The organism is Bacillus cereus group sp. N6 (assembly GCF_016483705.1).
GTDB lineage: Bacteria > Bacillota > Bacilli > Bacillales > Bacillaceae_G > Bacillus_A > Bacillus_A wiedmannii.
In genome coordinates this window covers 1-57,671 of the sequence record NZ_JAEHBI010000012.1, presented here as the reverse complement: position 1 = coordinate 57,671, position 57,671 = coordinate 1, and the positions used below count along the sequence as shown (strand labels likewise).

Below are 57,671 nucleotides of genomic sequence, written 5' to 3'. Positions count from 1 at the left end.
TTCTTTGTTCTTTGTATGAGTGGGGTATAGCAATCTTTTATGCTGATAACTCCTTTAAAGTATCACTTAATTTAAACTTTCTTAATTGTAATGACGCAATCAATGCTGCCCCCGCTCCAAGCATCACGCTAGCTAGAGCCAGTATGACAACTTGATTATACGGAATAATAATAACCGTTAACTCTAAGCTTGATAACACGATATAGCTAAACATAATCCCACCAAAAATTCCGATACAACCAGCTATCGCTCCAAGTAAAGTTCCCTCTAATAAAACGATCCTTCTCATTTGCTTCGGAATAGCTCCTACCGCACGAATCATACTAATTTCAGCACGTCTTTCATGCAAACTTGCGACAATTGCATTCATTAATCCTATGCCAGAAATAATGAAAACAATTACAACTAACAAGCGAATTAACATCATCATTTGCGATAATAACTGCTCTTGTTCTTTCAATAAATCATAACTGTTTATAACTTCTACATTCTCTTTATTCTTTGTAATTTCTTTTACTTGCTTCTTAATCCCTTCAAATGATTGATTAGAATTAATCATAATTTGAATTGCTTCATATCCTTGTACGTGAAACTTATCGCGAGCCCATTGTTCATTCACAAAAATATCCAAACTCCTTAACCTTAATCCTTGCTCAATAATCGAAACGACTTTAATTCTTTGTTTTTCTTTCCCTTTTCCTTGTACGTCAACCGTATCATGCAACTGAAGCCCTAAGTTTTTAGCCACTTCTTTCGTAATGACTCCCTCACCATCTTGTAATGGCTTATTTAAAGGTTGTCCTGCAATCACTTTCGCCTTTGTTACTTTCTGGTACGCTACAATATCGTTACCTACAACTTCCATTGAATCATAGTTCAAATTGTTTTTTTTCATAAATTCATACCACTCTTGATTCGCTTTTTTAAAGTCATAATTCACAAGCTTTGCTGTAAAGTCAGTAGCATTCCCAACACTCGATTCCACACCATCAATTTTTCTAACCTTCTCCATCCAACTAAACGGTAATGTTTCTATTCCTTGCGACTCTACTGGAATTCTTACTACTAAGTCCGCTGGTAAATGTTTTTGTAACCCTTTTTTCATACCTTCATACATAGAATTTACATACATCGTTCCAACAAGTGCTAACATAAAACCAAATGCTAGTATAGCAACCGACACAGCTGCCTTATTCCGATAACGAATTACATTCCGGCTACTAATCGTCGTTTCAATTCGTAATATCATTTGGAACGGTTTTGCAATCACTGGTGCTATTACGCGAATAAATAACGGAATCGCCAATAACAAACCAACTGCAAATAACAGCGCTCCTATCGCACTTAGATTGAAACCGATATACTGCTCTAATATGCTACCCGTGAGTCCAATAACGGTACCAATGATTAAAATGCTAAGGCTAAAAGCACTCCATCTTTTTTCTTTTTTCTCATTACTAGGAAGACCTGGCCGAAGTGCTTGAACAGGTGGAATCTTTCTAACCATGAAAGCCGGTATAATAGCTCCTATGACAGACATAACAATCCCTAGTAAAAACGTAATGAGTAGAACCTCACCTGAGATTGAGAATGATGCTTTCCCTGCCCCCTCAATATTCACCCATTTGTTAATGAATGATGCTGCAATTGTTTGCGTACCTGCCCCAAGAATAACCCCTGCTAGCGATCCGATTGCTCCGATGCATAAAGCCTCTAATAAAACGACTAATATAATTTGATTTGGGTTACTACCGAGTGCACGTAATAATGCCCACTGCTTAAATCGACTTCTAACAGATAAGAAGAAACTTCCCATTATTAAAAGAGCTACAACAAATAAAGCAATACCACCTAAACTAAAAATTAACGGCTTCATTACATTTAGTCGTTCAAACGCCTTATCAACATAAGTACGTTGATCCACCTTTATATTTTCTATCTTCTTATTTACATCAAGAGCAATTGCTCTTTTCACATTTACATCGGCGGTTTTCACTTGAACGAGGTTGAATTGATTTGATAGATTTAATTCTTTTTGAAGCCAATGGATTGGAAAATAAGCACTATGCCCCATTGCTGCCATTAGCGGTGGATTTAAAATCCCGACGACTTTCACATTCTTTTCTCCATGCTGCGGGAATGGCAACTTAATCGTATCTCCTACTCTTATATTTTCACGATCTGTATACCCTTTTGTCAGTGCTACTTCAGCACCTTCTTTCGGATATCGCCCTTCTACTATTTTATAAGAATGCATTTCTGGAGAATCTTGCTCAACACCCCAATAGGACGGTTTTCCCGATAACTCTTTATAATTTGGAAAAGGATATGGTATAAGTACTTTTGATATTTTTTCAGCATTTTCTAAGCCATCTATTCCTTTTAAACTTTCATTATTTAAATACATATCATTTTTTATATAACCAAATTGTAAATTATAATCTCCATACCGGCTTACTACTTGTTCCTTCACGCTTTTCTCTACTGATTGATTGCCTAGCAATAACATCGTCGCTAACATAACACCTAAAGCTGCACCGAGGGCAATCAACATATTTCGCAGCCAATTTTGTTTCATCGATTTTACTGCATACTTAATTACCCATCGCATCACCTTTACCCCCTACTTTAAAGTGGTGATTCATAATCTCTTGAATGTGAGTAACTTGTTGCGGGATATTTCGAAACTTCCACCCTTTACTTTCAGCATGTTCATGAATCACTTCACCATCTAATAAGAAAACAACTTTATCCGCATGAGCGGCTACGAACGGGTCGTGCGTTACAATGACAGCTGTTTGCCCTAACTCATCACACGCATTGCGAAGTGCCGCAATTATGTTTTTACTATTTTCCGAATCTAATGCCCCTGTTGGTTCATCAGCTAATATAATAGCCGGCTCATTTGCAAAAGCTCTTGCGATCGCAACCCTTTGCTGTTGCCCGCCTGATAACTGTGCTGGTAAATGTTTTTCTTTTCCCTTCAATCCAACAAGTTCTAATAAACGAGTTGCTGTCACCGTTGCCTTCTTTTGCGAGACATTATCTAACAGTAACGGTAATCCTACATTCTCTTCTGCACTAAACACTGGAATCAAATTAAACTGCTGAAAAATAAAACCGATTTTATGCCTTCTAAATAAAGCTAGCTCTTTTTCTTTTAATGTTGATATCTCTGTACCGTCAACTCGAATACTACCTACTGACGGAATATCTAATCCACCTAACAACTGAAGTAAGGTCGTTTTACCCGATCCACTAGCCCCCATAATACAGACGAAATCTCCTTTTTGAATTTGAAGATTAATGCCTTTTAATATCTTTACTTTACTATCCCCAATATCAAACGATTTTTCTAACCTTTCAATTTCAATAATATTCATCCCCATATCCCCTTCTCTCTCTATTTACCAATCTATATATTCTATTCAGAATGCAAAATCCCTACTTTTTTGTATTTTTTTGTCACATACTAACATGTATCCCATATTAGCTAATTACATTTTCGCTTTATTTCTCACGTCAAAAAAGTTGACTCTCACAACAGAAGTAACCATAATAGTTACATAAATAAAAAACTATCCACAAATAGGAGGAAGAGCAATGAAACATGTAATCGTTTATGCACACCCAAATACAGAAAGCTTCAACCATGCGATTTTAGAAACGGTAAAAAGTGAATTAGAAGAAAAAGGTCATGAAGTACGCGTTCGCGATCTATACGAATTAAACTTCAATCCAGTATTAGGCGCTTCCGATTTCATCTCATTTTCTCAAGGAAACACACCAGAAGATATTAAAGAAGAGCAAGAGCATATCTCTTGGGCGGATAGCATTACATTCATTTATCCAGTTTGGTGGGCGGGACTTCCTGCTATTTTAAAAGGATACGTTGACCGTGTATTTAGCCACGGCTTCGCTTATGCTTACGGTGAAAATGGTATTGAAAAGTTATTAAGCGGTAAAAAAGGCTTACTATTATCTACAATGGGAAATACGAAAGAAGCATACACAGCAGGCGGTATGTTTGAAGCAATGAAGAAAACAGCAGATGTTGGTATTTTTGAATTTACAGGTATTGAAACAATTGAGCATACATTCTATACGAGTGTTCCTTCTGTGGATAACAGTGTGCGTAAGCAATATCTTGAAGAAGTTAAAGATGTTGTGAATCGTGCATTCTAATAAAAAACTCCGGTTGTTAAAACCGGAGTTTTTTTATTTCATCATTAATTTCGGAATATATCTTTGAAGAATGCTTTCTAATTCATTCATATCTTCCTGTCTAATAAGTAAATTTACATTGTCATTCATTTTTTCTCGCCCGCGATATAAAAATATATTTTCTTTTGGATTTTCCCATGTTGATGTTTTATAGCCTTTTAATTCTTCGTATGAATAAAAGTTTAATCCGTCTACTACACCTTTTTCATATATTTGTACACTTTTAATAAGATGGATAGCTATTAAAGTCATAAAACAACTTGCTACAGCATGAATACCTAGCTGAATGAGAAACTGTTCAACTGTATCAATATCGCCACTTACGTACTGAGCATATATATACATACATTGCCCAATGAAATATGCTGGTCCAAGTAATGCAATCCAACGTCTTTTCACCCGAGGATACATTGCAATGAGTTTTCCTGAGCTTTTTTTCATTTCATTTATTTTATATATCTTCCATAGAACAAAAAACAAAACACATAATGTAAAAACAAACATAATACATGACATCCAGTACACTCTGATTCCCCCTTGTATCATTACATATGAATTTTACATTTTATATAACAACGGCGAATATGCAATTATGCATAAAAAAACAGGTAACCTATTCCGGTTACCTGCATTTCATTACATCTTCTCAATCCACTCCGTCAAGTTATGCACAACTTGCGTTGGTTGTACTTCATATTCTGTTAACTTCTCCACAGTTGTGACTCCAGTGTGGACAAGAAGGGTATGCATGCCAGCATTTACTCCCGCTAAAATGTCTGTATCGTAGTTATCCCCAACCATTAATGCTTCATCTTTTCCTATACCAAGCACTTTTAACGCTTGTTCCATAATGATTGATTCTGGTTTTCCAATAAAGATTGGATCCACGCCTGTTGATACTGTTACAACTGATGTTAATGAACCGTTACCTGGTAATAATCCGCGCTCAGTCGGAATGGCGATATCTCCATTTGTAGAAATAAACGTTGCGCCGTTACGCACAGCAAGACAAGCTTTTGCTAATTTTTCATATGTGATGTCACGATCTAAACCAACAACAACGAAATCAGGATTTTCATCCACAAGTTCAAATCCTTTTTCCACAAGTGCATCATGTAAGCCTTCTTCACCAATCATATATACAGTTGCGTCTTGTTTACGTTCATAAATGAAGTTCGCTGTCGCCATACTCGTTGTGAATACTTGCTCTGCTTCCGCTGGAATATCGAAACGAACAAGTTTTTCTGCCACTTGTTCTGGTTTACGCGTTGAATTATTCGTAACGAATAAATAAGGAATGCCGCGCTCTCCTAATGCTTTTACGAAGTCGCTCGCTTCTTCAATTTGTTCTTCTCCGCGATACATCGTACCGTCTAAGTCAATTAAGTAACCTTTATACATCATTATGTCTCTCCTTCTATGCTAACGTTCTCACCTTATCATACCACTCTTATATTACCCGCTTTTTCCAAAGAAAAAAACGCTTTACCTAAAAGCGCCCCATAACGTTCATTTTTTCTCTTTTACTTGGTAAGAACAACTACAATCGCCCTCACACATGTTTGCTAACGTCTTTACATCTGCTCCTGCAAATAAACGATTATACATCTCTTTTTCATCTTCGCATACTTGCGGGAATCTCTCTGCAATTTCTTTTAACGGACAGTTTTGTTTTTCAATTACGAAAGAGTTCTCCCCATCTCTCTTTATTTGAACCATATAACCATTTTTCTCTTGCATGGCCGCTATCTCTTGCACTTTAAATGCTAAATTCTTTTGATTACTCACTCGTTTTTGCAACTGTTCTTCCATTCGCTTCGTTCTCTCTGTTAAAACGTAACGAAGTATTTTTTCATCACCCATTCGAGCTAAATCTTCTAGCATATCAATCGCAAATTGCTTATACTCCTTCGGGAATGTATCTTCTCCCTTTTCACTTAATCCATATAAATAAGTTGGTCTTCCGACATGTTGTCTTACCATCTTAGAATAAATGAAACCATCTTTCTCAAGATTACTTAAATGTCTTCGGATCGCCATTTCTGTAATCTCTAAAACGTCAGCTAGTTCCGCTACTGTATGCTCTCCCTTAACTTTCAACAATTGTACAATTTCATCTTTCGTCGTACGTGCTTCCCCCATGCTTAACCCTTCTCCCTTTTCCCTTTACTTTCTCACATACAATATAAGATCCCCAAAAGGCAGTCCCGGGGATCTTATAAGCATAATTATTCTGGTACAAATGCAGATACAGGTCCTAATTCCTTCTCTAAATAACTGCGAATATTTGCTGGGTATTTCTCTACCACTGCAATATGTTTTTGAATCGTCTTATATAATTCATCATGATTCATTTGAATATAATCTTGCGTAAGCATTTTTCGAAGAAGGATAATTTCTTTCATTCCTTGTCCTTCTTCTGCACTTATCACTCGCTCGTCCATCAAAATATCGATAATATCTTCATAACTTCCTGGATCGCGCATAATAAATCCATCAATCATCGCATTCCCTACATCTAATACACAATCAATAATTAGATGAGCTATACGTTCTAATGCGTAAAATTCAAACTCGGTTTCATATATCTTTTTCTCTTGAAATGTACTTGTTGCTCGTTCTAAACATACTAGCATTTGTTCTATTTTCTTTCTGTCTACAAAATACATGAATGTCACCTACCTGGAAATTAAAGCATTTACATTTTAATTGTAACGCTTTCTTCTGAAAAAATCGACAATTTTTCGAATTCACCTTTTCTCCGTTATTTGTTATAGTTATATTTGTATGATTTTTGAAATTGGAGGAATGGAATCTTGGAACGTGAACTCGCACTAGAAATTGTCCGTGTAACAGAAGCAGCAGCATTAGCATCCGCACAGTGGATGGGCCGCGGAAAGAAAAACGAAGCAGATGATGCAGCAACTACAGCAATGCGTGATATGTTTGATTCAGTAAACATGGCAGGTACAGTTGTAATTGGTGAAGGAGAACTTGATGAAGCACCGATGTTGTATATTGGTGAAGAACTAGGAACAGGTAACGGTCCAGAAGTAGACATTGCCGTTGATCCATTAGAAGGTACAAACATCGTTGCAAAAGGTCTTGCAAATGCAATGGCAGTTATCGCAATCGCAGATAAAGGAAACCTTCTTCATGCTCCTGATATGTACATGGAAAAAATCGCGGTTGGTCCAAAAGCAGCTGGTAAAATTAGCTTAGATGATCCCATTGAAAAAACAATTGAAATTGTAGCAGAAGCTAACAATAAAAAGATTCGCGATCTAACAGTTATCGTGCAAGAACGTGAACGTCATCAAGATATTATTGACCGTGTTCGTGCAAAAGGTGCACGCGTAAAATTATTTGGTGATGGTGATGTTGGTGCGTCAATCGCAACAGCACTACCTGGAACGGGTATTGATTTATTCGTAGGTATTGGCGGAGCTCCAGAAGGTGTTATTTCTGCAGCAGCATTAAAATGCCTTGAAGGTGAAATGCAAGCTCGCTTAGTTCCAATGAACGAAGAAGAAGAAGCTCGTTGTCGTGAAATGGGATTAGAAGATCCTCGTCAACTTCTTATGTTAGATGACTTAGTATCTGGGGATGATGCAATCTTCTCAGCAACTGGTGTATCTGCTGGTGAGTTATTAGACGGTGTTAAATTCCTTGGCGGAGATCTAGCTGAAACATATTCTATCGTTATGCGTTACAAAACAAGAACGGTACGATTCATTAAAACGCATCACCATTTAGATCATAAACCACACTTAAACTTAGATATTTAATAAAGGAGCCATGTGTATGGAAGAACGTTTCTTTCTGTACGACGATACAGTCGCTACAAGAACTCGTTTCGTTAGCTTTATGGGAGAAAATGAGCGTCATGATTTAGCGCTTTTATACTCCGATCGTCATTACGGTAAAACAATTGTCCTTGATATACAGCGCAATAGATTTGCAATCATCGGTCCTGACGATTTAAACGAACCAGGCTATTTAGAGCATGCATTTTCTATGACTGAAGAAATTGCAGAAGAATTACGTTCATTTTTATTTGAACTTATATAATTTATCTTAGGCACCAGCTATTTTAGCTGGTGTTTTTTCGCTTTAAGTATTTTGAATTTTCAATCTTATATGTTATAATTAAGAATAAATCTATTTGGATAGAAAGGACGTTATCTACGTATGCCAACATTTACTTTGTAATGGACCAGCAATTGGATAGCATTACTCTCAAAAAAGCACCTTGCTTTTTCAAGGGAGTAGTCTGCCCATTCCCATTACAAAGGAACGTATTGCATCTGTAGTATGATGTTTACGGAGGTTCCTAAGGGAACCTCCTTTTATTTTTGTCTATTTCTCATGTCTTCATACTACAAGACATCCAAATAGCTGTATTACGTTTCTTTGCCACTACTATAAGAGGTGAAGAAAAATGCAGAAAGTACAACTTTCTTGGAGTTTATATGAAAATGAACAAAACACAATCGAAAAGTATTGTAAAAATTGCAGACGCACTACCTTATTTACTGACACGAATATTCGTAGGCATAACGCCAACGGAAAAAATATATATCGTTTTGCCATTTATAAATGTCCGAAAGATCATACGTGGAATCAAAAGCTACGTATTTATAAAGCATTCACTGATCACGTTGAAACAGTCGATATGACGCAGCAAGATCAAACAGAAACAACTACTACCATTTCCATTACACAACATAAAGAAAGCGGCGTAGCTGAAATTACAATTGTATTAGACCTCGTTTTCGGTTCCCACCGAATCGATAAAGCTTTATCCACATATATTTCTGACTGGAGCCGTACACGCATTGTGGATAAAATTAAAAATGGGGATATTCAATTGAACGGACAACAAATGAAACCAAACGCAATACTTTCTGAAGGCGATCATATCTCGATTTGTTTATAAGCGAAAATATGCAAAAAATCCTCTTACAATCGTAAGAGGATTTTTTTATTTCTTCACTTTTCGTAATACGAAGTGTGCACAACCGAAATTACAGTACTCGTATAAATACTCCGTTAACGTACTAATTTTCGTATCATATGTCGAACGTTGATTACTATCATCAAAGAAACCGCGCAATCTAAGTTGCTCATAACCCCAATCCCCAACGATGTAATCATATTTATTTAAGATTTCTGCATAACGCTCTTTAAATGCTTCTTCACTAAAACCGTCACGAAAGTTTTTAATTACTTCGTACTGAACATTATTAATGCTCACCGTAGCATGCATCTCTTGCTCTTGCTTTTGCTCCATCATTAACTTCCTCTCTAAGCATTCTTCTTTTTATCGTATCACAAAGCATACCAACCAACAATTTCAAATACAAAAAATTGAAAATTAGTGCATGCTATGGAGAAGGAGGTGATACATCGTGAAAAAACAAATTATACTCTCTCTCCTCACTCTTTCCTTATTTGCAGGCTGTCAATCATCTAATAAAGCCGAAATGGAACGTGAAGAAGGCAGTCGTGTTCTTGTTTCCAATAAAAACGACATGTATCATACGGAAAATACAAATACAAGATTAACGAGAGTCGGTTATTCATCTAAACAAAAACATGAAGTATCTAACAAACAAGTAGGAGCCATTAACCGTGAGAAAGTCGCTGAAATGATTACAAGCATGACAGTCAAACTTCCTGACGTTACAAACGCTGCTACGCTCGTTACCGATGATGAAGTATTTGTTGTATACCGTGCAAACACAACGGATCCAAAACTCGTAGCGGATCAAGTATATAAAGCTGCTTTGTCCATCGTCCCTCGCTATTATAAAGCATATGTATCAACAGACCAAAAGTTGATTTCTCAAATTCAAGGCCTTCAATCAGGTAGCTTAAATGATACAGAATATACACAGAGCCTCGACATGCTAAAGCGAGAAATGAGCAAAAATCCTCATTTAAACAATACGGGGGATCAGACTTTGAATGATATGATTAAAAAATAAAGAAGGTGGAGAAAACCTCCACCTTTTTTACTATTTCTTACGATCCGCATAAACCTCCATCGCATCACACATAAACTGTGCTAAACCTTCACCAAACTTATCGATATTTTTCGTGAAGCGCTCATCAGCGACGTACATTTGACCGAGTCCTTTAAAAGCATCTAGTGAATATTCTCCAAAGTTTTGCAAGTAATCGTACCATACCCCGATTGCTTCCTGTGCCTCTTTAGAATCTGGTGCGCCGTGTCTAAGCGCCGCTAAATTTCTGTAAATAGTATTAAACTCTTCTTGATTATCTTTTGACATACCTTTCGCGTATTCATTCGCTTTATCTACAGCTGCGTCTCCCCATCGTTCACGCGCTTCTTCTTCGTACGGATTATGGCTGAAATCGAAGCCTTCAAATTTCTCTTTATTCGTCATTTCAATCTCTCCTTTTGTATGCTGAATTGTTTTATCAATTGTCGCAATCACCTTATCTAATCTGGCACGTTTTTCAAGAAGCATTTTCTTATGAAGCTGTAGTGCTTCTTCGTGGTCGAATGATGGACTCATGATAATTTCTTTAATTTTCTTCAAAGGGAAGCCTAGCTCTTTAAAAAATAAAATTTGCTGCAATGTCTCTAAATTTTTATTGGAATACAGACGATATCCAGACTCTGTCGTCTCGTCTGGGGTTAACAACCCAATTTCATCGTAATGATGCAGTGTGCGCACACTAATTCCAACTAAATTAGCTACTTCTTTTACCTTCATTGTCATGTGTATCTCCCCCTTAATACATACGATAAAGTATGACGCAACGTTAGAGTCAATAAGTAAATTCATTTTTTGTTAAAAGTTTCATCTCCACTATATTTCATGCATAATAGATATGTACATATATTAGAAAGCGGTGAAAGTATGGTTTCAAGTACGGTAATTGCCAGTATCACAATTCAACTTGTGATTTCGATTCTGGTACCTATTATTGCGTTTGTTTATTTCCGTAAAAAATATAATATTAATTGGAAAGTGGTCGGCGTTGGTGTTCTTATCTTTATTGGATTTACCCAAATTCTCGAAACACCGTTCCACCTATTTATGCGTGGTAATCCAGCAATCGCTCCATTTTTAGAAAATCCGTTTGTCTTTGCAATTTATGGCGGACTAACTGCTGGTATTTTTGAAGAATTAGGACGCTTCGTTGCCTTCTTCTTCCTACTAAAAAAATATCTAGAATATAAAGATGGCTTCGCTTATGGAATTGGTCACGGCGGGATTGAATCCATTTTAGTTGGCGGATTCTCTGCATTGCAGACACTTATATTCGCTAATGCTATTAACAATGGTAGCTTCGCTCAAATGGCAGAAAAACTACCACAATTAAATCTTGTAAAGGATATGTTAATAGAACAACCTGCTTATTTATACTTCCTTGGCAGCTTGGAAAGAATTATGGCTCTTGTATTGCAAATTGCCTTTACAATGCTTGTCTTATACGCAGTAAAACAGAAGAAATATATCTTCCTTGTTTACGCTATATTATTCCACGCATTTGTAGACTTTTTCGCGGCACTTTATCAAACAAAAACAATTAACATCTTTGTTGCAGAAGGAATTACCCTTCTCTTCACAATTGGTGCTGTCATTCTTATTCGTAAAATGAAAGAGAAATTAATGAGTGTACCGGAATAAAAAATAACCCACCAGCTGGTGGGTTATTTTTTACCACGATTTTCGCAATGATGATAACTCTTGCCCTCTTGCAGCTCCCTCTTTGTTTCTGCATCTATAACAATGTACTTATGAAACTCTTCTGCTTCATTTTGAGAAAAGGAAGCAAAAAAATAAACTTGGCGATCAGGGTGAACAAAAAAATCTTGAAGTACCACGCTACTACGACAACCCACGGCTGCTTTTTTTCTGAAAGAAAATTCTTTATCCGGCACTTCTTTAAATAAAATCTTTTTTCGAACGCTATATGCTGCATTGTTGTATTCTTTATAGATTTTCTTATCTAACTGTTCGTAAAACACATCTTCACTCACAAATGATTTATTTCGATTGCTTGGATAATTTAATTTTTGATTGGATTCTGCATATGTTGTGGACAAGTGTATAAAAAAACAAAGACCGAATATAATACATATCATTTTTTTCATCATTACACCTCAAATGTTCATTTATCCACATTACTTTTCCACATATTTAAATCAATATGCCGTTTCCAATAAAAAGGAATTTTTCCCACATTTGTCGAAGTATATAGCGTCAACTTGAAAGATGGGGATGAATTGTGAAGAAATTGATTGTAATACGACATTGTTCAGCAACTGGACAAGAACGTGATGCCGAATTAACGATTGCAGGAAAAAATCAAGCAAGCACTCTTGCTACATTCCTCTTAGAAAACCAATCACAAATAGATCATATTATTTCAAGCCCATTTGTGCGAGCTATCGATTCTATTCGGCCCTATGCGCTTCAAGCTAACTTGTCTATCCAAGAAGATGAACGATTAGCTGAACGCATATTAAGCGACGTTCCAATGGATGATTGGTTGCAAAAACTAGAATCTACTTTTACAAATATAGATATCGCCTTTTCAGGCGGAGAGTCAACAAAACAAGCGACGGATCGTGCTATATCACTTATCCAAGACGTTTTAAAGTTAAACCATACTACAACACTACTTGTTACACATGGCAACTTACTGACGCTCATTTTAAAGCACTTTGATCATACGATCGGCTTTATTGAATGGAGAGCTTTAACGAATCCTGATATTTACGAAATTACACTCGATAAACAATGTATCCTAAAACGATTATGGGAAGCACCGTCCAAGTAATATCTCTTTCCAACACATTCAGTTGACGCCACGAGAAGAAACTGTACTAACAATAGAAAGGGGTATCACTCCATATGTACGAAGATGTACTTGCTTTACTACATAAAACAAATGCTTCTTACGAAAAGTTTGAACACGAACCAGTACTCGATTATGAAACAGATCGTATCGTACGTGAAAGGCTTGGCTTACACGGCACTCCAAGTAAAAGCTTATTTTTAAAATCAAAGTCTGGAGATTATTACGTATTTTTTACGTTAGAGGGTACAAGGCTCAACCGAGGAGAGATGAAAGAAATAACAGGAGAAAGCTTATCTCTCTGTTCTCCTGATGAGCTAAGAGAAGAAACAGGCTGTACTCCAGGATGTGTAGCTCCTTTCGGTTATTCACAAAATGTAACGATTATTGTGGATAGTGCTATTTATGCTTACGATAAAATTTTAATTACACCTGGTGTACCTGAATTTACAATTGAATTATCCACAGAGGAATTAAAGAAAATCTTATTAACATGCCCAAATACTGTTTTAGAATATAAACAAAAAGAGAGCTAATGATTAGCTCTCTTTTTTCATTATTTTGCTTCTGCTGTTTTTTCTTTTGCAGAACGAACCTGCTCGTCCGCATGGTAAGAAGAACGCACAAGCGGGCCAGCTTCACAGTGGCTAAAGCCTTTGCTAAGTGCAATTTCTTTAAGCTCTGCAAATTCTGCTGGTGGGTAATATTTAAGAACTGGTAAATGCTTCTTAGATGGCTGTAGGTATTGTCCAAGAGTTAAAATATCCACATTGTTTGCACGTAAGTCATCCATCGCTTCAATTAAATCTTCTCTCGTTTCACCTAAGCCCACCATAATGCTCGATTTAGTTGGAATATCAGGCTGCATTTCTTTTGCTCGACGTAAAAACTCTAATGAACGATCATATTTTGCTCTAGCGCGAACTCGGTCAGATAATCGACGTACTGTTTCAATGTTATGGTTTAAAATATCTGGTTTTGCATCCATTAACATTTTTAAGTTTTCTTCTACTCCACCCATATCAGATGGTAATACTTCGATTGACGTAAATGGATTTTTACGACGTACAGCGCGTACTGTTTCAGCAAAAACAGCTGCTCCCCCGTCCTTTAAATCATCACGTGCAACCGCTGTTATAACAACGTGCTTTAAGCCCATTTGTACTACAGAATCTGCTACGCGTTCTGGCTCTTGTAAATCAAGCTCAGTTGGTAAGCCTGTTTTAACCGCACAAAAACGACAAGCACGTGTACAAACCGCACCTAAAATCATAAATGTTGCTGTTTTTCTTACAGCCCAGCATTCATGAATATTCGGACATTTTGCTTCCTCACAAACTGTATGAAGATTCTTAGAACGCATCATTTTCTTTAAGCCTGTATAGTTTTCATTCGTGTTTAACTTAATTTTCAACCATTCGGGCTTGCGCTTATATTCTGTTTGTTTTGTCATGGTTATCAACTCCGCACAATATGAAATAATTTACCGTGTTCGCTTCTTTCAATGTAACATATCTATTCTAACGTATGAAAGCGATTTGCTCAAATGAAGATTCTAAGATTTTTTCCAATCGTTCCCTATAATGAAATACTCCGTATATCCCACACTAAAAAGAGTGATGTTGTGAAAGGAGTCTATTTCATGCTTCGAAAAATTTCTCTTTTGCTTTCGATTTGCTTTCTTCTCCACCAAAATATCGCTTACGGTGAAGATAATCAGCAAAGCATATACGAAAAGCGCATGGCACTATATAAAGAAACCGAGCAATCTTCAGGCATTCCGTGGTATTACTTAGCTGCAATGGATCAATACGAAAGAAATATACGGAGCGTAAGAAAAGATATTCCGAAAAAACCAGATGCCATTATCTCCCTTTATTTCAAACCAGAAATATGGGCTGGTCCCGTTAATGGTAACGACACTCTCCCCCATACAATTTCTCTATTTGGCGGATTGGGTTTAGATGGTGACAAAGATGGATTTGCAAACGCAAATAACGACCGTGATCTTCTGCATACAGCAGCGACAATTTTAAAGAAACAAGGAACGTCCGAAGACCGTGTTCACATTATGCTTTGGGAATATTATAGACGTGCGAAAACAGTTGAATTAATTACCGAATACGCCCAAATTTATAAACATTACGGACGTATTAATTTAGAAGGAAATGCTTTCCCTCTTCCGATTCGTAGTGACCATAGCTACCGTAGTACTTTCGGTGCTGGAAGAAGTTTTGGGGGAAGGAGAGTTCATGAAGGAACTGATATTTTTGCAGGCTATGGTGTACCAGTAAGATCTACTTGCTATGGCATTATTGAAACAAAAGGCTGGAACCGTCTTGGCGGATGGCGCATCGGTATTCGCGACCTTCATAATAATTACCATTATTACGCTCATTTAGGCGGATTCTCAAAAGAAATACAGCTTGGACAAATTGTCGAACCAGGAAAAGTAATCGGATTTGTCGGTAGCACCGGTTACGGCCCTCCCGGCACAGCTGGAAAATTCCCGCCCCACCTACATTTCGGTATGTATAAAGACAATGGTTATACAGAATGGGCTTTCGATCCATACATGCATTTAAGTCTTTGGGAGCGAAAAGAACGCACGCATACAAAACGATAACCGTAGCATATTGCTACGGTTATTTTTTTAATTCGGCTAACTATCCGTTTTCTTTTTATCAGGTACAACAACACTCCCACTTCCATAATAAGTAGGCACTTCCCCTTGAACAATACGCGTTGCAATCGGAACATCTTGTTTTACCTTTATTTCTTTCGTATGAAATGGAATAATCACTTGCAACGTGACTTCCATCTCCATAATAATTTGAATCGCTGTCGTATTGATCCCGTGCGGTTCAATTTTTTGTTTAATATCCGTATTCACATGACCAATCGTCGTGAAATCAATTGGAATATCGGGACCTATATTTCCAAGAAGCGCATTATCCGTTACACGACCAAAAGGAACTGCCATCGTTGCTCCATTTTTTTCAGAAATACCTAGCCCCTTCAAATCACCTTGTTCTACTTGCTGTAAATATTTTTCTATGTATGTGGTCGTTGACGTTACGATTTCATTTACTTGCTTTGTATTTAAATTAATTGTGGATACTTTCCCGTTTTTATCATTTTGTACTTTCATTAATGAATCGACATCAAACCCTTCATTAATTCTATCTTTTACCGCCTTCGTCATAACCGCTGTCGCCATTTTATGCGTCTCTACTTCCCCATATTTAAGTAATGTCGGCTGAATGCTTTTATTCACAATCCATAATCCTTGCACGAGTAATATGACAAAAAGAATAAACGACATAAGCAGTATGTGCCGAAAGGAAATTGGTCCCCTTCGAAACCGCGAATTTTTCGAACGAAATATACTCATAAAAAAACCTCCTTCTTATATCATTTCTATGCAAGAAGGAGGGACGATATATGCTTATCTCATTTTTAATAATGCTTCTTTTCCGATTGTGCCTGCCGTAATACCTAATGCTTCGGCCTCAATCGTTACTGATTCTAGCGGCGCTTCAAGAAGTTGTTCAATCGTTCTTACACCAACCGCACGGCCAGCAATAATTCCTCGATCACCTAACTTCTCATTTAAAAGACCTACATCTAATGCACCGCACATAATATATCCTTTATCGCTCATTACAGCTAGCAAATTTGTCTTTGGAAGTTTGACGCTAACCGCAATAAACGTATAATTATCGATTATAATTGGCTCCACATTAACCATAGTTCACACTCCTCTCTTTCTTATCTGTATGACAAGAGAAAAATGAGTGTTACAAGTTAACTAGCCTATAGTTTGACGGAAGATGTATGAGTTATCAACACGTCTGTTAACACATCTCTGAGTAACTCTGGCATATAATATTGTTTGTCAGAAAGTGTGGATAGCTCTGGGTATAAGTATCCGAATGTAAACATATCAATCGTTCCTACCGTATATATACGATCTAATTCCAGCGATTCCCCGTTAATCAATACATCTTCCAGTAAAATTTTATTCCCAGGAATCATATCTGGAATGACTTCGACACCAGCGTAAATCATTTTCCCCATCACTTTTCCACGAAATCCGAATCCTTTTACCTCAAGGTTCTCCATATTCGGGCGACGTGCTTTCAAAATAACTTCTCTTAACGTTTTCCCCGGCACTTTTAATAAACATGGATTAATTGGATGTGGACAAATTCTGTGAATATCTCCGCGCGTCACAACACCTTCATTTAATCCCTCTAATAGCACACCAGCGTTCACCATTCCAATTTCTGCACCGCACCACGTTTTCAGCGCATTTGCTAACATGTGCGAAAATGCCGTCTCATGAAACCAATCGACTGGTAAAGATTCCTTTAAATGAACGACAGGCTCTGCCATAATCTGTTTACTTTCTTCCTGCAGCAATTCAATTGTGGATAACGTTTTGCTATAAGCACCTAAACGTTCTGTCTTAATCGCTCTACCGTCCTTTTTCAACAGCTTCTTCGTCTCTTTATCCACAGTAAGCTGAACGTGCCCAACGTAACGTCCCCACTTTTCACAACAACAAAGTAAAGTATTATTCATAAGAATGCCACGCTCAAATAAATGGTGCGTATGTGCACCTAAAATAACATCTATATCATAATGCTCTGCCATATACTCATCCATGCTTTTTCCAAGATGAGAAAGGACAACCGTAATATGAGCCTCATCTCGCACTTCTTCTAAAATAGACTCTAAATGGATAAGCGGATCTTCAATATGCCAATCGAGCATATGATAAAACTCTGGATACGCTACTGTTAATCCGATAAAGGCAATCGTAATTCCATCTGTCGTTGTATGTAATTTATAAGGCTTTGCCCACGCTGGACGTACCCCTTCTTTTTCAAATAAATTCGCGACGAGCACCTCAAATCCAGCAGCATCATATAGACGATTCAAATGCTCCTTCGCTAACGTAATTCCTTCATTATTTCCGATTGTTACATAATCATATAACGCCTCATTCAAAAGCTTCGTATTGCCAAGTCCATTCGTCGCTTCCGAAATACTATGAAAACGATCCACATGATCGCCGATATCAACCGTCAAAACGGTCTCTCCCGCTTCCTGTCTTCGCTTTTTCTCCCCTTGTACAAACCGAGAAATTTGCGGCCAATTTTCAAAATGACTATGTATATCGTTTGTATGATAAAGGTGGATGATTGTTTCTTTATTTATATTCAGAGAAAAAACCTCCTCTCAGTTCCTTACTGCCATTTACGCTACACGTACGCAATAATCCTGTAAATACTTTTCGTCTTTTCTTGCTATTTTACATTGTACTCGCATTATAAGAAAAAGCAAAAGATTGTCCTTTTTGATAAGAAAACTTTTTCTAGTGTGTGGAAGGGTTTTAGATGATTGAACGGGGGGTTTGTTGGGGTTCCGGGGATTTGTCAAAAAGTTTAACAGAGAGTTCGGTAGGTGGGCTTCAATTGGATTTTCCAATAGATTGTCAGTGGATTTGTCAGTATCTTTGCCTTACTTCCAGACGGTCTCTTTTCCTACAACATGTTGTGGGGTATATACGGAATTTCTTTTGTCTTACTTTGTCGATAAGTCGATATCCCTTGTCGAATCGTCGATATATTGCAATAATCGCCGATATATTACGAGTTGTGGTCGATATATTTGAATAATCGCTAATATATTCAGCTGAATACCAACCTGGGTATACCAGACTGACCTAAACTGAATCGACCCCAGCACAACATAAGAAAGCGCCCTGCTGTGCAGGGCGCTTTCTTCATACATATATTAACCAATAGAACCTTCCATCTCAAACTTGATCAGGCGGTTCATTTCAACTGCGTATTCCATTGGAAGTTCGCGAGTGAATGGCTCGATGAAGCCCATTACGATCATTTCTGTAGCTTCTTGCTCAGAAATACCGCGGCTCATTAGGTAGAATAATTGTTCTTCTGATACTTTCGATACTTTCGCTTCGTGTTCAAGTGAAACGTAATCGTTTTTGATTTCGTTGTAAGGAATTGTATCAGATGTAGATTGGTTATCCATGATTAACGTGTCACACTCGATGTTAGAGCGAGAGTTTTTCGCTTTTGGTCCGAATTGCACGATACCACGGTAAGTTACTTTACCACCATGCTTCGCAATCGATTTAGAAACGATTGTTGAAGACGTGTTTGGTGCTAAGTGAATCATTTTCGCACCAGCATCTTGGTGTTGGCCTTTACCAGCAATCGCGATAGATAATGTTAAACCACGAGCGCCTTCGCCTTTTAAGATAACCGCTGGGTATTTCATCGTTAATTTAGATCCGATGTTACCGTCAATCCATTCCATCGTTGCGTTTTCTTCACAAACCGCACGTTTTGTAACTAGGTTGTATACGTTGTTCGCCCAGTTTTGGATTGTTGTATAACGGCAATATGCATCTTTCTTAATGATGATCTCTACTACCGCACTGTGAAGTGAGTTAGTCGTGTAAACAGGTGCTGTACAACCTTCTACATAGTGTACGTGTGCGCCTTCGTCTACGATGATAAGCGTACGCTCAAATTGTCCCATATTTTCAGAGTTAATACGGAAGTACGCTTGAAGTGGTGTATCCACTTTAATACCTTTTGGAACGTAGATGAATGATCCACCAGACCAAACTGCAGAGTTTAATGCAGAGAATTTGTTGTCTGTTGGTGGGATTACTTTTCCGAAATGCTCACGGAAAATATCTTCGTTCTCTTTTAATGCGCTATCTGTATCTTTGAAGACGATTCCTAGAGCTTCTAGGTCTTCTTTCATGTTGTGGTATACAACTTCAGATTCGTACTGTGCAGATACACCAGCTAAATATTTTTGCTCAGCTTCAGGAATACCTAATTTATCAAATGTCGCTTTAATTTCCTCAGGTACTTCATCCCAAGACTTCTCAGATTTCTCAGATGGTTTTACGTAGTACGTAATTTCATCGAAATCTAAGTCGTTTAAGTCGCCGCCCCATTGTGGCATTGGCATTTCATAGAACTTATCCAGTGATTTTAAACGGAAGTCTAACATCCACTGTGGTTCTTCTTTCATACGTGAAATCTCTTCAACGATTTCTTTTGTTAAACCGCGTCCAGCACGGAAAATCGAAACGTCTTTGTCTTTGAAACCATATTTATAATCGCCGATATCTGGCAGTTGCTTCGCCATGTTGGTGTGTCCCTCCTTAGATAACCTCGTTTTTAGGAACCTTTAACATTACTTATCTTCGTTTAAGCCCTTTTCTAACGCTTTCCACGCTAATGTTGCACATTTAATACGTGCAGGGAACTTGCATACGCCTTGTAATGCTTCAATATCTCCTAAATCAATGCTGTCATCGTACTCTTTTCCTAGCATCATGTCAGAGAAAATTTTAGAAAGCTGAAGTGCCTCTTCAATTTTCTTACCTTTTACTGCTTGTGTCATCATCGAAGCTGAAGACATTGAGATAGAACACCCTTCTCCTTCAAACTTCGCCTCTTGTACAATACCTTCTTCTACTTTCATCGTAAGTTGAATACGATCGCCGCAAGTTGGATTGTTCAAGTTAACAGTAACACTATCTTCTAACACGCCATTGTTACGAGGATTCTTATAATGATCCATAATAACTTGACGGTATAACGTATCTAAATTATTAAATGACATTTGTGAAATACTCCTTTGTCTTGATTAGTGATTCAACAAATGTATCAATTTCTTCTTTTGTATTATATAAATAGAAGCTCGCACGTGCTGTAGAAGAAGCTTTCAGCCACTTCATAAGCGGTTGTGCACAGTGGTGTCCTGCGCGAACCGCAATGCCTTCTACATCTAATACAGTTGCTACATCATGAGGATGTACGTCTTCAATATTAAATGTAACAAGACCAGCGCGATGCTTTGGACCATAAATTGTAACGCCATCTACTTCTGATAGTCTTTCTAAAGCATATTGCGCTAATTCATGTTCATGCTTTTCAATATTATGAAGACCGATTTCTTCTAGGAAATCAATTGCCGCACCAAGTCCGATTGCATTACCGATAATCGGTGTACCTGCTTCAAACTTCCACGGAAGCTCTTTCCAAGTAGATTCTTGTAAATCTACGAAATCAATCATTTCACCGCCAAATTCAATTGGCTCCATATTGTTCAGCAATTCTTTTTTACCATATAATACGCCGATACCTGTAGGTCCGCACATCTTATGAGCAGATAATGCGTAGAAATCACAGTTTAAATCTTGTACATCCACTTTCATATGAGGTGCACTTTGTGCTCCATCAACGATCATGATTGCACCGTTTTCATGTGCAATTGCTCCGATTTCTTTTACAGGGTTAATCGTTCCAAGTACGTTTGATACTTGCATAATAGAAACGATTTTTGTATTCGGTGTAACTGTTTGACGAACATCTTCTAAAGAAATTGTACCGTCTGGTTGAAGCGGAAGGTATTTTAAAGTTGCACCAGTTTTCTTCGCAACTTGTTGCCACGGAATGATGTTACTATGGTGTTCCATGTAAGAAATAACGATTTCATCGCCTTCTTTTACATTTTCAAGACCATAGCTAGCCGCTACTGTATTTAATGCAGTTGTCGTTCCGCGCGTGAAAATAATCTCTTCCATTGATTTCGCGTTAATAAACTTGCGAACTTTCTCGCGTGCACCTTCATACGCGTCGGTAGCTTTCGTACCGAGCGTATGAACACCGCGATGCACGTTAGAATTATATTCTTTATAGTAACGTTCTAACGTTTCAATGACTTGAATTGGTTTTTGAGAAGTTGCTGCACTATCGAAATATACAAGTTGTTTGCCGTTCACTTTTTGATCAAGAATTGGAAACTGTTTGCGTATTTCATGAATATTCATTAGCGAACTTTCCTTTCAATTACCTCAACAAGCTGTGCCTTTACTCCTTCAATTGGAAGCTCATTTACTACAGGTGCTAAGAATCCATGGATGACTAAACGTTCTGCTTCGCGTTTTGGAATACCACGGCTCATCAAGTAGTATAATTGGTACGGATCTACGCGGCCTACTGAAGCTGCGTGACCTGCCATTACATCATCTTCGTCGATTAAAAGAATTGGGTTTGCATCACCGCGAGCTTTTTCATCTAACATAAGAACGCGAGAAGATTGTTGTGCATTTGATTTAGATGCACCATGTTCAATCTTACCAATTCCGTTAAAGATAGATGTTGCACTATCTTTTTGTACACCGTGTTTTAAAATCCAACCTTCAGAGTGTTTACCGAAGTGAACAACTTTAGTTGTAAAGTTTTGTGTTTGGTTACCACGACCAATTGTTACTGTTTTTGTATCAGCATATGATCCGTCGCCCATTAAATTCGTAACGTTCTCTGAAATTGTGTTTCCGTCATTCATAAGGCCTAGAGCCCAATCAATGCGGCCGTCGCGTCCAACAACACCGCGGCGGTTAACGTAAGTTGTTACGTCTTTTGCTAATAGATCAACCGCACCAAATTTCACTTGTGCGCCTTGTTCCACGATTACTTCTGCTACGATATTTGCAATACCTTTAGCATTTTCATTTGCAACGTAGTTTTCTACATAAGTTGCAGTACTGTTCGCATCAGCTACGAATAATACGTGGTTATATACGTTAGCTTCTTCGCCGTCTACTAAGAATACAGCTTGAAGTGGAGTTTCAAGAACAACGTTTTTCGGAACATATACAAATGCACCGCCGTTGATTAATGCAGCATGAAGTGCAGTTAAACGATGCTCGTCTACCTTCACGCCGTCTTTCATTAAATACTTTTGTAATAGTTCAGCATGCTCTGTTGCAGCTGTTACGATGTCTGTAAAAATAACACCTTTTTCTTTTGCTTCGTCTGCTAAAGAAACGAATGCAGTTGTACCAGTACGTTGTACTAATACGCTGTTATTTTCATCGATTAAGTTTTTCACTGCTTCTGGAAGCTCTGTTAAAGAACTTACAGGCTCTTGCTTAGCAGCGTCGCCTTTTCCGATAAAGTCCCATTTTTCAATTTTCGTTTTATCAGGCGTTGGCATTGGAAGTTCAGTTGCTTGTGCAAGAGCTTGTAAGCGGAACTCAGTCAACCAAGCAGCTTCGTTTACTTCGCTTGCGCGCTGACGGATTGTTTCTTGATCGAAAGGTAATGTACCGATTGTCATGTTTATGCTCCTCTCTTACGCTTCTTGCTCTGCTGTTTCGTCTTCAATACCTAATTCTTTTTTAATCCAGTCGTAACCTTCAGCTTCTAGACGTTGTGCAAGCTCAGGGCCACCAGATTTAACGATACGACCGTTCATCATAACGTGAACGAAGTCTGGAGTGATGTAGTTTAATAAACGTTGGTAATGCGTAATCATTAGGCAACCGAAATCTTCGCCGCGCATTTGGTTAATACCTTTAGATACAACTTTTAATGCATCGATATCAAGACCTGAGTCGATTTCATCTAAGATTGCGATTTTTGGCTCAATCATCATTAATTGAAGAATTTCGTTACGTTTTTTCTCTCCACCAGAGAAACCTTCGTTTAAGTAACGTTGTGCCATTTCTGGATCCATTTCTAGGAATTCCATGTTTTTATCTAAAGTACGGATAAATTTCATAAGAGAAATTTCATCGCCTTCTTCACGACGTGCGTTAATTGCAGAACGTAAGAAGTCAGCGTTTGTTACTCCGCTAATTTCACTTGGATATTGCATTGCTAGAAATAGACCTGCTTGTGCTCGCTCATCTACTTCCATTTCTAATACATCTTCACCGTCGATGATGATGCTACCTTCTGTTACTTCATATTTTGGGTGACCCATAATTGCAGAAGATAAAGTTGATTTACCTGTTCCGTTAGGTCCCATAATTGCGTGGATTTCTCCACCTTTTACTTCAAGGTTTACACCTTTTAAAATTTCTTTACCGTCGATTGATACGTGTAAGTCTTTAACCGTTAATGTAGAACCAGCCATCTCAATACCTCCATTAATCCTCTATATACATTTTAAAAATTCCTAAAACGTTCATATTCTCATTTTATTCTCATTCTAATTTTATATCAAATAAAATGATATCGCAAACGACGAAAAAAAGTAACAATTTTTTCACAAATGTATATAAGTATTTCCCTTGCATCTTTATATGATACACCTTTCTTCTTATTTATATAAAGAAAAAAGGACTGGTAATTTTCCAGTCCTTCCCTTATATTTATTCACTTACCGGAAGTACAGCACCTTTATATTCTTTATTAATAAAATCTTGAATTTCTTTTGAATGCAGTACTTCTACTAGTTCTTTAATTTCTTTTTTCTTCTCGTCACCTTTACGAACTGCAATAATATTTGCATACGGAGAGTCTGATCCTTCAATCGCAATTGCATCCTTTGTTGGATTTAATTTCGCATCAATTGCGTAGTTTGAATTAATGAATAAAGCATCACCTTCATTATTTTCATATAGCTTCGGTGAAAGTCCCGGTTCTACATCTGTTTTAAACTTTAAGTTTTTCGGATTTTCTACAACATCTTTTACTGTTGCTTTAACAACATCTACACCGTCTTTTAATTTAATAACGCCACCTTTTTGTAACAATGCGAGCATACGGCCACGCTCCGCTACGTTATTACTCATAATAACTGTTCCGCCATCTGGCAATTCTTTTAAACTTTTATACTTCTTAGAATAAATGCCCATTGGCTCTAAATGGATTTTTCCTGCGTTTACAATTTTATATCCCTTTTCTTGAATTTCTTTATCTAAGTAAGGAATGTGTTGGAAGTAGTTCGCATCAATTTCCTTATCCGCTAACGCTTTATTCGGCAAAACATAATCCTGGAACTTTTTAATCTCTAATTTAATGCCCTTTTTCTCTAGTATCGGCTGTGCCTTTTCTAAAATAACAGCATGTGGCACGTTAGAAGCTCCCACAACAAGCTTATTCTCTTCTTCCCCTCCGCAAGCAGCTAATGTAAATACAGACAGTGCTGTAACAACTGACAATAGAATCTTTTTCATATGATGTCCCCTTCTCCCCTATAGTTATGTAGTTATAAAAAAGGCTGGCATACACCAGCTCTTTTCAGCAATTATTCTTTTACAGGAACAACCGCTCCTTTATATTCTTTATTAATAAAGTCTTCGATTTCTTTAGAATGCAATACTTCTACAAGCTCTTTAATCCCTTTTTTATCTTTATCACCTTTACGAACCACTAATACGTTTGTGTATGGAGAATCATCACCTTCAATTGCAATTGCATCTTTTTCTGGATTTAATTTCGCATCAATTGCATAGTTCGAGTTAATTAAAACAGCGTCGCCTTCTTTATTGTTATACACTTGTGGTAACAAACCAGGCTCGATATCCGTTTTGAACTTTAAGTTTTTCGGATTATCTGCAATATCTTTTGGAGTTGCACTAACTGGATCTACTCCGTCTTTAATTTTTAAAATGCCTTCTTTTTGTAAAATTGCTAAACCACGTCCATGGTCAGTAACGGAATTACTCATAATAATTGTCGCCCCGTCTGGAAGTTCTTTTAAACTCTTATATTTTTGAGAATATACACCAATTGGTTCCAAGTGAATTTTCCCTGCTATTTCAAAATCATATTTTTTATCTTTCATTTCTTTTTCTAAATACGGAATATGCTGGAAGTAGTTTGCATCTAAATCCTTATCCGCTAACGATTTATTTGGTAACACGTAATCTTGGAACTTTTTCACTTCTAATTCAATTCCTTTTTTCTCAAGTAACGGTTTTGCCTTTTCTAAAATTTCAGCGTGCGGCACGTTAGAAGCCCCCACAACTAGTTTCTTTTCATCTTTATCTTTCCCGCCACAAGCAGCTAACCCAAAAATAGAAGTTGAAATAAGTGCTGTAAGTAATAATTTTTTCATTTGAAACATCCTCCTGTTTTTTTATTATCGTTTATCTATTCGAGTCGTTACACTATCACCAATCCACTGAATGAAAAATACCACTAGTAATACACAAATTGTCGCAACGATTGTTACATCGTTATTTCCTCGCTGGAATCCTTCTAAATAAGCAAGTGTTCCAAGGCCACCAGCACCAACAACCCCCGCCATTGCTGTATAGCCTACTAAAGCGATTGTTGTAACCGTAATACCAGATACTAATGCTGGTAACGATTCTGGAATTAATACTTTCAAAATAATAGTGCTTGTTTTTGCTCCCATTGCTTTTGAAGCTTCAATTACACCTTTATCAATTTCGCGAAGTGCAATTTCAACCATTCTCGCGTAAAACGGTGCCGCTCCAATAATTAAAGCTGGCAGTGCTGCACTCGCTCCAAGAATTGTTCCAAGCAGAATCTTTGTGAATGGGATTAATAAAATGATTAAAATGATGAATGGTATCGAGCGGAAAATGTTTACGAACGCTCCAATCGCCGTGTTAACCGATTTGTTTTCCCATAAATTATCTTTCGCTGTCATAAAGAGTAACAATCCTAAAATTAGTCCTAAAACAAATGTGGCAAGAGCTGCGATTGCCGTCATATATAACGTTTCACCAGTTGCTTCTAACATTTGATTCCAATCAATATTTGTGAGTAACTTATCCATGTGCAATCACCTCCAGCTCTACTTGATCTTGATGTATTCCCTCTATTGCTTGCTGAATCGCTGTTTCCTCACCATTTAAATGAATAACTAAACTACCGTAAGAGCCGTTATTTGTTTGGGCGATGTTTCCTTGCAAAATGCTAACTTCTATATCACTGCGTTGCATTAATCTTTGAAGTACTGGTCTTTCTACAGCTTCACCGATAAACTGCAAACGAACTACTTTACCATCTGGATACTTTTCAATTAAACTTTCAATCGTTTCATTTGTATCTTCAGAATCCGTTAACTGCTGTACAAATCGCTTTGTAATGTCTTTCTGCGGATTGCGGAATACATCAAGTACTGGACCCGTTTCTACAATCTTCCCTTTCTCCATTACCGCCACTCGATTACAAATCTTTCGAATCACGTGCATCTCGTGTGTAATGAGTACAATTGTTAAACCGAGACGCTTATTAATATCTAATAATAAATCTAAAATTTGATCTGTCGTTTCTGGATCAAGAGCTGATGTCGCTTCATCACATAAAAGCACTTGTGGATTGTTAGCTAATGCTCTTGCAATACCAACGCGTTGCTTTTGTCCTCCGCTCAGCTGAGATGGATACGCGTCCCCTCTTCCTTCTAATCCAACAAGATGAATTAACTCATCCACTCGTTTTCTTCTCTTCGCCTTATCAACACCTGCAATTTCAAGTGGGAACTCGATATTTTCGCGTACAGTTCGTGACCAAAGTAAGTTGAAGTGCTGAAAAATCATTCCGATTTCTTGCCTTGCCTTACGAAGTTCACTCCCTGTAATTGCTGAAATCACACGATTTGCAATTGTAATTTGGCCAGAAGTTGGTTTCTCTAACTGATTGAATAATCTGATTAAAGAACTTTTCCCAGCGCCACTATATCCGATTACACCAAATATTTCACCTTTGTCTATTTTTAAATTGGCATTATCTACAGCAGTGACATCACCGCTTTTTGCTTTATATATTTTCTTTACATTTTCTAACAAGATCATGATGTTCACCCCTTTTTTTGTTTAAAAAGCGTAAGCGGCTCGTTTAGAACAAGAGGACGCCCGAATCCCTGACGTAGAGGCGCTTTTTGCCTCATAGGAAGGGATGAAACGACCGACTGTTCTAGCCGCTGAAGCTAGATTTTTGGTCGACTCCGCAATTTTTTATTTTTAATGCGTGTAGTCCACCGTTATCACTACTTTTATTGTTTGAATGTCCTCCACATTCAAACAATAAAAAAACCTTTCCGCTTTAGAGAAGCAGAAAGGTTTATATGCGTATATAACAACATTATCCCTCTCTCTCATCTCTCAAAGCATTTGCTTTGCAGGAATTGGCACCATTTCAACATAAGTTGACGGTTGCCGGGCTTCACAGGGCACAGTCCCTCCACCTCTCTTGATAAGAGAAATCAGATTACATTTTCGTCTGATTTGTAATTTATGAAATTGTCTATATTTTATGAATTGAATTGTATCAATATCCACACACCATGTCAACAGAAATTTTCGTAAAAAATGAAACTTCAGAATTTTAAGCACCTACTGACATCGGTTTACATATATGGAACATCGATTCAACTAATAGCATCGTTCGATACGTTCCCGAATATTGTACACGTCCATCGTTCATTAGCATTTGCAATCGTACATTTCCGTTCACCAATTGTTTTACATCTTCCTCATCTACACAAACGATTTGCTCCGTTCCTCTTTCCTCATGTAGCAGCTCTATATAATCTCTTGAAATTTGTAACGAACAACTTTCATCTCCAAAGCGGAAATTAACAGTTTTTTCTCCTTGTCTTAAAAGCGGCTCTAAATGATATTGACCATTAGCGTAATTTACAAATGATTGCAGCAAAGAATATAATTTCACCCTAAATCACATCCTTCATATCACTTTCTATTACACATACCATTCCCTCTCACTAAAGAGCAATCCTGTTACTTTCGCTCGACAAATACTGTAACCACCCTGCATCTCGACATATTTCCCGAGAAATATGTCGAGGCGGCAAAAACTTTGCCGCCTACTTTAATTCCGTATATAAATATTCAACCGAATGAAATGCATATATCTTCTTCATGAGTGTCCCATTTTCAAAAACAAGTAAACACGGTACACTTTCGATTCCATACTCTTTCGCTAAATGCGGAGCATAATTTAAATCTAACATTCCAATTTGGAGGTCTTCAATTGTCAGCTCAACAACTGTTAACATCTTTTTTGCTAATTGGCATGTTCCACACATTGGAGTATATACATATAACACTGTTTTTTCTTCGTTCTCTATTAGGGCTGTAGCTTCGGCTCCTGTCCAATCAATCACTTCTATCATTCCTTACCGTAAATATTCTGTATAAACGTCAATGTCAGCTCCCCATAATACATTTGCTAAGTGTGAAGATGGCGCAGTTGCCACTTCTCGGTACGAGCGATCAATGTAAATATGCTCTGCTTGCGGAAATTCTTTTCGAAATTGCTTCCTTAACTTTTCTCCAGCATCATCAGCATCCACTAGTACATACACTTCCTTATCAAAAAACTGATCAATGAGCTCATCCATTTTCGATAAACCAATTGTACCATTTGTACAAACAATTTCCACCGGTTCACGAATAATAGATTCAATCTTTCTTCTATCTGATTTACCTTCTACAATAATGACTTTTTCTACATAAATCATATGTCATCACCCGATCACCATATACTATACAACCTTTAACTTAGTATATAGTATATTCGTTATTTTCATGTTGTTTCCTGTTTATTTTTGCAAAAGAAAAGCGGAAGCGGCTTGCTCAGAACAAGAGGACATTGGAACTCCTGAACTAGAGGCGCTTTTTGCCTCAAGTGAAGGAATGAAATGACCGACTGTTCTAGCCGCTGAAGCTGGATCACAAAGAAAAGCGGAAGCGGCTCGTTCAGATTGTGAGGGGGATGGAGCTTCTGACGTAAAGGCGCTTTTTGCCTTGTAGGAAGAAGCGAAGCCACCGAACAATCTAGCCGCTGAAGCTGGACAATAAAGAAAAGCGGAACCGACTGTTTAACCCTGTTGGCTAAGGTTCTTTCGCACAGAAGACGCTTTTTGTCTTCTCGTGCGGAAGGTTCTTAGACATGAAGGGCTAGGAGGTGGAGCTGGACAATAAAAAATTAAACGAAATCGTTTTTTCAAAAAACGTTCTCCTACACGATAATTAGTATATGATTCTACGTTCATTATTTTACACAAAATAAAAAAGGACAGCACAAAGGCTGTCCTTTAGTCGACTATAATTAGTCTTGGTTTGTCATTTCTGCATATTTTTCTGCAGTTAATAACTTCTCAACTTGGCTTGCATCAGAAAGTTCAACTTTAACCATCCATGCACCCTCGTATGGAGATTCGTTAACAAGTTCTGGTTGGTCACTTAATTCTTCGTTTACTGCTACAACTTTACCACTTACAGGTGCGTATAACTCAGAAACTGTTTTAACAGATTCTACGCTTCCGAATGGCTCGTCAGCTTCGATTGTTGCACCTACTTCAGGAAGTTCAACGAATACGATATCGCCTAGCTCACCTTGTGCAAAGTGAGTAATACCGATAACAACTTCATTACCTTCAGTTTTTACCCATTCGTGTTCTTCAGAGTAACGTAAATTATTTGGAATGCTCATGACTGTACCTCCAGTGAATGTATTAATTATGTAAAAATACCTTATTGGTACTTTTTCCACACACTTTCAAACTGCTCTTCGTTAAAACCAAGTGTTACATTCGTTCCATTTGTTACGATTGGACGTTTAATCAACATGCCATCAGATGCTAAAAGTTCGTACATTTCATCTTCACTTGCATCCTTTAACTTATCTTTCAGACCAAGTTCGCGGTAACGCATTCCACTTGTATTAAAGAATTTTTTTAATGGTAATTCACTTTTTTCATGTAAATTACGTAAATCTTCTTTTGATGGTGGATTTTCAACAATATGAATCATCTCATATGCTACATCGTTTGCCTCAAACCATTTCTTTGCTTTTTGACATGTGCCACACTTTGGATATGAATAAAATGTTACTGTCATAAATTCACCTACTTTTTTACTAACCTTTACCTTTATCATATAGAAAACGTTTTATTATTTCAAACGATTATTCGCTAAACTTTTACTTATTTCGTGATAAATTTTAATAATCCTGCGAATTTTCCTTATTTTCCCGCCATTTGTTAAGAAAAAATAAATATATATTTTTTTAGATTCTTCTCTCATCACTCGCCGAACATATATCTTAAACAAACGTTTGATTAACTCCCTATTTTTCTTTGCTAACTCTTGGGCTACATCGGTTTCTTCCTACCGAACATACATCTTAAACAAACGTTTGATTAATTCCACATTTTTCTTTGTTAACCCTTGAATTGCATCGGTTTCTTCCTACCGAACATACATCTTAAACAAACGTTTGATTAGCTCCCTATTTTTCTTTTCTAACCCTTGGGCTGCATCGGTTTCTTCCTACCGAACATACATCTCAAACAAACATTTATTTAACCATTTCATCCTATAGTCACAAAATCTGGAAACACTTTACATGACAAAGATGTACAGATAAAAGGAACTAACGATTTTGACCGTAATAGTGAGAGTATGCCATGATGTTGAAGAAATTACTGCAAATAAAAAAGACGCATTTAAATGGATGCGTCTTTTTGCGATGTTTCTTTTGTGAAATCATATAAAGCAATTGCGCCTAAAATAACCAATATACTTTCAGGGGCATCTAACAAAATAGTTTTCCAAGTGTCTGATATTAACCATTTAATACCTGCCGTTGATTCAAGATATGCTTGAAAATAACCGATTGTAAACTCAATTACAAATAAACATACAAGTAATGTTAGACCCATTCGAATTAATTTCTTATTTGTAAACATGTAACACCTCTCAAAATTAATTGGGTATTTCTGATTTCAGTTCGTTACATACAAAAATCCTTATATTTAATTTTAACATACGAAAATATCCAAATAAATACAATATGCATACTTGCATATTTCTTGCATATTGAGGAATTACTGTTAATAAAAAGGCCCTACTAGTGTAGGAGAAAATAGCTTTAGCAATCCCAACAAGTAATCGCATAAATAACGAAATCATTTGAACCACTATATAGACAATCCCAGCCCTTGAAATAAGGGGAAATCCCTGTTCCTGGCTACCTACCATAATGAATAGCCCGCCGCATAACGCTACAGCGGATGCGATAGAAACAACAGGTAAGAAATTACTGCAAAGAAAAAGCCATGTATACACATGACTTTCATAGCATAATCACTTCTATATTCAATACAAATTAAAGTGAATTATATTTCTTTACTTTTAAAGGAATAGATATTACATATAAATCTATAGCATAAGTAATAATCAAACTCCCTTTTCCTTCATCAGCAAATTTTGCTTGCTGAAACTTTTCTTTTCCCCCATCTCTTTGGAAGCCATTCAAATCCTAAGAACATAATACTAGTCCTCTACTTATTAACTTAACTACTTTTCTTTTTTCCATGATATTTCAAATTCTTCACCATGTTCTTCTGTTATAATTTTAACTTTATATGTATCATCTTTAGACACTTTAATATTATTTTTACTGTTTCCACTAGTAACTTCCAGTATTGTATTATCATTTGAATCTAAAACATAAGCCTTTATGGTTCCTTGCTTAGTTTTATCATCAAAAGAGAATGCCCAACTTTCACCTTTTTTTACATTCATATCTTGAGTTGCAAAACCAGTGAATTTTTTATACTTCCCATCTATACTATTTGAACCTCCATAAACTTTACCACCAACAATCGTTCCCTCTCTTGTAAAACAACCACTAAGAACCACCAAACATAGAACAAATAATAGTGTGTTTTTAATAGTTTTCAACATCATTCCCCCTTATCCTCACAATAAATATCCTCTTATTTACATTTTTTCTTTCATAAAGAAAAATGGACCTATGACCCAGTAAATAACATGATGAATGTTGACAATCCCCTTGTTAGAGTATCATATAAAAAATAAAAAGGAGTAATAAGCAATGAATATTAAAATAGTGGATATATCAGACAAATTATTAGATGGATATAAAGTTTTAGTTCAAGTAGATAGCAATCAATTTATCGCTGAGTGGGATGGCGATAAGCCAGAAAAACACAAAAACTATAATGTAGAAATACATATAGATAATGAATTTATATGGAATACAAATATAACCTTTTCAGATAAAAATGCAAATGCAATAATTCAGAATAGTAAAGGCTTTAAAGTAATTGCTAAGCTAGATTATAACAGTGAGGATAGCTTAGCAACACTAAATATCTACGATAGTATAATACTAATTGATGTAGAAGGAATCGAGCAAGATATAGCAAATGAATGGGTAGAAATGCAGTGCACTTCAATTAAGATATTTAATACTAATTTTTAACAGAAACCCATTACATAACTATGGCATAGTCGTTATGATGTAGTGAGATATAGAAAGAGTAAACGATTATATAAATAAACATGTTTATATGCCTATGAATATCCTACTGCAATTCCTGCTCAAGCAGACATCACTAACCATACCGTAGCCACTCATAACCGCAAGTCCAGTCTCAACAGGAACGATTATTGGCCATACTGAAGCTAAAACTGCTTGCATGCCCACAAACCAATACCAATCGCAAAGGGAGATGTGGAACTAACATTATTACCCCTTGATAAAACGAGCTAATACTGGATGCGCTTCATTAAAACTTTATAATTAAATCTGCAATAGCTGATATAAAATTATAAATCGGTATCATTACAGCAGCGAATGCATCTGGCATACATTGTAAAGCTTTCGTGAGCTTCTCAATCACATTGTTATATGCTTCTACATAAAAAAATAAGAAGCCTCGTTTACAGGCTCCTTCATCATCTATTCAAATAATCTGCAATTGTTTGAAATACGACGATATACATATTATGAATACTTTCTTCAGTATTTCCACCATTGGACAAACCGACTGCCCATTGTTGTCCTTCACCACTTCCGATATTTGCAAAGCCTTGCGTATACATAGCATTTACATCTTTTCGTGCACTGTTATACTCTATCCCTTTTGTAATAAACGTTGAATATGATTTATCTTGCAAACCGATAAAAAATACTGGTTTCTTTAGCGATGAAAATACATTTTTATACTGCTCTGTTGAGGCTTCTTGAAAGTGATCTTTCATTATTAAAAAACCATCCACTTCCTTAGATTTCTTTTCCAGTTCCTCTAACTTCATTTCCTCAAACTTTATATTCCTAAACGTATCTTTCGGCTTTTCTCCAATAACTCCAATTACGAGTGCTCTTCCGTTATATTCTAATTTCTCTCCTTCTTTATCCTTTGCACACCCCGCACTGACTAGGCATATCAATATAAAAAATAAGAAATACGATAAACGCTTCATTTAGCACCCTCCCCTTCTTTTAAGTCAAGTGACAAAAACGTAAGGTGAATTCAAGAAAATGTAAGTAAAATCGATAGCTCAAATGACGTTTCTATATTATAATCAATTGAATTTATTTACATTACTAAACATAGGAGATTATCATGAAGAAATTTAAACTTTCATCTTTTCTTCCGTTAAGTTATATACTTCTACTCGTACTCGTAAGTCCCCTTTACGATGTATTAAATAAATCTACTGTACACGCAGTAGATGTCACAACTGTAGTAGATGATTGGATTCCATTTGTGAAAGCATTTATTATTCCTTATTTACTTTGGTTTCCTTACTTATACGGCGCACTTATTTATTATTGCTTTGCGAATCGAAAACAATATTATGTCACTTTAAGTAGTATAATTCTTGGAAAACTTGCTTGTTTTTCTATTTATTATTTTTGGCAGACAACTGTACCACGTCCAACAGTCGTTGGATCCGACGTATTTTCCGAACTAGTCCGCTATATTTATAGTATCGACCAACCGGTAAACTGTTTCCCTAGCATTCACGTTCTTACTACCTTTGTGATTATGCTAGCTGCCTTTAAACGTAGAGAACAACATGCTTTTGAATATTATATTCTTACCTTCTTCGGTACGCTTATTATTTTATCAACGCTATTTACGAAGCAACACGCATTTGTAGACGCCATTTCTGGAATGACGCTTGCAAGCATACTTTACTTCGGCGTTCAGCTTTTATTAGCAAAAGAAACTGTACGTGTTCCAGTAAAACAAAATCACAAAATGTAAAAAGCAGACTGTGGGTTCCAGTCTGCTTTTCTCTATATAAAAGGAGATTTTCAATTTAAGATTGCGGTACAGTCATATCACCAGAGTGAATACGACCTGCTTTTTTAAGAGCAATGTAAAGTATATAAGAAACAGCTACTGGAATGATGATATAAGTGATTACCATCGCTGGGACAACTTCCCATCCTTCGCTAGAAATTAAATTAATTGGTGCGATAAGAGAACTTAATCCAAGACCTGCAATTTCTTTTCCTGCTTCTAGTTGGAAAATTAATGCGGATACTGGACCAACTATAGCACTGGCGACGACAGTTGGGACGAGAATCATTGGATTTTTAGTGATATTTGGCAACTGTACTTTCGGAGTACAAAGCGCTTGAGCTAATATGCCGCCTAAATTATTTTCTTTCGCTGAGATTACAGAGAATCCGATAAACTGAGCAACGCAGCCTGCAAGAGCAGCACCACCTGCAACACCGTCTAAGCTAAGTGCGATCGCTAACGCAGCTGATGAAGCTGGAGAGATAAGTAATAGTCCCCAAACGACTGCAATAACAATAGAAGCGATGAACGGGCTACCAGCTGAGCTATCTTTAATGAATGCTCCAATTGTATTTAACACAGGAGTAATATTATGAGATAACCAAATACCAACTAAACCAGAACCTAATATTGCTGCAAATGGAACGAGCATCATATCTAACGCAGTTTTTCCGCTTAAACGTTTACCAATATATACAGCTAAAGTCGCTGTTAATAATGCACCGATTGGCTCACCTGTTTTAATAATTAGACCTGCTTCAGTAATTGAAATGGATCCAGCACCAATCGCTCCAGCTACCATAGCCGAGAAGATTACAAGACCATTTGCACCGAGCATAAAGGCAATTCCGGCACCAATGGCTGGTGCCATAAGCGATTTTGCAACAACTCCGATTGTAATAAGCAATGGAATATCAACAATTCTTCCTATATTTTCGATTAGTAAACCAATTCCAAGGGATACGAAAATACCTTGTGCGATTCCAGCAGATGCTTTAAATACACGAGACATTATATATTCCTTCATTTGTTTCACCTTCTCCTATAAGTTAGTAACCAATTGTTTTCATATAATCACGTAAAATATCGTTTGATTTTGCGAATCGAGATTCTTCATCCTCTGTTAAGTTTAGTTCTACAACTTCTTTCATACCATCTCTAGTAATAATAGCTGGCACTCCTGTACAAATATCATATTCACCGTACTCCCCATCTAAAATGGCTGATACAGCAATTACACGGTGATCATCGTTAAAGATTGAACTCGCAATATACGCTAAAGAGTTTCCGATTCCGTAATAAGTAGTACCTTTTCGTTTATAAATTTCCCATCCAGCCTTTGCAGTCTTCTCAACAATTTCATCTAAATCTATTTCACCAAATTGTTCTTTTTTCTCTTCTAAAATTTGTAGAATTGGTTTTCCTCCAACAGTTACATGTGACCAAGCAACCATTTGAGAATCACCATGTTCTCCTAGAGAATACCCATGAATACTACGAGGATCTACATGTAACATTTCAGATAAAATTGTTCTTAAGCGAGAAGAATCTAGTGATGTACCAGTACCGATCACACGATTTCTAGGTAATCCAGATAATTTCCACACTTCATATGTAATAATATCAACTGGGTTCGATGCGATTAAGAAAATACCATCAAATCCACTTTCCATTACGCCGCCAACAACGCTTTCCATAATCTTTGCACTCGCTCCTAAAGTATCTAAGCGACTTTGTCCAGGTTTTGGTGCTGGTCCTGCTGTAATAATAACGATGTCCATATCTTTGCAGTCTTCATAGCTTCCTGCATATACTTTTGTTCTTGTATTTGTAAAGTTAATGCAGTGTGATAAATCCATTGCTTCCCCAACTGCACGTTCATGATTTATATCAATTAATAATAGTTCTTCGCAAATGCCTTGATTTACAATGGAATATGCACAACTTGATCCAACTAATCCAGTACCGATAATTGCAATTTTTCTTGTATTTCGTTTCATGGCAATCTCTCCTAATTGATCATATAATCTATCTCTTTTGTTCTTTACACCCCTAATTATATAGATTCCCACGATAGAAACCATGGATACTTTGTGAAATATTGAGCAAAATTTTGTCCTTTTTGTGAATTGTTATATTCCATTTTCTTCATATTTGTTACAACTGAAAAAATATTTATTATATATTTATTGACATGCCAAAAATAAAAAAACGAGCGACTTCATTCGCTCGTTTTTTCATCCCATTATTCCGCACTTAATTGACCTTTTAACTGCTGTACAATCATTGGGTTAGCAGGTGCAGCTGGCTTATAATAACTCTTTTGCTTTGCGTACTCATACATATTACGTTGACGCATCTCATCTTGATTACGAATTTGGATTAACGTTTGATGTAACTGTTCATTATCAGACTGAGCAATATAATTTGCATAACTTGTTAAACTTGCATTTAATCCTGCTAAATAATCATTTACCATATCTTTTTCATTCATTTTCCGCTTCCTCCTATCCTAGAAAAGTCATTAATTGCTGTTTCGTATTTCGTGCATCTTGCGCATCCTTTTGTAACATTTGTTTCAGTTGTGGATCTGTACACGTCTGTGCATACTGCTCCAACTTGTTAATAATTGTTGCATGTCCACCAATTAAATGGCGTAAGTTTTCTACTTCAAGCTCTGTTAAATTTTGCATAGAATACTCCTACCTTTCTTCATACATTCTCCTTTAGTATTCTGTTCTTTTGAAATCATATACACTAAAAAACCTTAGAATTTCTCCTAAGGTTGCTGACTGTCTCGCTTCTTATTCAATCTTTTATTACATGCAATCCTTTAATAAACGTTTCCAATAATACATGTAAACTTGTATCTAAATCTAATGGCAGACCAAATCCACCTTGCTGTTCAATCGACGCAAACCCGTGACAAATACTTCTGAATCCACGTGTCGCATGAAGTGCATTCTCTCCTTCTAAGCCGTATTGTTGTAAAACATGAAGACAAAGCTTTACAATTCCGTCACCTGCTTTTCTTACTTCTTCATCTCGTAAAAAAGTTGCTTCATACAGTCCAGGATGTTTGCGTACGAATGCTACATACGCTTCTCCCAAAGCATGAATTGCTTCATCCATCCGTTTACCCTCGGCCGCTTCTTCCAGTCTGTTATACAGCTGTTTGATTCCGTAAATGCCAAGATTTTTCCGTACATCTTGTAAACCTTTCACATGATTGTATAGCGAGGGTGAACGTACCCCTAATGTTTGCGCTAATGAAGCTAACGTTACTTCTTGTATTCCATTTGTATCTGCAATTTCTGCTGCTGTTTCTACAATTTTCTGTAATGTAAGTCCGATTCTCGGTGACATAAATTAGCCCTCTTTTCTACTTTCTATATTCCGCTTAGCTTCCTTAATAGCAAGTTTTATGACAGTGCCTGGATTCTTTATCATTTTTCCATGTCCTGCCGCAAGTAAGGAAGGCTCATATTCGCTTAGCTTCTCTGCACTTTGTAATGATATTTCTTTGCTCCACGTTGCCATCGCAGGAAACGGAAACCAAAATTTCATTTGTCCCGAAACAGCCATACCTCCTCTTGTTTGGAAGGCATCCCCGACAATAAGAGCTTTATTTCGTACATCAAGAAGCGACATGGAGCCTGGCGTATGTCCCGGTGTCATAATCGCAAGAAGCGATCCAACTCGGTCGCCATCTTCCAATAAAACATCAGGTACCGTTTTTACCTTTTTAGGTACACCGCCTTTTATCGGTATATTCGGTTCATCCTTTTGTAACGTCGTATCTCCTTCTAAAAGCTTTGCGTCCCGCTTAGAAATATAGACTGGAACATTAGGAAGCACTTCCTTTAATGCGTCTAATGCACCGATGTGATCATCATGCGCATGTGTTAATACAATCTTAGTAATTGGTTTCCCTATTTTCTCAGCCGCCTGTAAAATTCCTTTTGCGCTATATGGCAAAGCCGCATCAATTAAAGTTAAACCATCTTCTTCCTCGACAAAGTAACAATTTACAGGAAACACTCTTGGCAAAAATGACAATTGATATACCGTTTTTTCATGTATCACTCTCATATTTCCAGCTCCCTTTTCACGAAAACTAATACCATTAGTTTCATTATACTAATGGTATTAGTTTTTTGTCACTAAAATTTTCATTTTTGCAAAAAAAAAAAAGAAAAGTAGCCGTTTATACGACTACTTTTCTTTACAGCTATTAAACTGTGTAACGCTCATCTTCTAAAATTTTCGCAGCGATTTCACGTTTCTTCGGAATTACGTTAAGTGGTGTGTGGCGAGTTAATTTACGTAATGATGATAACATCATGCGCAGCATGTCGCCGTTTTCAACTGCGATAAGTGTTTCTTTCGCATCTGCTTCGATTTCGTTGAATGCTTCTTGACAGAATACTTCAGTGTATAACACTTTTTGTTTATTCTTTTCAAGACCAGTTGTTTTAATTGCTTTCTCTGTACGAAGAACAGCTGACTCCATTGCGTAAAGGTTGCTTACGATGTCAGCGATATTCACAAGAATTTCTTGCTCTTTATCTAATGCTTTACCGTATTTTTGAGCAGCTAATCCAGCTACCATTAAGCCGATTTTCTTCGCGTTAGTTACTAAATATTTTTGAAGTGCTAATGGCTCATCGCCTACTTCTTCTGGCATCATCATCATTAACTCTTCTTGTAATTTTTGTGCTTTTTGAAGAAGTGGTAATTCACCTTTCATCGCTTTACGTAAGAACGTACCTGGTACGATTAGGCGGTTAATTTCGTTCGTTCCTTCGAAAATACGGTTAATACGAGAATCGCGGTACATTCTTTCAATCTCATACTCTGCCATAAATCCGTAACCACCGTGAATTTGAACACCTTCATCAACTGTATAATCTAGTACTTCAGAACCGAATACTTTATTTAAAGAACACTCGATTGCATATTCAGCGATAGAAGCTGCTACTGCTTTACCGTCCTTTACTTCCTCTTCAGATAATGTGCTCATGCGGCTTTCGAATAAACCTACTGTACGGTATACAGAGCTTTCAGCTGCATATGTTTTCGCTGCCATATTCGCAAGTTTCTCTTGAATTAATGGGAAGCGAGCGATTGGTTGTTTGAACTGTTGACGTTGGTTTGCATATTGTGCTGAAATTTCTACTGCACGTTTCGCAGATCCGACTGTACCAACACCTAATTTATAACGGCCGATATTTAAAATGTTGAACGCGATAATATGACCTTTACCGATTTCACCAAGTAAGTTTTCTTTCGGTACTAATGCATCTTCTAAAATTAACGTACGAGTTGAAGAACATTTAATACCCATTTTCTTTTCTTCTGGGCTTGTAGATACGCCAGCATATTCTTTCTCTACGATAAATGCTGAGAAGTGCTCTCCATCAATTTTTGCGTATACGATAAATACGTCAGCGAATGCAGAGTTTGTAATCCATTGCTTTTCACCATTTAATACGTAATGTGTACCTTCTGCATTTAAACGTGCAGTTGTTTTCGCACCTAATGCATCAGACCCTGAACCTGGCTCTGTTAATGCGTATGCCGCTAATTTTTCACCAGTTGCAAGTAATGGTAAATACTTTTTCTTTTGCTCTTCATTACCGAATAACACGATTGGTAATGATCCGATACCTACGTGAGCACCGTGAGTAATTGCAAAACCACCAGCGCGAGAGAATTTCTCTGCGATTAACGCTGAGCTTACTTTATCAAGGCCAATTCCGCCGTACTCTTCTGGTACGTCAGCGCCTAATAAACCAAGTTCACCAGCTTCTTTTAAAAGACGAACAGAACGATCAAACTCGTGTTGCTCTAAATATTCAAGCTCTGGAAGAACTTCATTTACGATAAAGTCCTCTGTCGTTTTTGCAATCATTTTATGCTCAGATGAAAAATCCTCTGGCGTAAACACTTGATCAATCGTAATCTCATCAACTAAAAAGCTACCGCCTTTAACCGCATTTCCTACTGTTTTTTCCATGAAAATTTCCTCCTTCATATTTTCATAAGCCGCTTCTTTCTTTTTGAAAGAAGCTGGTTCTCAATTTTATTTTTTATAAACCTTTGTTGCTTCCATTCTTTGTATTGGCGGCGTCTCGTTCTGAGCAAGCCACTTCCACTTTTTTTAATCTAGTTCCAGCGGCTAGAACAATCGGTCGTTTCATCCCTTCCTGTGAGGCAAAAAGCGCCTCTACGTCAGGGCTTCCAACGCCCTCCTGTTCTGAGCAAGCCACTTCCACTTTTTTTTATAGTAATTCAAACACTCCTGCTGCTCCCATTCCGCCGCCGATACACATTGTTACGATACCGAATTGTTGGTTGCGGCGTTTCATTTCGTGAATAAGAGATAGTGTTAGTTTTGCTCCTGTACAGCCAAGTGGATGTCCAAGTGCTATTGCACCGCCATTTACGTTTACTTTTTCTTCATCTAAACCAAGCTCACGAATAACTTGGATTGATTGAGAAGCGAATGCTTCATTTAGTTCGAATAGGCCAATATCAGATAGCTCTAAACCAGCTAATTTTAACGCCTTTGGAATTGCAGCGATTGGGCCAATTCCCATTACTTCTGGTGGTACGCCAGCTACTGCAAATGAACGGAATTTCGCAAGTGGTTTCATGCCATCACTCACTGCTTTTTCACGATCCATTAATAGTACAGATGCTGCACCGTCACTCATTTGTGAAGAGTTACCAGCTGTTACAGAACCGCGAACGTTAAATGCTGGACGTAATTTACCTAAAATGTCTAGCGACGTTTCTGCTCTTACACCTTCGTCTTGTGCGAAAATGATTGTTTCTTCTTGCAGTTTATTGTTTGATCCAACAGTACGTAACGTTACATCTACAGATACTGTTTCATCAGCAAAGTTCCCTGCAGCTAATGCTTTCGCAGCACGTTGATGACTTCTTACTGCAAATGCATCTTGTTCTTCACGAGAAATTCCATATTTCACAGCAACTTGCTCTGCTGTATGTCCCATACCCATATAATATTCTGGAGCTGCTTCAACAAGGCGACTATTTGGACGAACAACGTGTCCCATCATCGGAACTAAACTCATTGATTCCGCTCCGCCTGATAATACAGCTTCCGAGTGACCAAGCATAATACGCTCCGCTCCGTAAGCAATACTTTGTAACCCTGAAGAACAGTAACGGTTAATTGTAATAGCTGGAACATCGTAAGAAAGTCCTGCTAGTCCGCCGATATTACGAGCCATATTTAACCCTTGCTCTGCTTCTGGCATCGCACAACCGAAAATTAAATCATCGATTGGTCCTTCATAATTCGCACGCTTTAATGTTTCCTTTACTACTAACGCCCCTAGATCGTCAGGACGAACTGTTTTTAATGAACCCCTCTTTGCTTTTCCAATTGGTGTTCTTGCTCCCGCAACAATGACAGCTTCTCTCATGAACGATATCTCCCCTCGTTATTAGTTACGTAATGGCTTTCCTTTTACAAGCATGTGCTGCATTCTTGCTTGTGATTTCATCTCACTTACTAAGCTAATAAATGCTTCACGTTCTACATCTAATAAATACTGCTCATCAACTTCTGTTCCGTACGGCACTTTTCCGCCCGCGATGACATATGCAAGTTTCTTCGCAATGTGAAGATCATGTTCAGAAATGTAACCTGATAAGTGCATTGCTTCTGCACCAAGTACAAGAGTTGCATATCCTGTTTCACCAACAACTGGTATCTTTTTACGAATCGGCGCTTTATAGCCAGCTTCATATAAAGAAAGTGCTTTTTGTTTCGCATCATATAGTAAGTGATCACCATTCACACTAATACCGTCTTTATCGCCTAAGAAGTTGTTCGATACAGCTTCTTGTGCTGATGTAGAAACTTTCGCCATCGCTACAGATTCGAATACTTTATTCGCAACTTTTTGCAGATCAAACTCTACACCGTTTGGCATTTTATTTAAGTGTTTAATGTATAGCTCTTTATTACCGCCTCCGCCAGGGATTAAGCCAACACCAACTTCTACTAAGCCCATATACGTTTCACTAGAAGCTTGAATGCTCGCTGCTGGTAAACAAACTTCTGTACCTCCACCAAGCGTCATACCGTATGGTGCTGCTACAACTGGCTTAGAAGAGTATTTAATTTTCGTCATTGCATCTTGGAAGTTCTTCACAACCAACTCAATTTCAAAGTAGTTGTCATCTTGCGCTTCCATTAAAATCATTGCTAGGTTCGCACCAACGCAGAAGTTCTTCGATTGGTTACCGATAACAAGACCTTTATAATTCTTTTCTACTTCATCAACAGCGTAGTTAATCATTTGCGTAATATCCATACCGATTGCATTGCTCTTCGAATGGAATTCTAAGCAAAGGATGCCATCACCTAAATCAATTAAGCTCGCTCCGCTATTTTTCTTTAATACGCCATTTTTCGCTTTTAATTGCTTAAGAGAAATTGCCTTTTTATTACGTTCGATTAGCTTATATTCGCCATTATCGTAATAGTAGCTATCTCCGTTATCATGTTTGTAGAAAGTAGTGAAACCTTTCTCTAACATTTCTTTCACCCAAGTCGGAACAACTACGCCGTTTTCTTCCATCTTTTGAACGGACTTTTCAACGCCGATTGCATCCCAAACTTCAAACGGTCCTTGCTCCCAGCCGAAGCCCCACTTCATCGCTTGGTCAATTGCAACGATATCGTCAGCAATTTCTTTATGAAGTTTTGCAGAGTATAAAAGAGTTGGTGTGATGATGTTCCATAACAACTCTCCTGCGCGGTCTTTCGCGTATACAAGCGCTTTCAATTTATTCGATAAACCTTTTTCTTGTTTACTTAACTCGATAGATGCAGCTTTTAATTTTTTGCGAGCTTCGTATTCCATCGTTTCAGGATTTAGTTCTAAAATTTCTTTTCCTTGTTTTAAGAAGAAGCCTTGACCTGTTTTACTTCCAAGCCATTTTTTATCAAGCATGTCATGCATGAAGGCTGGTACTTTAAATACATCACGCTCTTCTTCTTGTACGTTTTCATATACGTTATTTGCAACGTGTACGAATGTATCTAAACCGACAACATCTAATGTACGGAACGTTGCGCTCTTCGGACGACCAATAAGTGGGCCTGTTACAGAATCAACTTCCCCAATGCTATAGCCGCGTTTTATCATCTCTTGAAGAGTTACTAATAAACCATACGTACCGATGCGGTTTCCAATAAAGTTTGGTGTGTCTTTTGCGATAACAACGCCTTTTCCAAGAACATCTTCGCCAAATAGTTTCATGAAGCTTAATACTTGTGGATCTGTTTCTTTCGTCGGTATTACCTCTAGAAGTTTTAAATATCGTGGTGGGTTAAAAAAGTGTGTGCCTAAGAAGTGCTTCTGGAAGTCGTCTGAACGACCTTCTGCCATTTTTTCTACTGAAATGCCTGACGTATTCGAGCTTACAATAGAACCCGGTTTACGAACAGCATCTACTTTTTCAAATAGTTTCTTTTTAATATCTAAGTTTTCAACTACTACTTCAATAATCCAATCTACATCAGCTAGACGCTCAAGATCATCTTCTAAGTTACCTGCTTCAATCAGTGCTAGATTTCCTTTCACTGTCAGAGGAGCTGGTTTTTGCTTTAATAGTTTTTGCACAGCCGTATTACTAAAACGATTTCTCACACTTTTATGTTCTAATGTAAGTCCCTTTGCTTCCTCTTCTTTTGTTAGCGCAGGTGGTACAATATCAAGCAATAATGTCGGAATACCAATATTAGCTAAGTGTGCCGCAATCCCTGAACCCATTACGCCTGAACCTAGAACAGCAGCCTTTTTAATTTGGAACATCCATTTCTCCCCCTATTCTTGAATGAATGCTCATTCAATTTTTCGACATAAGTCGCAATCAATGAGTGAGCCTCTACTAATAAATATATGATACAGTTTGAATTTTCGCAATATATTTATTGATAAAATTTTCTGAAATAAATATATTTCTTTCATTTGGCTATGCTATACATGTGTATTTTCTTCATTAAAATGCACTTTTCCTTTTTATAATCTGACGAAACTGGAGGAATATATATGGCAAAACTTAAGAAGAACCCTTCAAAGGCTGGAATTAGCGCAGCAAGCGTAACTGGAAATGCAGGTCCTCATAATCACGGTGTGGAAAAGGGCCGTCAAGGTAATAACCAACAATATAAGAAGCATAATATGGGCGAAAAATAACGGTATATTTTTGGGCAGAAAACGTGGCATAATGGGTAATGGCTGCTTTTTCTGCCCAATTTATTTGTACATATGGAAAACAAAAGAGGGAACGATGATGAAACGAACAATAGTTATGATTGTAATGATTGCTACACTATTTACAGGGATGATTTTCTTCTCTTATGCACAAAGGCAACAAGCTGTAAGAGCGGATCAACCTAACATTACTGGGCAATATGGCATTACAATCGATGCAGACACAGGTGAAATTTTGTATGGGAAACGGGAAGACGAACGCTCTTATCCGGCTAGTATAGGGAAAATGATGACTACCTTACTCTTACTCGAGAATGTAAAAGAAAATGAAGAAATTACAGTTACAGAGAACGCAATTAAAACAGAAAGTCAAAGTAAGAAAATTAAACTTCGTGCCGGGGAAAAGTTAAAGCGGGATGAGGCATTAAAGCTTATGCTTATCATTAGTGCAGACCCGATAGCTGAATCCATTGCAGAACATATCGCAGGATCAAAAAATGAATTTGTAAAAATGATGAATGCTAGAGCGAAGGAACTTGGTACAAAGCATGCGACTTTCAAAAACGCAAGTGGTGCTGATGCACTTGGAAATAAAGTATCGCCATATGACATTGCTATGATTACGAAAGAAGCATTAAAGTACCCAGTTGTTTTAGAGTATATGAATTCAACACGTACAACTCTACATACTTCAGAACGCTCTCCAAACATCGCAAACTATGGACGAGAAGAACTATATGACGATCCATATGCAATTGGAAGTAAAAGCGGTCTATCAGCACTCGGAAAATATACGGTCGTAACAGTGGATGAAAAAGACGGTAAACGCGTTATTAATGTTGTTTTATCTTCTACTCGCACGCAGCTATATCCTGATACGAAGAAAATGGCACATTACGCATTTCAGCAATTAAAATAACCAAGGAGTATTTTCTCCTTGGTTATTTTTTAACCATACCTTTTAACACGAACGCAACGTTTGCTGGACGCTCTGCTAGACGACGCATGAAGTAGCCATACCAGTCGTTTCCATAAGGCACATAAACACGCATTTTGTAACCTTCTTTTACTAGCTCAAGTTGACGCTCATTACGAATACCATATAACATCTGGAATTCAAATTGGTCTCTTGGAATGTTGTGTTCTTCGGCAAGTTTTTTTGTATATTCAATAATCGCTTCGTCATGTGAAGCAATCGCAGTATAATTTCCATTTAATAAGTGCATTTTAATAATTTTTTTATAGTTATCATCTACATCTTTCTTCTCCGGGAACGCTACCTCTTCAGGTTCTTTATAAGCTCCTTTTACAAGACGTAAATTAGGACTATAAGCATTTAATTCTTCCATATCTTTTTCTGTACGATATAAGTAAGCTTGAATAACTGTACCAATATTATCGTACTCAGATTTTAACTGTTTAAAGATATCAATTGTCTTTCCGCAGCGTGTATAGTCTTCCATATCAATGGTAACAAACACACCATTTTCTTTTGCAGCTTCTAAAATACGGCGCATGTTGTTCATTACGATTTCATCAGAGATATCTAATCCCATAGAAGTCATTTTTAAAGAAAGCTGCGAATCAAGACCTTCTCTTCCAATTGCACGGATTGCTTCAATCGATTGGTTAGCCATTTCATTTGCTTCCGCTTCATTATCAACGAATTCCCCTAAATAATCGATTGTTACACAAAGTCCTTGCTTGTTCAATTGTTTAATAGCTGCTGTCGCTAATTCAATTGTCTCCCCTGCGACAAAGCGACCTGCACCAAAGCGTAAACCGTACTTTTTAGCCAGTTTTGTTAGCGCTTTATTTTTTGACAAGAAAAGAAACGAATTTCGCATTAATTGTTCCATGTAATTCACCCCTATGACTGTAATTTATCTGTTTTTTACCCCTCTTCAAAATTATATCATTGTTTAAAATTATTGGATACAAATAATTATTTAGATAATTTATAAAATACTATAAAAACATTTAAAAACCTATATTCTCGCTTATAAATATGCAGGGAATATTTTTCGACATTTAGAAAAAACGACTTTACTAGGCACAAAATAAGCATGTCGAAAATATTCGACATGCTTATAAAACCCTTTATATTCCATGTAAATTATATAAGGATATTAATACAGAAAACTTGAGATTATATTTACCTCAAGTTTTTTATTGCTCATTTCTCTTCTCTTCATTCAACTTTTTAATATCTGTAATTAACTGTACCATCTCTTCTTTCGCATCAGGATATGTCTCATTCCAATGCTTCACTAAAGCCGGCATCGTCTTCGCTATGTAAGAATACAGTGCCCACTTCTGCACCTGTTCTTTTCTCTCTGCATTGCTCTCTCCAAGTAATAGTTCCGTGTATTTTTCTAGCAACCCGTCAAATTGTTCGTTAAACTTTTCACTCATCTTATCTACCTCCTATATGAAAAAAGCAGCGAAGATCGCTGCTTTTCCTTATAATTTTGATCGAACAGAGTTTAATTTCTTTTCCATCGTGCTTACTTTATCACGACGATCATCGATACGAATTGTTGTTGCAACGCGCTGTGCACCTTTCGTATATGGAACTTCATGCATTTGTTGAATTACTTCTAGAATGACAGGAAGATCTCCTTCAATTACTGTATTCATTGGTGTTAATTGATACTTCACGCGATCTGCATTTTTCTCTAGCACCTTTTGTACTTCTGCTACATATTCACTAACACTTGGATTACCAGTTCCTACTGGAATAATCGATACGTCAACAATTGCCATAGTAGTCTTCCTCCTATAATTGCTTCTTATATATCCATTGTCTATTTTACCGAAATACTCATCATTTTACTAATTTGTTATTCCTCTATTTTAAACTGCTCAACCAATCTTTCTAAGTCTCTCATATGCTCCGTCAAACTTTCCATCGTATGAGCTACCTTTTCTAGATGACTCACTTGAGATTCAGTTGCAGCATTTACTTCTTCCGAAACAGCTGCGCTTTCTTGACTTGTACTAGCAATTGTATGCATTACCGTTGTAATTTCTCCTTGCTCGTAACCGATGTTATGTACCTCTTCTACAATTTGTTCGACTGAAGTACTAATTGTATTTACAACTGACATAATTGTGCGGAATTCCGTTTCTGCCTCTGTCGTAACTTTATTTTGTATATCTGCAATATCTTTTAATTTACTTATAACCTCTACAACTCGTTTTACCTCTACTTGTACATCGCCAATCATCGTTGCGATTTCTCCTGTCGCCTCTTTCGATTGTTCCGCTAACTTTCGAACTTCTTCGGCAACAACAGCAAAGCCTTTACCTTGTTCCCCTGCACGCGCCGCCTCAATCGAAGCATTTAAAGCAAGTAAATTCGTTTGATCCGAAATACCTTTTATAAGCTCTACAACATTTTGAATCGATCCAACTCTTTGCTCTAACTTTCCGGATGCTTCCTCTGTATGAACAACAATCGAAGATGATTGGCCCCTTGTACGAACTAAATTACGCATCGTATTTAATCCTTGCTTAGATGCCTCTTCAGCTTTGCCAGCCACACCTTTTATTTCACCAACCGAATTATTCATTTGTTCCACTGACTGCGCCATATTCTCGAGTTGCTCTGAAACTTCATCTACACTATTAGCAAGAGTAGAAGCTCCTCCGCTCACATCATCCATTGCACCTGATACTTCTCTACTAGCTGCTACAGTTTCATTCGTTAAATAATGTAGATTATTCGTTGATTGTTGCACTGTTGATACACTATTTTTAATTTTACTTACCATTTCATTCATTTGCTCAACCATATGATTAAAATGATTCGTCAGCTCTCCAACTTCATCCTTACTTGTCACTTTCATTTGCAACGTTAAGTCACCTTCTGCTACTTTTTGAACGTGATTTGTTAATAGTTGCAATGGTCTTGCTAATCTTCTTGAGAACAAGTATGAAGCTGCGATTCCAACTAATAAACTAATACATGCCATTATAAGGACTGTATTTCTCATACTATTTAATAGCCCATCAATCGTTTCTTTCGGATAAAAAATTCCTATTTTCCATTTCATCAAATCAAATGACTGGCTATAAACAACTACATCTTCACCTTTTAATGTAGTGACAGCATATTTTGTTACCTCTTTATTTAAACTCTTCACAAGTGGCTCTTTCGAAACATCTTTCCCTATTTTCTCTGGGTAAACAAGAGCCATACTTTTATCATTTATAATAAACATTTCTCCGCCATTATTGTATTGAATATTATGAAGTAACTTCTGAATTGTTCCGAGCGATACATCCATCGCAACAACACCTAACACAGATCCATCTTGAGCTGTAATTGCTTTAGAAACTCCCACACTTAACTTACCTGTTGCAATTTCATACATAGGTTGTCCCCAGTGAACCTTTTTCACATCAGCTTCTGATTCTTTATACCATTGTCTTGTCGTTGGATCATATCCTTCTGGCACTTGTCCACCTTCAGCAAGATTGGCACTTAATGTTTTTTTATCTTTCGTACCAATATATAAGTCTAAAATACCAGGATGATTCTTTTTGTACTCCGAAAACTCTTTCGTCAAAAATGCTTCTTCTTCTGGAGTAACTCCGTCTTGAAGCATATTACGAATCATCTCACTGTTCGCATAATATCCCATATCTTCATCCGTTCTTTGAACAAATGTCGTAAGTTGCTCTGTCACAAGATCCATTGTATTTTGAGAATACTGGTCTAAGGAGCGCACTTCCTTCTCTTTCTGTAATTGATACATAGCTGTACCTAATATTACAAACATCATAGAAATAAGCACCGAAAATACTACCGCAATTTTTAAACGTAAACTTCTCAACATCTTCCCCCAAGCATCCCCTTCTCGTTGTATTGTAATCATATTAATCACTATATTAAGTATAATGGATAAAATTTAAAAATTGAAATTAATTCTCATCTCATTCTGAGTAGAAAACCTACTACCACTTGTGCAAAAACAAATAGTTCATTATCCTTAAGCTATATCATCTCATTCGTTCGGAGGGAACTATGTTACAAAAATTCGGTTTCTCACAATATGAAAGCCAAGCTTATGAAGTTGTCGTATCAAGCAATGAACCATTAGATGCTACAACAATTGTGAAGCATTCTGGTGTTCCAAAAGCAAAAATATATGAAGTGCTAGCACGCCTGATTGATAAAGGAATGGTAATGGATTCTGTTTCAGAAAAGAAAAAATTGTATACAGCATTGCCACTAAAGCTCGCAATTGAAAAATTAACGACAGAATTTCAATCAAACATTAAAGAATTAGAAACGAATATATCAAAAAAATCATTTACAGATGACCGTGTGTGGAGCTTAAAAATGCAATCTTCTATTCGAGTTCAAAGTAAAGAACTCATCGAAAGTGCAAAAGAATCAATTCGCATTTCAGCTTGGAATGACACTCTTTCAGAATACCTTCCTTCACTAGAAGAAAAAGCAAAACAAGGCGTCAAACTCGAGTCCCTTATAGTTGGAAAAGTAGAAACAGACTTAGAAAATATGCATTTTTTAATCCCAACTGAAGAACCTAACGCATTAGAACGCTACTTGCTGCTCATCGTTGACGACCGCGAAATTTTATTTGCTGGTGTAGAGCAAGAGTCATGGCAAGCGATGAAAACAATGTCGCAACCTTTCGTAAAGTTCTTTACAGAATTTTTCTATCACGACGTTGCACTTGCAAAAATTACAGAAAAGCATCTGGATCTCTTCATGCAAGATGAGGAAATTAAGAGTTTGTTGAGGAAGTTAAGATACTAAAAAAACGCCTCTATTACAAGGCGTTTTTTTCTACATTTCTTTTCTATTTTTCATCCTTAACACATAAGCACCAGCAATAATAAAACCAATTCCTAAAACGAATAAAGCCGTAAATTCATTGCCGACGCCGCCAGTAGCTGGTAAACGCACTTCATTATGAGTATTATGTTGTTGCATCGGCTTCACATCAGCGGAAGGTTTCACTTCTCCACTCGGTGTTGGCTTATTTGGCTTAGAAGGAAGTGATGCCTTTTCTTCTTTCTTATTTTTCACAATATGTTTAATAATTTCTCCATTCTCTTTTATTTCAAATGCAAATGTCTCTTCATTTATTACATATCCATTCGGTGCTATTGTTTCTTTATACGTGTACTTTCCGTATAGTAGTTTAAATTTCGCTACACCTTTTTCATCCGTTTTCCCTTTTACTACTTCTTTCCCTTGTTCGTTGTAGATTGTAAACTCTGCATTTGGCAGTTTCGTATTCCCATCCGCTACATCTACTTTCGTTATTTCTAAATCACCTTCTACTTTCTTATCTTGAACGATATGTTTAATAATTTCGCCATTCTCTTTTATTTCAAATGCAAATGTCTCTTCATTTATTACATATCCATTCGGTGCTATCGTTTCTTTATACGTGTACTTTCCGTATGGTAGTTTAAATTTCGCTATACCTTGCTCATTTGTTTTTCCTTTTACTACTTCTTTTCCCTGTTCATTATAAATTGTAAACTCTGCATTTGGCAGTTTCGTATTCCCATCCGCTACATCTACTTTTGTTATTTCTAGTTCACCTTCTACTTTTTTATCTTGAACGATATGTTTAATAATTTCTCCATTCTCTTTTATTTCAAATGCAAACGTCTCTTCACTTATTACATATCCATTCGGTGCTATTGTTTCTTTATACGTGTACTTTCCGTATGATAGTTTAAATTTCGCTACACCTTTTTCATCCGTTTTCCCTTTTACTACTTCTTTCCCTTGTTCGTTGTAGATTGTAAACTCTGCATTTGGTAATTTTGTATTCCCATCCGCTATATTTACTTTCGTTATTTCTAGTTCACCTTTTATATTTTCATTTTTCAACTCTAATACAGCAGTTTCACCAGTTTTCACTTCAATTTTTTTAATACTTCCGTCTAACACATATCCAGCTGGCGCTTGAATTTCTTTGACGCTATATATACCGATTGGAAGATTCCCTAGCTCCGCAATCCCCTTATCATTAGTCGTGACATTTTGTTTAAAGTTTTCATTAGAAACTTCAAACACCGCTCCTTTTAATAATTCCTTTTTTTCTCCTAATTTCATAATCTTTAAAGAGCCTACTGATTCCCAATTTACAACTAAATCTGTACTGATTTTCTCACTATTTCTTTGTAACAATACCGTTGTATTTTGAACTTTTTCTGATCCTTTAAAAGCTATTGCTTGTAAATTTGTTAAAGTAGACTTCACTTTCATTTTAAAATTATCACTACTCGTATCTTTCGGGAATAATATTTTAAATTTTTCGTTAATTGATAATGTACTTTTTTCTTCTCCATTTTCATTTACAATTCGAAGCCCTTTAGGAGCATTTTCAGGAAGAATTGTATAAGAGCCAGAAACCGCATTTGTTTGCACTGCATAAAATCCTGTTTCTAAATAATTACCTTTTTGTGTAGCAGTTTGTGGATCTACAGGATTAACTTTAAAGAATACATCTTGTGATCCAGTTTCTTTTTTTGAAGCCTCTACTAAACGCTTCATAAGATTATGTACTCGTTCATTTTTTGCAACTAAATCTTCTACCGTTAATTCATTTGCTGCAATCCATACCGCTAATTGTGTAGCATAATGTGCTTCTTCCGTTGTCGCTACCTCTAATTCAGATGGGCTTTTTTGAGGATATCCATTTAATAAAACACGATATACGGCATCAGATGTCTTCCCCATTTCAGGCAAATCATCTCCATTTGGAGAACGCAAATCAGGCGTTAAACAATACGCAATACTACCCGAAGCCGTTTTAATTATTTCTGTTTTTATTTCACGATGTTTCGAATTACTATAACTCCAATCCATTTTATATGTTTCTCTGTTCATTACTTCTGCCTTCACTTGCGGCATTGCAATTCCTAATAAAATAATAAGAGCACTTAAAAAACTAAACCATTTCCCTACCATCTTTCGTTTCATTCTCTCCACCACCATATATAAATTTCTACATGAAGCAATCTTACTGTTTTATTGTACTTATAGTGAAAAAAAGAGAATAGGTGGTTTTTTTGTAGTATCTTGTCGAATTGTTGAGAAAGTTTCAAAGTAATAAGCAACATTAAAATTGTTTGTTCTCATGCTGCTATTGACAAATGGACATTACATATTTTAAATTTTCAAACATGATAAAAAAGCACTTTATAAGTGCCTTCATAACTTACGAGAAACAAATTTTAAACGAATACATATTACTTATCTTTTTCCTTTATCTCCGTCAACAGCTCAATAATTTTCTCATTTTGCTCCACTTGTTTCTCTGAATTTTGATAGATGAAACGGACCCACCTTAATACAACAACAACTATCAATATCGGTAGTAGAGCAATTATCATGCCAAATACCGAGAAATTAGACATCATTCTCCATCACCTCGCTACATACAACTTTCTCCATCCACCTACTAAAACCTGCAATTTTTTACAAATAAAAAAGAACCTATCAAACGATAGATTCTTCTTTTGCAAACTGAGCAGAACGTCCTCTCGTAATCGAGAAAATTGCACAAAGTAGTGCTAATATAATAAAGCCGCCACCTACCCAAGCATTATATATAACAGATGATTTCTCAATAACAACTCCGCCTACTGTTGAACCGAGAGCAATCCCTAAGTGAAGCGCAGAGTTATTTAAACTTTGCTGAATACCAGCTGATTCTGGTGCAATTTCAATTAAATAATTTTGTTGTGCTGGTGAAATAGCCCAGCTAAGCATACTCCAAATTCCCATCATAATAATGAACAGCGGGAATGAAAATGTCATCATTGGCAATATGAAGATCGCACACGCAAATACGATAATAATTGAAATAATACTTTTCTTCGATCCCCATTTATCAGCAAGCAAGCCCCCAAGGCCGCCTCCAAGTACCGCTGCAATTCCGAAAATGAAGTAAAATACACTAATCCAATTTGCCTCAACATGCATCACATCTTTTAAAAATGGTGTTAAATATGCATATAGTGTTAAATGACCCGTTAAAAATAAGAATGACGTTAACTGTGCACTGACAATTTTTTTATCTTTTAACGTAGCGATTTGCTCTCTTATCGATAGCACTGATGTTGGTGGTACTTTCGTTAAGAATAATGAAATACATGCGAGTGCCATTACTGTTAAGATCGAAATGAGTACAAATGGTGCACGCCATCCATATGCATTTCCGAGTACAAGGCCAAGCGGTACTCCAAGTACAAGTGAACCACTAATCCCCATGAAGATGATTCCAATTGCACGCGCACGAAAATGTGGTTCTACAACGCTAGAAGCAAGTGTTACTGACAGTGCAATAATAAGCGAACCACTCGCCGCACAAATAACCCTTGAGAACATTAACATCCCATAATTCACACTAAATGCTGAAATAATATTTCCGATTAAGAAAATTGATAATGCCCCAATGTATAATTTTTTCCTTTCGAATTTTCCAATTATCGCCAATAAAACCGGACCTGATAAAGCAAATACTACTGAAAATATTGTTATAAGCTGACCAGCTGCACTAATAGATACTCCTAAATCATTGGCAACTAGATCGAGCGTTCCTCCTATAATTAGCTCAACCGTTCCGACTACGAAAGCCGCGATAGCTAAAATATACACACGAAAATTCAAGTCTTTCCCCACGCTTTCTTTTTTGGTTACTACGACTATAGTAACCAAAAAAAATTGAACACAAGTACAATTTTTTTACAATAAAAAAACAGGCGTATCATACGCCTGCCTTCTAATTATTAAACACTAGTTTTGTTCTTCTTATTTAAATACCAATATACCGGTAGTCCAGTAAAGACAATTCCAATTGATAAGAAACAACTTACCGGATCATTAATAATCGCACTTCCAAGTACAAACAATGATCCTAAAATCGCAACGATTGGTACAATCGGGAATAACGGTACACTGTATGCACGCTCTTTATTCTTGTTACGTTTTCTTAAAATGAAGACACCAATAAACGTCATTACATAGAAAATATAAATAATGAATACGGAAATCTCAGATAGCTTATTCGGATCACTAATAACCATTAAAATAATTCCTAAAATGATTTCAACAGTAATCGCATTTGCTGGTGTTTTAAATCTTGGACTTTCCTTTGCGATAAACTTAGAAAACGGAAGGTGTCCACGCTCTGCCATAGACATCGGAATACGTGGGAACGTTAAAATCTTTCCATTTAAACAACCGAAAATAGAAACGATAATACCGATACTAATGATTTTCCCGCCATATTCTCCAAGTAGCATGCCCGCAGCTGTCGCTGTTGCATTCTCTCCAAGGTCTACAATTTTCGCTGCTGGTAACACATTTAATAATGCCAAGTTAATTAGTACGTAAGCAGCCGTTACAATTAAAATCCCAACTGTCATCGCTTTCGGTAATAGCTTTGTTGGATTCTTCATTTCTCCGCCAATCGAAGCAAGTAGAATCCAGCCGTCATAAGCAAATAATGTTGCTAAAATTGCCATACCGATACTTTGATTTTCTGATATCGGCACTACTACATTAAAGATATCGCTATTTCCTTTCCAAAAACCTAACACAACAATTAATACGATTGGAATCATCTTTCCAATTGTCGTAACCGTTTGGACGATACCTCCATATTTTGTTCCCATACTATTTACAACGCCAAGGAACACAACTGTTCCAATAGCAATTGGTAAATTCCATACTTTATCTAAATAGAAAAAATTAATCATTAAAGAACTAAAGTACAATCCTAATGTTCCAATAATAGCTGGTCCATAAACAATTGTTTGCATCCAGCCTGATAAATATCCCCAAAAACTTCCGTAAATCTCCTCTAAATACGTATACAACCCACCATTTTTCGGGATTTGCGCTCCAATTTCGGCTACTGTTAAACCACTTGCTAACGTCAACAGACCACCAATTACCCAAGCAAGAATAGCCATATTAGAACTCCCCGAGTAATCTAATACGCTCCCTGGCTTCATAAACACACCAGATCCAATAATCGTTCCTACTACGATAGAAAGTGCTACTGTTAAACCAATTTTGTTCTTCTCATCATGATGCATGCTGCGTATCCTCCTTCCAATTCTAGTGTGATGCAAAAATGAAATAAAAAAACACTCCTCCCTAAAAAAGGGACGAGTGTTATATTCGTGGTTCCACCCTTGTTTCAATTCGTAAAGTAACATACTTCACCAATTTCTCAAGTCTAAATAACGGTTTTTGCCGGCAAGCAATTACTAGGTATCGGTTCACTGCTGCAGTTCAGAGGTGGTAATCCATTTTTCCGTATTAGGAAGCTCACAGCCAAAGGCTTCCCTCTCTGAGAATCGTAAAAAATTGATCATGTCCTCATCATCACTTCTTGATGTCGAATTTTGTAGTTATTGTTCATTATATTGAATTGTTAGAAAAAATCAATATATTTTTTTATATAACATAAGAAATGTTTCTCTTCTTATATTATAACAGAAGCTATAATATTTCTCTAATTCCCCAGTATCTTTGGAACAGCGTAGCGGTAAAAATTATCTCAGCGATTTTCAAAATATATCGATTTACCAACAAAAAACGACAATAAGTAAGAGGAGACTTTCTAAAAGAAAGTCTCCTCACATACATACCTTCCGGTTGCCCACACGGAAGATACGACTTTACTCAATTATTTCTCATCTTTTTTCATAAAAAATTTACCCCGCATTAACGGGCAGTAAAACTTCCACCTTAAAATCCAGCGAATACAAGGATGAAGTTGGAATATTAACTGCCCGTAAAAGCCCGATTGGTTCAACTAATAATCAGTGGAAATGCACCACTGATTAAAGTTTCACTTTATGGTGCGGTAAATCAACGTTCAATTCCTCTAATTGTTTCTTTTCATTCTCTAAAATCGCTTTTGCTTTTTCTTTCGTTGTCTCATCTAATCCCGCAAAGATGTCTTCATGCTTCTCTTTCTCTGGAAGTTCCACACCTAGTTTTGTTAATTCTTCTTTTGCTTGCTTATGTGTTAATTTCCCGGATTTTTCTTGTTCAAAAATAGACTTTGCTTTTGCTTTTGTTGCTTCATCTAAGTCAGCAAGCATGTCTTTACGCTTACCTTTCTCTGGAAGTTTCACACCTAGCTTTGTTAATTCTTCTTTTGCTTGTTTACGTGTTAATTTGCCGGATTTCTCTTGCTCTAAAATTGATTTTGCTTTTTCTTTTGTTGCTTCGTCTAAGTTAGCAAACATGTCTCCATGCTTACCCTTCTCTGGGAACTTCACGCCTAGCTTTGTTAATTCTTCTTTTGCTTGTTCACGTGTTAATTTACCGGATTTCTCTTGCTCTAAAATTGATTTTGCTTTTTCTTTTGTTGCTTCGTCTAAGTTAGCAAACATGTCTCCATG

62 protein-coding genes, 2 pseudogenes, 1 riboswitch and 1 other annotated feature are annotated in these 57,671 nt (G+C 36.8%); of the genes and pseudogenes, 14 read left to right on the top strand and 50 right to left on the bottom strand.

What is annotated here, in order from left to right; all coding sequences use genetic code 11:
- Nucleotides 1–37: 37 nt before the first annotated feature.
- Both JDS99_RS11600 and JDS99_RS11595 read right to left on the bottom strand, forming a co-directional pair.
- Entirely contained in the window at nucleotides 38–2,611 is a 2,574-nt protein-coding gene (locus JDS99_RS11600; RefSeq protein ID WP_141542776.1) for an FtsX-like permease family protein, read from the bottom strand.
- Nucleotides 2,595–3,383, bottom strand: coding sequence for an ABC transporter ATP-binding protein (locus tag JDS99_RS11595; protein ID WP_088608545.1), 789 nt, complete (start codon nucleotides 3,381–3,383; stop codon nucleotides 2,595–2,597). Before JDS99_RS11595 ends, JDS99_RS11600 begins: the two co-directional genes overlap by 17 nt.
- Before the next feature lie 220 nt (nucleotides 3,384–3,603).
- Here JDS99_RS11595 and JDS99_RS11590 point away from each other — a divergent pair, with 220 nt between their 5' ends.
- A complete protein-coding gene (locus JDS99_RS11590) occupies nucleotides 3,604–4,185 on the top strand; it encodes an NAD(P)H-dependent oxidoreductase (RefSeq protein ID WP_088064721.1) in 582 nt (193 codons plus the stop codon).
- Nucleotides 4,186–4,218: 33 nt separating this feature from the next.
- Here the strand turns inward: JDS99_RS11590 and JDS99_RS11585 are convergent, their stop codons facing one another.
- The 4 genes from JDS99_RS11585 to JDS99_RS11570 form a co-directional block, all read right to left on the bottom strand.
- Nucleotides 4,219–4,749 carry an iron ABC transporter substrate-binding protein gene (locus tag JDS99_RS11585; RefSeq protein WP_087986025.1) on the bottom strand — a complete coding sequence of 177 codons (531 nt, stop codon included), beginning with the start codon at nucleotides 4,747–4,749 and terminating at the stop codon, nucleotides 4,219–4,221.
- A 111-nt stretch (nucleotides 4,750–4,860) separates the two neighbouring features.
- A complete protein-coding gene (locus JDS99_RS11580; protein ID WP_002096233.1) occupies nucleotides 4,861–5,625 on the bottom strand; it encodes a TIGR01457 family HAD-type hydrolase in 765 nt (254 codons plus the stop codon).
- 108 nt (nucleotides 5,626–5,733) lie between these two features.
- Nucleotides 5,734–6,366, bottom strand: coding sequence for a helix-turn-helix transcriptional regulator (locus JDS99_RS11575; RefSeq protein WP_060488135.1), 633 nt, complete (start codon nucleotides 6,364–6,366; stop codon nucleotides 5,734–5,736).
- Between the two features lie 86 nt (nucleotides 6,367–6,452).
- On the bottom strand, nucleotides 6,453–6,893 hold the full coding sequence (locus tag JDS99_RS11570) for a DUF86 domain-containing protein (protein ID WP_000274003.1): 441 nt from the start codon (nucleotides 6,891–6,893) through the stop codon (nucleotides 6,453–6,455).
- 147 nt (nucleotides 6,894–7,040) lie between these two features.
- Here JDS99_RS11570 and glpX point away from each other — a divergent pair, with 147 nt between their 5' ends.
- From glpX to JDS99_RS11555, 3 genes are all read left to right on the top strand, one after another.
- A complete protein-coding gene (gene glpX / locus JDS99_RS11565; RefSeq protein WP_000439090.1) occupies nucleotides 7,041–8,012 on the top strand; it encodes a class II fructose-bisphosphatase in 972 nt (323 codons plus the stop codon).
- 16 nt (nucleotides 8,013–8,028) lie between these two features.
- Nucleotides 8,029–8,295: a DUF3055 domain-containing protein gene (locus JDS99_RS11560; protein WP_000392614.1), complete on the top strand. Its 267-nt coding sequence runs from the start codon at nucleotides 8,029–8,031 to the stop codon at nucleotides 8,293–8,295.
- 370 nt (nucleotides 8,296–8,665) lie between these two features.
- On the top strand, nucleotides 8,666–9,163 hold the full coding sequence (locus JDS99_RS11555) for a cytoplasmic protein (protein ID WP_098082241.1): 498 nt from the start codon (nucleotides 8,666–8,668) through the stop codon (nucleotides 9,161–9,163).
- 45 nt (nucleotides 9,164–9,208) lie between these two features.
- On the opposite strand, the gene JDS99_RS11550 is transcribed toward JDS99_RS11555, so the two are convergent.
- Complete coding sequence (locus JDS99_RS11550) at nucleotides 9,209–9,520, bottom strand: YutD family protein (RefSeq protein WP_002008894.1); 312 nt, start codon at nucleotides 9,518–9,520, stop codon at nucleotides 9,209–9,211.
- A gap of 115 nt (nucleotides 9,521–9,635) precedes the next feature.
- On the opposite strand from JDS99_RS11550, the gene JDS99_RS11545 reads away from it, so the two are divergent.
- Nucleotides 9,636–10,214 carry a YhcN/YlaJ family sporulation lipoprotein gene (locus JDS99_RS11545; RefSeq protein ID WP_046954398.1) on the top strand — a complete coding sequence of 193 codons (579 nt, stop codon included), beginning with the start codon at nucleotides 9,636–9,638 and terminating at the stop codon, nucleotides 10,212–10,214.
- Between the two features lie 30 nt (nucleotides 10,215–10,244).
- Here JDS99_RS11545 and JDS99_RS11540 read toward each other — a convergent pair whose 3' ends face one another.
- Nucleotides 10,245–10,976, bottom strand: coding sequence for a MerR family transcriptional regulator (locus JDS99_RS11540; protein ID WP_060488132.1), 732 nt, complete (start codon nucleotides 10,974–10,976; stop codon nucleotides 10,245–10,247).
- A 99-nt stretch (nucleotides 10,977–11,075) separates the two neighbouring features.
- Here JDS99_RS11540 and JDS99_RS11535 point away from each other — a divergent pair, with 99 nt between their 5' ends.
- Nucleotides 11,076–11,891: a YhfC family intramembrane metalloprotease gene (locus JDS99_RS11535; protein WP_116868002.1), complete on the top strand. Its 816-nt coding sequence runs from the start codon at nucleotides 11,076–11,078 to the stop codon at nucleotides 11,889–11,891.
- Between the two features lie 23 nt (nucleotides 11,892–11,914).
- Here the strand turns inward: JDS99_RS11535 and JDS99_RS11530 are convergent, their stop codons facing one another.
- Nucleotides 11,915–12,358, bottom strand: a complete 444-nt coding sequence (locus JDS99_RS11530) for a hypothetical protein (protein ID WP_088064728.1) — start codon at nucleotides 12,356–12,358, stop codon at nucleotides 11,915–11,917.
- 134 nt (nucleotides 12,359–12,492) lie between these two features.
- Here JDS99_RS11530 and JDS99_RS11525 point away from each other — a divergent pair, with 134 nt between their 5' ends.
- On the top strand, nucleotides 12,493–13,047 hold the full coding sequence (locus JDS99_RS11525) for a histidine phosphatase family protein (protein WP_199695105.1): 555 nt from the start codon (nucleotides 12,493–12,495) through the stop codon (nucleotides 13,045–13,047).
- 74 nt (nucleotides 13,048–13,121) lie between these two features.
- Nucleotides 13,122–13,601, top strand: a complete 480-nt coding sequence (locus JDS99_RS11520) for a YbaK/EbsC family protein (RefSeq protein ID WP_048542306.1) — start codon at nucleotides 13,122–13,124, stop codon at nucleotides 13,599–13,601.
- Nucleotides 13,602–13,621: 20 nt separating this feature from the next.
- On the opposite strand, the gene lipA is transcribed toward JDS99_RS11520, so the two are convergent.
- Nucleotides 13,622–14,518 carry a lipoyl synthase gene (gene lipA / locus JDS99_RS11515; RefSeq protein ID WP_000166369.1) on the bottom strand — a complete coding sequence of 299 codons (897 nt, stop codon included), beginning with the start codon at nucleotides 14,516–14,518 and terminating at the stop codon, nucleotides 13,622–13,624.
- A 189-nt stretch (nucleotides 14,519–14,707) separates the two neighbouring features.
- Here lipA and JDS99_RS11510 point away from each other — a divergent pair, with 189 nt between their 5' ends.
- Nucleotides 14,708–15,691: a M23 family metallopeptidase gene (locus JDS99_RS11510; protein ID WP_199695104.1), complete on the top strand. Its 984-nt coding sequence runs from the start codon at nucleotides 14,708–14,710 to the stop codon at nucleotides 15,689–15,691.
- 36 nt (nucleotides 15,692–15,727) lie between these two features.
- Here JDS99_RS11510 and yunB read toward each other — a convergent pair whose 3' ends face one another.
- From yunB to JDS99_RS11405, 20 genes are all read right to left on the bottom strand, one after another.
- A complete protein-coding gene (yunB, locus tag JDS99_RS11505; protein WP_046954393.1) occupies nucleotides 15,728–16,459 on the bottom strand; it encodes a sporulation protein YunB in 732 nt (243 codons plus the stop codon).
- A gap of 54 nt (nucleotides 16,460–16,513) precedes the next feature.
- Nucleotides 16,514–16,816 (bottom strand): YunC family protein, encoded by a 303-nt coding sequence (locus tag JDS99_RS11500; protein WP_000248463.1) that lies wholly within the window; start codon nucleotides 16,814–16,816, stop codon nucleotides 16,514–16,516.
- A gap of 65 nt (nucleotides 16,817–16,881) precedes the next feature.
- A complete protein-coding gene (locus JDS99_RS11495; RefSeq protein ID WP_088608551.1) occupies nucleotides 16,882–18,273 on the bottom strand; it encodes a bifunctional metallophosphatase/5'-nucleotidase in 1,392 nt (463 codons plus the stop codon).
- Between the two features lie 597 nt (nucleotides 18,274–18,870).
- Nucleotides 18,871–20,268: a Fe-S cluster assembly protein SufB gene (gene sufB / locus JDS99_RS11490; RefSeq protein WP_001118829.1), complete on the bottom strand. Its 1,398-nt coding sequence runs from the start codon at nucleotides 20,266–20,268 to the stop codon at nucleotides 18,871–18,873.
- 48 nt (nucleotides 20,269–20,316) lie between these two features.
- Nucleotides 20,317–20,748: a Fe-S cluster assembly sulfur transfer protein SufU gene (sufU, locus tag JDS99_RS11485; RefSeq protein WP_000009525.1), complete on the bottom strand. Its 432-nt coding sequence runs from the start codon at nucleotides 20,746–20,748 to the stop codon at nucleotides 20,317–20,319.
- A complete protein-coding gene (gene sufS, locus JDS99_RS11480; RefSeq protein WP_001020765.1) occupies nucleotides 20,738–21,958 on the bottom strand; it encodes a cysteine desulfurase SufS in 1,221 nt (406 codons plus the stop codon). Before sufS ends, sufU begins: the two co-directional genes overlap by 11 nt.
- Entirely contained in the window at nucleotides 21,958–23,250 is a 1,293-nt protein-coding gene (gene sufD / locus JDS99_RS11475; protein WP_000152177.1) for a Fe-S cluster assembly protein SufD, read from the bottom strand. Before sufD ends, sufS begins: the two co-directional genes overlap by 1 nt.
- Nucleotides 23,251–23,265: 15 nt before the next feature.
- Nucleotides 23,266–24,051, bottom strand: a complete 786-nt coding sequence (gene sufC / locus JDS99_RS11470; RefSeq protein ID WP_000929161.1) for a Fe-S cluster assembly ATPase SufC — start codon at nucleotides 24,049–24,051, stop codon at nucleotides 23,266–23,268.
- A gap of 238 nt (nucleotides 24,052–24,289) precedes the next feature.
- On the bottom strand, nucleotides 24,290–25,096 hold the full coding sequence (metQ, locus tag JDS99_RS11465) for a methionine ABC transporter substrate-binding lipoprotein MetQ (RefSeq protein ID WP_097907384.1): 807 nt from the start codon (nucleotides 25,094–25,096) through the stop codon (nucleotides 24,290–24,292).
- A 71-nt stretch (nucleotides 25,097–25,167) separates the two neighbouring features.
- Nucleotides 25,168–25,980, bottom strand: coding sequence for a methionine ABC transporter substrate-binding lipoprotein MetQ (gene metQ / locus JDS99_RS11460; RefSeq protein WP_097891388.1), 813 nt, complete (start codon nucleotides 25,978–25,980; stop codon nucleotides 25,168–25,170).
- Between the two features lie 24 nt (nucleotides 25,981–26,004).
- Nucleotides 26,005–26,670 carry a methionine ABC transporter permease gene (locus JDS99_RS11455; protein WP_000359548.1) on the bottom strand — a complete coding sequence of 222 codons (666 nt, stop codon included), beginning with the start codon at nucleotides 26,668–26,670 and terminating at the stop codon, nucleotides 26,005–26,007.
- Nucleotides 26,663–27,688 carry a methionine ABC transporter ATP-binding protein gene (locus JDS99_RS11450; RefSeq protein WP_088064733.1) on the bottom strand — a complete coding sequence of 342 codons (1,026 nt, stop codon included), beginning with the start codon at nucleotides 27,686–27,688 and terminating at the stop codon, nucleotides 26,663–26,665. Before JDS99_RS11450 ends, JDS99_RS11455 begins: the two co-directional genes overlap by 8 nt.
- A 299-nt stretch (nucleotides 27,689–27,987) precedes the next feature.
- Nucleotides 27,988–28,095, bottom strand: a riboswitch (SAM riboswitch).
- A gap of 125 nt (nucleotides 28,096–28,220) precedes the next feature.
- Complete coding sequence (locus JDS99_RS11445; RefSeq protein WP_000781217.1) at nucleotides 28,221–28,565, bottom strand: hypothetical protein; 345 nt, start codon at nucleotides 28,563–28,565, stop codon at nucleotides 28,221–28,223.
- A 154-nt stretch (nucleotides 28,566–28,719) separates the two neighbouring features.
- Nucleotides 28,720–29,028 (bottom strand): thioredoxin family protein, encoded by a 309-nt coding sequence (locus JDS99_RS11440; RefSeq protein ID WP_088064734.1) that lies wholly within the window; start codon nucleotides 29,026–29,028, stop codon nucleotides 28,720–28,722.
- 3 nt (nucleotides 29,029–29,031) lie between these two features.
- Nucleotides 29,032–29,376 (bottom strand): toprim domain-containing protein, encoded by a 345-nt coding sequence (locus JDS99_RS11435; protein ID WP_000640866.1) that lies wholly within the window; start codon nucleotides 29,374–29,376, stop codon nucleotides 29,032–29,034.
- A 590-nt stretch (nucleotides 29,377–29,966) separates the two neighbouring features.
- A complete protein-coding gene (gene gcvH, locus JDS99_RS11430) occupies nucleotides 29,967–30,350 on the bottom strand; it encodes a glycine cleavage system protein GcvH (RefSeq protein WP_000026896.1) in 384 nt (127 codons plus the stop codon).
- A gap of 41 nt (nucleotides 30,351–30,391) precedes the next feature.
- Complete coding sequence (locus tag JDS99_RS11425; RefSeq protein WP_000218969.1) at nucleotides 30,392–30,757, bottom strand: arsenate reductase family protein; 366 nt, start codon at nucleotides 30,755–30,757, stop codon at nucleotides 30,392–30,394.
- A gap of 608 nt (nucleotides 30,758–31,365) precedes the next feature.
- Nucleotides 31,366–31,608, bottom strand: a complete 243-nt coding sequence (locus JDS99_RS11420) for a DUF3937 family protein (RefSeq protein ID WP_141542775.1) — start codon at nucleotides 31,606–31,608, stop codon at nucleotides 31,366–31,368.
- Nucleotides 31,609–31,624: 16 nt separating this feature from the next.
- The gene (locus JDS99_RS31975; RefSeq protein WP_242475725.1) at nucleotides 31,625–31,987 is read right to left on the bottom strand and encodes a hypothetical protein; all 363 of its coding nucleotides are present in this window, start codon (nucleotides 31,985–31,987) and stop codon (nucleotides 31,625–31,627) included.
- Between the two features lie 231 nt (nucleotides 31,988–32,218).
- Complete coding sequence (locus JDS99_RS11405) at nucleotides 32,219–32,608, bottom strand: hypothetical protein (RefSeq protein ID WP_199695103.1); 390 nt, start codon at nucleotides 32,606–32,608, stop codon at nucleotides 32,219–32,221.
- Between the two features lie 151 nt (nucleotides 32,609–32,759).
- On the opposite strand from JDS99_RS11405, the gene JDS99_RS11400 reads away from it, so the two are divergent.
- Entirely contained in the window at nucleotides 32,760–33,149 is a 390-nt protein-coding gene (locus tag JDS99_RS11400; protein ID WP_088064737.1) for a hypothetical protein, read from the top strand.
- Nucleotides 33,150–33,456: 307 nt separating this feature from the next.
- Here JDS99_RS11400 and JDS99_RS11395 read toward each other — a convergent pair whose 3' ends face one another.
- Both JDS99_RS11395 and JDS99_RS11390 read right to left on the bottom strand, forming a co-directional pair.
- Entirely contained in the window at nucleotides 33,457–33,570 is a 114-nt protein-coding gene (locus JDS99_RS11395) for a tail length tape measure protein (protein WP_088064738.1), read from the bottom strand.
- A gap of 55 nt (nucleotides 33,571–33,625) precedes the next feature.
- Nucleotides 33,626–34,153 (bottom strand): hypothetical protein, encoded by a 528-nt coding sequence (locus JDS99_RS11390; RefSeq protein ID WP_088064739.1) that lies wholly within the window; start codon nucleotides 34,151–34,153, stop codon nucleotides 33,626–33,628.
- 143 nt (nucleotides 34,154–34,296) lie between these two features.
- Between JDS99_RS11390 and JDS99_RS11385 the strand changes: the two genes are divergently transcribed.
- Nucleotides 34,297–34,944, top strand: a complete 648-nt coding sequence (locus JDS99_RS11385; protein WP_048542336.1) for a phosphatase PAP2 family protein — start codon at nucleotides 34,297–34,299, stop codon at nucleotides 34,942–34,944.
- A gap of 55 nt (nucleotides 34,945–34,999) precedes the next feature.
- Here JDS99_RS11385 and JDS99_RS11380 read toward each other — a convergent pair whose 3' ends face one another.
- The 9 genes from JDS99_RS11380 to JDS99_RS11340 all read right to left on the bottom strand — a co-directional run bounded on the left by JDS99_RS11380 (nucleotide 35,000) and on the right by JDS99_RS11340 (nucleotide 44,846).
- Nucleotides 35,000–36,013, bottom strand: a complete 1,014-nt coding sequence (locus tag JDS99_RS11380) for a PTS sugar transporter subunit IIC (protein WP_000666174.1) — start codon at nucleotides 36,011–36,013, stop codon at nucleotides 35,000–35,002.
- Nucleotides 36,014–36,035: 22 nt separating this feature from the next.
- Nucleotides 36,036–36,986: an L-lactate dehydrogenase gene (locus JDS99_RS11375; RefSeq protein WP_088064740.1), complete on the bottom strand. Its 951-nt coding sequence runs from the start codon at nucleotides 36,984–36,986 to the stop codon at nucleotides 36,036–36,038.
- A gap of 245 nt (nucleotides 36,987–37,231) precedes the next feature.
- Nucleotides 37,232–37,480: a spore coat protein gene (locus JDS99_RS11370; protein ID WP_001002985.1), complete on the bottom strand. Its 249-nt coding sequence runs from the start codon at nucleotides 37,478–37,480 to the stop codon at nucleotides 37,232–37,234.
- A gap of 13 nt (nucleotides 37,481–37,493) precedes the next feature.
- Nucleotides 37,494–37,679 (bottom strand): hypothetical protein, encoded by a 186-nt coding sequence (locus tag JDS99_RS11365; protein WP_001180555.1) that lies wholly within the window; start codon nucleotides 37,677–37,679, stop codon nucleotides 37,494–37,496.
- 115 nt (nucleotides 37,680–37,794) lie between these two features.
- Entirely contained in the window at nucleotides 37,795–38,352 is a 558-nt protein-coding gene (locus tag JDS99_RS11360; RefSeq protein WP_088064741.1) for a TetR/AcrR family transcriptional regulator, read from the bottom strand.
- 3 nt (nucleotides 38,353–38,355) lie between these two features.
- Nucleotides 38,356–39,078 carry an MBL fold metallo-hydrolase gene (locus tag JDS99_RS11355; protein ID WP_098133969.1) on the bottom strand — a complete coding sequence of 241 codons (723 nt, stop codon included), beginning with the start codon at nucleotides 39,076–39,078 and terminating at the stop codon, nucleotides 38,356–38,358.
- A 142-nt stretch (nucleotides 39,079–39,220) separates the two neighbouring features.
- Complete coding sequence (locus JDS99_RS11350; protein WP_000416287.1) at nucleotides 39,221–41,005, bottom strand: acyl-CoA dehydrogenase family protein; 1,785 nt, start codon at nucleotides 41,003–41,005, stop codon at nucleotides 39,221–39,223.
- Nucleotides 41,006–41,270: 265 nt separating this feature from the next.
- Nucleotides 41,271–42,443, bottom strand: a complete 1,173-nt coding sequence (locus JDS99_RS11345; protein ID WP_001206340.1) for an acetyl-CoA C-acetyltransferase — start codon at nucleotides 42,441–42,443, stop codon at nucleotides 41,271–41,273.
- A 21-nt stretch (nucleotides 42,444–42,464) separates the two neighbouring features.
- Entirely contained in the window at nucleotides 42,465–44,846 is a 2,382-nt protein-coding gene (locus JDS99_RS11340; protein WP_000486366.1) for a 3-hydroxyacyl-CoA dehydrogenase/enoyl-CoA hydratase family protein, read from the bottom strand.
- A gap of 237 nt (nucleotides 44,847–45,083) precedes the next feature.
- Between JDS99_RS11340 and JDS99_RS11335 the strand changes: the two genes are divergently transcribed.
- Complete coding sequence (locus JDS99_RS11335; RefSeq protein ID WP_001096344.1) at nucleotides 45,084–45,230, top strand: YuzL family protein; 147 nt, start codon at nucleotides 45,084–45,086, stop codon at nucleotides 45,228–45,230.
- A 97-nt stretch (nucleotides 45,231–45,327) separates the two neighbouring features.
- Nucleotides 45,328–46,167 carry a D-alanyl-D-alanine carboxypeptidase family protein gene (locus tag JDS99_RS11330; RefSeq protein WP_000831460.1) on the top strand — a complete coding sequence of 280 codons (840 nt, stop codon included), beginning with the start codon at nucleotides 45,328–45,330 and terminating at the stop codon, nucleotides 46,165–46,167.
- 22 nt (nucleotides 46,168–46,189) lie between these two features.
- Here JDS99_RS11330 and JDS99_RS11325 read toward each other — a convergent pair whose 3' ends face one another.
- From JDS99_RS11325 to JDS99_RS11310, 4 genes are all read right to left on the bottom strand, one after another.
- Entirely contained in the window at nucleotides 46,190–47,107 is a 918-nt protein-coding gene (locus JDS99_RS11325; protein ID WP_046955846.1) for a proline dehydrogenase family protein, read from the bottom strand.
- 310 nt (nucleotides 47,108–47,417) lie between these two features.
- Nucleotides 47,418–47,663 carry a YusU family protein gene (locus JDS99_RS11320; RefSeq protein ID WP_087986005.1) on the bottom strand — a complete coding sequence of 82 codons (246 nt, stop codon included), beginning with the start codon at nucleotides 47,661–47,663 and terminating at the stop codon, nucleotides 47,418–47,420.
- A gap of 48 nt (nucleotides 47,664–47,711) precedes the next feature.
- Nucleotides 47,712–48,014, bottom strand: coding sequence for an MTH1187 family thiamine-binding protein (locus JDS99_RS11315; RefSeq protein ID WP_001018862.1), 303 nt, complete (start codon nucleotides 48,012–48,014; stop codon nucleotides 47,712–47,714).
- Between the two features lie 77 nt (nucleotides 48,015–48,091).
- On the bottom strand, nucleotides 48,092–50,092 hold the full coding sequence (locus tag JDS99_RS11310; protein ID WP_199695102.1) for a methyl-accepting chemotaxis protein: 2,001 nt from the start codon (nucleotides 50,090–50,092) through the stop codon (nucleotides 48,092–48,094).
- A gap of 188 nt (nucleotides 50,093–50,280) precedes the next feature.
- On the opposite strand from JDS99_RS11310, the gene JDS99_RS11305 reads away from it, so the two are divergent.
- Complete coding sequence (locus tag JDS99_RS11305; protein ID WP_087986003.1) at nucleotides 50,281–51,039, top strand: TrmB family transcriptional regulator; 759 nt, start codon at nucleotides 50,281–50,283, stop codon at nucleotides 51,037–51,039.
- Nucleotides 51,040–51,069: 30 nt separating this feature from the next.
- Here the strand turns inward: JDS99_RS11305 and JDS99_RS11300 are convergent, their stop codons facing one another.
- The 5 genes and pseudogenes from JDS99_RS11300 to JDS99_RS11280 form a co-directional block, all read right to left on the bottom strand.
- On the bottom strand, nucleotides 51,070–53,226 hold the full coding sequence (locus JDS99_RS11300; protein WP_199695101.1) for a SpaA isopeptide-forming pilin-related protein: 2,157 nt from the start codon (nucleotides 53,224–53,226) through the stop codon (nucleotides 51,070–51,072).
- A gap of 269 nt (nucleotides 53,227–53,495) precedes the next feature.
- Nucleotides 53,496–53,666, bottom strand: a complete 171-nt coding sequence (locus tag JDS99_RS11295) for a hypothetical protein (RefSeq protein WP_087986001.1) — start codon at nucleotides 53,664–53,666, stop codon at nucleotides 53,496–53,498.
- Between the two features lie 79 nt (nucleotides 53,667–53,745).
- A pseudogene (locus JDS99_RS11290) lies at nucleotides 53,746–55,038 on the bottom strand (MFS transporter).
- Nucleotides 55,038–56,351: an APC family permease gene (locus JDS99_RS11285; RefSeq protein ID WP_088064746.1), complete on the bottom strand. Its 1,314-nt coding sequence runs from the start codon at nucleotides 56,349–56,351 to the stop codon at nucleotides 55,038–55,040. The pseudogene JDS99_RS11290 and the gene JDS99_RS11285 overlap by 1 nt, the downstream one beginning before the upstream one ends.
- A gap of 65 nt (nucleotides 56,352–56,416) precedes the next feature.
- Nucleotides 56,417–56,653: a binding site (T-box leader), on the bottom strand.
- A 451-nt stretch (nucleotides 56,654–57,104) separates the two neighbouring features.
- Nucleotides 57,105–57,671 (bottom strand): annotated as a pseudogene (locus JDS99_RS11280) (hypothetical protein); the annotation flags it as partial.

Coding starts and splice junctions, on each gene's coding strand:
- JDS99_RS11355 (WP_098133969.1), bottom strand. CDS start 39,078: ATGAGAGTGATACATGAAAAAACGGTATATCAATTGTCATTTTTGCCA.
- sufC (WP_000929161.1), bottom strand. CDS start 24,051: ATGGCTGGTTCTACATTAACGGTTAAAGACTTACACGTATCAATCGAC.
- JDS99_RS11575 (WP_060488135.1), bottom strand. CDS start 6,366: ATGGGGGAAGCACGTACGACGAAAGATGAAATTGTACAATTGTTGAAA.
- JDS99_RS11310 (WP_199695102.1), bottom strand. CDS start 50,092: ATGTTGAGAAGTTTACGTTTAAAAATTGCGGTAGTATTTTCGGTGCTT.
- JDS99_RS11590 (WP_088064721.1), top strand. CDS start 3,604: ATGAAACATGTAATCGTTTATGCACACCCAAATACAGAAAGCTTCAAC.
- JDS99_RS11400 (WP_088064737.1), top strand. CDS start 32,760: ATGAATATTAAAATAGTGGATATATCAGACAAATTATTAGATGGATAT.
- metQ (WP_097907384.1), bottom strand. CDS start 25,096: ATGAAAAAGATTCTATTGTCAGTTGTTACAGCACTGTCTGTATTTACA.
- JDS99_RS11435 (WP_000640866.1), bottom strand. CDS start 29,376: ATGATTTATGTAGAAAAAGTCATTATTGTAGAAGGTAAATCAGATAGA.
- JDS99_RS11600 (WP_141542776.1), bottom strand. CDS start 2,611: ATGCGATGGGTAATTAAGTATGCAGTAAAATCGATGAAACAAAATTGG.
- JDS99_RS11440 (WP_088064734.1), bottom strand. CDS start 29,028: ATGATAGAAGTGATTGATTGGACAGGAGCCGAAGCTACAGCCCTAATA.
- JDS99_RS11385 (WP_048542336.1), top strand. CDS start 34,297: ATGAAGAAATTTAAACTTTCATCTTTTCTTCCGTTAAGTTATATACTT.
- JDS99_RS11320 (WP_087986005.1), bottom strand. CDS start 47,663: ATGAGTGAAAAGTTTAACGAACAATTTGACGGGTTGCTAGAAAAATAC.
- lipA (WP_000166369.1), bottom strand. CDS start 14,518: ATGACAAAACAAACAGAATATAAGCGCAAGCCCGAATGGTTGAAAATT.
- gcvH (WP_000026896.1), bottom strand. CDS start 30,350: ATGAGCATTCCAAATAATTTACGTTACTCTGAAGAACACGAATGGGTA.
- JDS99_RS11295 (WP_087986001.1), bottom strand. CDS start 53,666: ATGATGTCTAATTTCTCGGTATTTGGCATGATAATTGCTCTACTACCG.
- JDS99_RS11455 (WP_000359548.1), bottom strand. CDS start 26,670: ATGGATAAGTTACTCACAAATATTGATTGGAATCAAATGTTAGAAGCA.
- JDS99_RS11325 (WP_046955846.1), bottom strand. CDS start 47,107: ATGGAACAATTAATGCGAAATTCGTTTCTTTTCTTGTCAAAAAATAAA.
- metQ (WP_097891388.1), bottom strand. CDS start 25,980: ATGAAAAAATTATTACTTACAGCACTTATTTCAACTTCTATTTTTGGG.
- JDS99_RS11540 (WP_060488132.1), bottom strand. CDS start 10,976: ATGACAATGAAGGTAAAAGAAGTAGCTAATTTAGTTGGAATTAGTGTG.
- JDS99_RS11560 (WP_000392614.1), top strand. CDS start 8,029: ATGGAAGAACGTTTCTTTCTGTACGACGATACAGTCGCTACAAGAACT.
- JDS99_RS11425 (WP_000218969.1), bottom strand. CDS start 30,757: ATGACAGTAACATTTTATTCATATCCAAAGTGTGGCACATGTCAAAAA.
- JDS99_RS11315 (WP_001018862.1), bottom strand. CDS start 48,014: ATGGCAATTGTTGACGTATCGATTATTCCAGTAGGAACTGGTAATCCA.
- JDS99_RS11595 (WP_088608545.1), bottom strand. CDS start 3,383: ATGAATATTATTGAAATTGAAAGGTTAGAAAAATCGTTTGATATTGGG.
- JDS99_RS11555 (WP_098082241.1), top strand. CDS start 8,666: ATGCAGAAAGTACAACTTTCTTGGAGTTTATATGAAAATGAACAAAAC.
- JDS99_RS11340 (WP_000486366.1), bottom strand. CDS start 44,846: ATGTTCCAAATTAAAAAGGCTGCTGTTCTAGGTTCAGGCGTAATGGGT.
- JDS99_RS11390 (WP_088064739.1), bottom strand. CDS start 34,153: ATGAAGCGTTTATCGTATTTCTTATTTTTTATATTGATATGCCTAGTC.
- JDS99_RS11305 (WP_087986003.1), top strand. CDS start 50,281: ATGTTACAAAAATTCGGTTTCTCACAATATGAAAGCCAAGCTTATGAA.
- JDS99_RS11450 (WP_088064733.1), bottom strand. CDS start 27,688: ATGATCTTGTTAGAAAATGTAAAGAAAATATATAAAGCAAAAAGCGGT.
- sufD (WP_000152177.1), bottom strand. CDS start 23,250: ATGACAATCGGTACATTACCTTTCGATCAAGAAACAATCCGTCAGCGC.
- JDS99_RS11330 (WP_000831460.1), top strand. CDS start 45,328: ATGAAACGAACAATAGTTATGATTGTAATGATTGCTACACTATTTACA.
- JDS99_RS11285 (WP_088064746.1), bottom strand. CDS start 56,351: ATGCATCATGATGAGAAGAACAAAATTGGTTTAACAGTAGCACTTTCT.
- JDS99_RS11550 (WP_002008894.1), bottom strand. CDS start 9,520: ATGATGGAGCAAAAGCAAGAGCAAGAGATGCATGCTACGGTGAGCATT.
- JDS99_RS11570 (WP_000274003.1), bottom strand. CDS start 6,893: ATGTATTTTGTAGACAGAAAGAAAATAGAACAAATGCTAGTATGTTTA.
- JDS99_RS11365 (WP_001180555.1), bottom strand. CDS start 37,679: ATGCAAAATTTAACAGAGCTTGAAGTAGAAAACTTACGCCATTTAATT.
- JDS99_RS11520 (WP_048542306.1), top strand. CDS start 13,122: ATGTACGAAGATGTACTTGCTTTACTACATAAAACAAATGCTTCTTAC.
- JDS99_RS11345 (WP_001206340.1), bottom strand. CDS start 42,443: ATGAGAGAAGCTGTCATTGTTGCGGGAGCAAGAACACCAATTGGAAAA.
- JDS99_RS11530 (WP_088064728.1), bottom strand. CDS start 12,358: ATGAAAAAAATGATATGTATTATATTCGGTCTTTGTTTTTTTATACAC.
- JDS99_RS11580 (WP_002096233.1), bottom strand. CDS start 5,625: ATGTATAAAGGTTACTTAATTGACTTAGACGGTACGATGTATCGCGGA.
- JDS99_RS11300 (WP_199695101.1), bottom strand. CDS start 53,226: ATGAAACGAAAGATGGTAGGGAAATGGTTTAGTTTTTTAAGTGCTCTT.
- sufS (WP_001020765.1), bottom strand. CDS start 21,958: ATGAATATTCATGAAATACGCAAACAGTTTCCAATTCTTGATCAAAAA.
- JDS99_RS11335 (WP_001096344.1), top strand. CDS start 45,084: ATGGCAAAACTTAAGAAGAACCCTTCAAAGGCTGGAATTAGCGCAGCA.
- yunB (WP_046954393.1), bottom strand. CDS start 16,459: ATGAGTATATTTCGTTCGAAAAATTCGCGGTTTCGAAGGGGACCAATT.
- JDS99_RS11405 (WP_199695103.1), bottom strand. CDS start 32,608: ATGTTGAAAACTATTAAAAACACACTATTATTTGTTCTATGTTTGGTG.
- JDS99_RS11420 (WP_141542775.1), bottom strand. CDS start 31,608: ATGTTTACAAATAAGAAATTAATTCGAATGGGTCTAACATTACTTGTA.
- JDS99_RS11370 (WP_001002985.1), bottom strand. CDS start 37,480: ATGAATGAAAAAGATATGGTAAATGATTATTTAGCAGGATTAAATGCA.
- JDS99_RS11360 (WP_088064741.1), bottom strand. CDS start 38,352: ATGTCACCGAGAATCGGACTTACATTACAGAAAATTGTAGAAACAGCA.
- JDS99_RS11500 (WP_000248463.1), bottom strand. CDS start 16,816: ATGGTTAATGTGGAGCCAATTATAATCGATAATTATACGTTTATTGCG.
- sufB (WP_001118829.1), bottom strand. CDS start 20,268: ATGGCGAAGCAACTGCCAGATATCGGCGATTATAAATATGGTTTCAAA.
- JDS99_RS11380 (WP_000666174.1), bottom strand. CDS start 36,013: ATGAAGGAATATATAATGTCTCGTGTATTTAAAGCATCTGCTGGAATC.
- JDS99_RS11375 (WP_088064740.1), bottom strand. CDS start 36,986: ATGAAACGAAATACAAGAAAAATTGCAATTATCGGTACTGGATTAGTT.
- JDS99_RS11535 (WP_116868002.1), top strand. CDS start 11,076: ATGCATAATAGATATGTACATATATTAGAAAGCGGTGAAAGTATGGTT.
- sufU (WP_000009525.1), bottom strand. CDS start 20,748: ATGTCATTTAATAATTTAGATACGTTATACCGTCAAGTTATTATGGAT.
- JDS99_RS11350 (WP_000416287.1), bottom strand. CDS start 41,005: ATGGAAAAAACAGTAGGAAATGCGGTTAAAGGCGGTAGCTTTTTAGTT.
- JDS99_RS11510 (WP_199695104.1), top strand. CDS start 14,708: ATGCTTCGAAAAATTTCTCTTTTGCTTTCGATTTGCTTTCTTCTCCAC.